This is a genomic window from Pseudomonas sp. UBA6315 (assembly GCF_002438125.1).
Classification (GTDB): Bacteria; Pseudomonadota; Gammaproteobacteria; order Pseudomonadales; family Pseudomonadaceae; genus Aquipseudomonas; species Aquipseudomonas faucium.
Genome location: NZ_DJTF01000157.1, coordinates 1 through 45,340 on the forward strand (window position 1 = coordinate 1; position 45,340 = coordinate 45,340).

Sequence of the window (45,340 nt, forward strand, 5' to 3'; positions counted from 1 at the left end):
TGAGGCTGGAGTACCAGAACGAGGTGGTGAAGGGTTGTTTCATCCACACGTTGGAGAAGAAGCCGTCGGCCGGCTCGCGCACCACGTCGATGTCGATGCCGGCCTGGCGCGCCTGCTCCTTGAACAGCACCGAGGCGTCCACCGCGCCGCTGTAGGCGGCGTCGGAGGCCTGCAGGCGCACCTTGAGGCTGTCCATGCCGGCCTGGCGCAGGTAGAAGCGGGCCTTGTCCGGGTCGTAGACGCGCTGCTCCAGGGCCGGGTTGATGAAGCGGTTGGCCGGCTGCAGCGGGTGGTCGTTGCCGACCTGGCCATAGCCGTAGAGCACCGAGGCCAGCAGCGTTTCGCGGTTGACCGCGTGCTTGAGCGCCATGCGCACGTTGTTGTCGCGAAACTGCTGGCTGTCGCAGAGCATCGGGAAGGTGTAGTGCTGGGCGCCCTTGGTTTCCTCGATCACAAGCTTGGGGTTGCGCTTGAGCAGGGCCACGGTCTTGAGGTCGACCTTGTTGATCACATCGACCTTGCCGGTGACCAGGGCGTTGACCCGCGCCGCGCCGTCGGCGATGGCAATCAGCTCGGCGCTGGCGAAATGCGCCCTGCCCGGCTTCCAGTAGTCGGGGCTGCGCTCAAGGTCCATGCGCACGCCCGGCTCGAAGCCCTTGATGCGGTAGCCGCCGGTGCCGACGCCGGCCTGCCAGTCGGCCAGGCCGTCCTTGGCGGGCATGATCACCAGGTGGTAGTCGGCGACCACGTAGGCAAAGTCCGCGTTGCCCGAATGCAGCTCGAACACCACGGTGTCGGGGGCGCTGGCCGACACCTTGGCGACATCGCCGAGCACGGTCTTGGCTGCGGAGGTGGAGTTGTCGCCCAGGTGGTGCTGGATCGAGGCGACCACATCGTCGGCGACAAGGGTTTTGCCGTTGTGGAAGGTCACACCCTGGCGCAGGGTGAAGGTCCAGACTTTCGCGTCCGGGCTCGACTCCCAGCGCTCGGCCAGTTCCGGGATGGCCGTGCCGTCCACGGCGATTTCGCTGAGGGTGTTGTACACCGCCGAAAAGCCGACGAAGGTGAAGGTGTCGACCCAGGAGCCTGGGTCTTTCGAGTCGGTGGTGCTGCCCCCGGCAAGGCCCAGGCGCAGGGTGCCGCCTGGTTTGGGCGTGGCCTCTTCGGCAAAGCTGTTGAATGGCAGGCCGAGGGAGAATGCCCCGGCGATGGCCGCGGCAGCGGCGCTGTACTTGAGGAAGTCCCGGCGCGGCAGGCCGCCTTCGGGAATGACGAGAGGACTCTTGTTGTTGTTATCGCTCATGGCATTTGCCCCTGTTGAACCGCAAGGAATTGTTGTTCGGTCAAAGCGGAGTGCGTAGAAGCTGTGTATAATTTGTAATTGTTACCGTAACAAATACATTAGCGGCACGACAAGCGCTTTTCCAGGGCCCGATGACGGGCTTTTCGATGCTGTAACATTGCGGTTTTCGCAGGGAGCCATTACCTCCATGAGCCAGTCGACCCGACTCATCACTGCTTCGTACATTCTCTCGTTCGTGGCCGCCAATGCGCCGCAGAAGCTGCGCACCGAAACCATCGCCAAATGGGTGAAGGTGCACCCTACCCGCGTGCGCGGGCTGGTGTCGCAGATGGTCAAGGCCAACATCCTGACCTCGTTTCGCGGCGCCCAGGGCGGCGTGACCCTCGCCCGTGCGCCGCGGGAGATCACCCTGCGCGAGGTGTATGACGCAGTGCAGGAAAGCTCGCTGATCGCCGAGAAGATCGACAACCCGTTTGCCGGGCTCGAGGATCACTGCAAGGTGTACGAGGTGTTTACCCGGCTGTTTGCCATGCTGGAGCAGAACATGCGCCTGGACCTGGGGGCGATCACGGCGGATCAGCTGTTTGTGGCCTTTGATACGCCGAAGGAGCAGAGCCGCCTGGCGTGAGCCGGTGCCGGCCTCATCGCCGGCAAGCCGGCTCCCACAGGGTACTGCACAGGGCTCAGGCGCTGTGGAGGACCTGTGGGAGCTGGCTTGCCAGCGATGAGGCCGGTGAGGCACCACGGCGTTACTAGAACTGAACGGCCTTGGTCTCGACGAACTCGCCCAGCCCCTCCTCGCCCCACTCGCGGCCATTGCCCGATTGCTTGTACCCGCCAAACGGCGCCTGGTAGTTGAACGCCCCGCCATTGACGAAGCACTGCCCCGCCCGCAGCTGGCGCGCAAGCTGCAACGCCTTGTCGTGGCTACCCGCCCAGACGGCGCTGGACAGCCCGAACGGTGAATCATTGGCCAGGGCGACTGCCTCGGCTTCGTCGGCATAAGGGATCAAGCACAGCACCGGCCCGAAGATTTCCTCCTGGGCGATACGCATGCGGTTGTCGACATCGGCAAAGATCGTCGGCGGCACGTAGAACCCGCGCTCCAGGCCCGGCGCCGTCTCACCGCCACACAGCAGCCGCGCACCTTCTTCAAGGCCAATGCGGATGTATTCCTGCACCGTGCGCCGCTGCGCCGCCGAACACATCGGCCCAAGGAAACTGCGCGCATCCTGCGGGTCACCCATCACCAGCCCACGGGCCTCGTCCACGGCAATCTCCAGCGCCTGGGCATAGTGCGACGCCGGCAACAGCATGCGGGTCAGCGCCGTACAGGTCTGCCCCGAGTTGATCATCACATCCTGCACGCCATAGCGCACCGCGGCTTCAAGGTCCGCATCGGCGGTGATCAGCAGCGGCGACTTGCCGCCCAGCTCCAGGCACACGCGCTTCACCGACGGCGCCGCCGCCTGCGCCACCCGCACGCCCGCACCGGTGGAGCCGGTGAACGAGACCATGTCCACCTGCGGGTGCCGGGCCACTGCCTCGCCCACCTTCGACCCCGGCCCGCTGACCAGGTTGAACACCCCGGCCGGCAGCCCGATGGCCTCGATCATCTCGGCCAGCACGAACGCATGCAGCGGGGTTTCCTGGCTCGGCTTGACCACCACCGTGCACCCGGCGGCCAAGGCCGGCGCCAGCTTGCCGATCAACTGGTGCAGCGGGTAGTTCCAGGGGTTGATGAAGGCGCACACGCCCACCGCCTCGCGGTACACCAACGAGTTGCCGACCTCGCGGACCTCATCCATCAACCCCGCCAGTTCGATGTACTGCTCAAGGCCGACGATCGGCCCGTCGACCTGCACCGGCCGGCACCACTGCACCGGCATGCCCAGTTCGCTAGTGATCACGGCGGCCATCTCGTCGGCACGGGCCTTGAGCTGGTCAACCAGGGCGCGAATGAACCCGGCGCGCACGCTGGACGGCGTGCCCGACCAGCCGGCAAAGGCCCGGCGCGCCGCCGCGACCGCGCGCTCCACATCCGCTTCGTTACCCAGCGGCACCTTGCCGGCGACCGCCTCGCTGGCCGGGTCGATCACCTCGGCCATGCCCTGCCCCGCCGGCTGTTGCCAGCGCCCATCGATGTACAGGCGGGTGTATTCACGCATGGCGCTGCGCCTCCATCAGCTCACGGGCGCACAGGGCGATGCGCCGACAGGCCTCGCGCAGCGGCGCGGCCGCGAGCACCAGGCCCAGGCGGATATGCCCCGCCGCGCTCGGGCCGAAGGCCTCGCCGGCGAGCACCGACACACCATGCAAGTCGAGCAGGCGGTTGCAGAAGTCCTGGGCGCTGAGCCCGGTCTCGCGGATATCGACCATCACGAACATCCCGCCATCGGGCTTGAGCGCGCGCACGCCCGGGCAATCGGCAAGGCTTGCGCACACCAGGTCGCGGCGCTGGCGATAGGCCTCGCGCATGGCTTCGAGCTCCGGCAACGGCTGCTCCAGCGCAGCCACTGCGGCGTCCTGGATGAAGTCGGGCGAGCCGTAGAGCATGCACAGCGCCAGGTTTTCCAGGTGCCCGGCCAGGGCCGGCGAGCCGACCACCCAGCCGACCCGCCAGCCAGTCATGGCGTGCGACTTGGACAGGCTGTTGAGCGTCGCCGTGCGCTCGGCCATGCCCGGCAGGCTGGCCGGGCTGATGTGCTCGCCGTCGAACAGCAGCTCGCTGTACACCTCGTCGCTGATCAGCCACAGGTCATGGGCGATGCACAGCTCGGCCAGCGCCTCCCAGGTGCTGCGCGGCAGGCTGGCGCCGGAGGGGTTGTGCGGGCTGTTCAGCGCCAGGGCGCGGGTGCGCGGGGTGATGCGCGCGGCAACGTCTTCGGCCTGCACGCGAAAACCATGCTCCGAGCGCACCGGCACCGGCACCACCTTGGCGCCGCAGGCACCGAACACCGCCTCGTAGGTGACGTACATCGGCTCGGCGACGATCACCTCATCGCCCGGCTCCAGCACGCACTGCGCCACGCAGAACAGCGCGCACTGGGCGCCGGCCAGCACCGTCACCTGGTCGGCCGTCACCGCCTGGCCGCTGCGCTGCTGATGGCGGCGGGCGATGGCCTCGCGCAGGCTGCGCTTGCCGCGCACGTCGGCGTAGTGGGTGTGGCCGGCCTGCAGGCTGTCCACCGCCGCCTGGACGATCGGCGCCGGGGTGTCGAAGTCTGGGTCGCCGACCGACAGCAACAGCACGTCGCGGCCCTGTTCGAGCATGGCCAGGGCGCGGTAGTGGATCTCCCAGGCAGCCGCGCCGTCGCCGGCGATACGTTGGGTCAAAGAAGAAAAACGCATGGCTAATATCCTGTTGTGCGGGATGGGCTCAGCGCGCGCAGGCGTGCTTGAGCTCGATCAGGGTCACGCCGTTGCGGGCGAAGCCGCCGCGCAAGTCCCGTTGCAGTTCGTCGAGGCTCTGCGGCTGGGCCACCGTGCAGCCGAATGCGCGGGCCAGGCCTGCGAAGTCCGGGTTGCGCGGCAGCACGCCGATGGGCTCGATGTCCAGGTTGAGCATGTCGTCGCGGATCTGGCCGAGCGCGTCGTTGTTCCACAGCAGCACCACCAGCGGGCGGTCCAGCTCCTCGACGGCGGTGGCCAGCTCCTGCGCGGTGTAGAGGAAGCCGCCGTCGCCCACCAGCACCAGGCCCGGGCGGTCGTCGCTGCCGAACATCCCGCCGATACCGGCCGGCAGGCCGTAGCCGAGGGTGCCGTAGCCGGTCGGGTGCAGCCAGCTGCGCGGCGCGCGGCTGTTGAACACGTAGTTGCCGGTGTAGGCCAGCTGGGTCATGTCGGTGCTGATGAAGGCATTGTCCGGCAGCGCTGCCGCAATGCGCGCGAGGATCGCCTGGTGGATCGACTGCAACGGGCCGTGGCTCGCCTTCACCGCACTGCGCAGGCGCGCCACGGCGGCACTGGCCTGGGTGGCATCGCGCGAGGAGTCGGGCAGGTGCTCGAGCAGCGCTGCCACGGTCTGCTTGGCATCGCCCTGCAACGCCACCGCGCAGGGGTAGAAGTCGTTGAACTTGCGCGGGTCGATGTCCACCCGCAGCAACTCGCCGTTCAGCGGCAAACGCTCGCGCCAGAAGTCGGTGTCGGCCATCTCGGTGCCGACCGCCAGCACCACATCGGCCTCGGCGATCAATTCCCAGCCCGGCTCCACGCACAGGGTGGAGCCGGCATTGAGTGGCGAGTCCAGTGGCGCCAGCCCTTTGCCGGCGACGCTGGTGAAGAACGGCGCGGCCAGGCGCTTGCTCAACAACTGCAATTCGGCAGCCGCCTGCAACGCGCCACCGCCGGCGATGATCATCGGGCGCTTGGCCGCCGCCAGCTTGCTGGCAGCCAGCTCCAGGCTCTCGGTATTGGCCGGGCCGCGACCGGGGCGGCGCACCACTTCATGGCTCCAGTCCCGCGCCACCGGCGCTGCCAGCACGTCCAGCGGCACCGAGATGTGCACCGGGCGCGGGCGTTCGCTGTCGAACACGGCGTAGGCACGGGCGACCAGCTCGGGCAGGTCCTCGGCCTTCAGGGCCACGGCCGAGAAGGCGGTGATCGGCGCGGTCATGGCGCGCTGGTCCTGGGTTTCGTGCAGGCAGCCCCAGCCTTTACCCAGGCTCGCGGTGTGGTTGACGCTGGAGATCACCAGCATCGGGATCGAGTCGGCATAGGCCTGGCCGATGGCGGTGGCCGCGTTGGTCACGCCGGGGCCGGTGATGATGAAACACACCCCCGGCTTGCCACTGACCCGCGCATAACCATCGGCCATGAAGCCTGCGCCCTGCTCGTGGCGGGTGAGCACGTGGCGGATGCCGCTGCCGGGCAGGCCACGGTAGAGCTCCAGGGTGTGCACGCCGGGGATGCCGAACACGGTGTCGACGCCGTAGTTGGCCAGCAGGCGCACCAGCGCCTGGCCGCCCGTCAATGTGGGGTTAGTCATGTTCATGTCCTTGCACCTGGCCGAGACGGATCAAGGCATCGACCGCGGTGGTGCCGCTGGCACCGACCATCAATGGGTTCACATCCAGCTCCAGGAGCTGGCTGGCGTTTTCGCAGGCGTAGTCGGCCACCGCGCGGATGGCGCTGACCAGGGCGTCCAGGTCGGCCGCAGGCTTGCCACGAAAGCCCTGCAGCAAGGCCGCGCTGCGCAGGCCGAGCACGGCGTTGCGGATGGCGCCGTCGGTGGTCGGCAGCAGCAGACTCTTGCTGTCCTTGAGCAGCTCGACGAGGATGCCGCCCGCACCGATCACCAGCGCCAGGCCGAAGTCCGCCTCGCGCTTGATGCCGACGATCAGCTCGGCCAAGGGCGCGCCGGCCATGGGCTCGAGCAGCACCTGGTCGAAGCCGACGCCCGGGGCGTAGGCGCCGATGCGTGCGCGCATCTGCCCCAGGGCGGCGCCGAGGGCAGCCTCGTCACCCAGGTTCAGCGCCACGGCGCCGGCCTCGGTCTTGTGCGGCAACTGCGCGCTGACCGCTTTGAGCACCAGCGGGAAACCGACCTTGCGGGCATCGGCGAGGGCGTGCTGCGGGCTGCTCAGCACGCCCTCCGGAACCGGCAGGCCGAAGCCGCGCAGGGCCTGTTTCGATTCCCATTCGTTGAGCAGCTTGCCGTCACCTGCAAGCGCCTGCGGGCACAGCGGCACCAGCGCCGACTCGCCCAGGGCCAGCAAGGCCTGGCGCTGCTGCGCGTAGCGGGCCACGCGGCCCCAGGCGGCCAGGCCATCCTCCACCCCTTGCAGCGCCGGCACGCCGGCAGCATGCAAGCGCTCGCGGGCGCTGGCCGGCAGCAGTTCGGGGAAGGCCGAGGTAACGAAGCCGGTCTTGCCATGGCGCTGGAGCGCTGCGCAGTACAGTTCCAGCAGCAGGTCGCATTCCTTGCGCTCGCCAGTGAATTCGGCCGGGTAGTCCAGCACCAGCATCGCCGCGTCGGCGTCGCTGCGCAGGGCGCTGTCGAGCATGCGTTGCTTGGCCGGGCCGTCGCCCCAGATCGCGGTGGTGAAGTCCAGTGGGTTGACCAGGTTGGCGTAGGCCGGCAGCACCTGGGCCAGTTCCTCGACCTGGCTGCCGTCCAGGGCCGGCAGGCGCAGGTGGTTGCTTTCCGAGTAGTCGGCGATCAGCCCGGCATCGCCGCCCGAGCAGGCCAGCGCAATCAGGCTGTCGCCCTTGGGCAGGTTGCCGCAGGCGGCGGCCTTGAGGGTTTCGACGAAGCTCACCGGGCCGCTGACGCGGATCACCCCCAGGCGTTCGAACAGGCTGTCGTACAGGGCATCGGAGCCGGACAGCGAGCTGGTGTGGCTCAGCGCAAGCTCGGCGCCGATCTGCGACACGCCGGTCTTCAGCGCGATGATCGGGATGCCCTTCTCCAAGGCCTTGTGGGCGGCGCGGGCGAAGCCTGGCACGTTCTTCAGGCCTTCCAGGTGCAGGCCGATGGCGGTGACGCGCGGCTCGTCGAGCAACACGTCCATCAGTTCGGCGATGCCCAGCTGCGCCTGGTTGCCGACCGAGGCCATGTAGGCCACCGGCAGCGAGCGGTCGCTCATCGACAGGTTGTAGGCAAAGTTGCCGCTCTGGGTCAGCACTGCAACGCCCTTCTCCACGGCCTTGCCGCCGTGGGCCACGGGCCACAGGGCCGCACTGTGCAGGTAGTCGAGCAGGCCGTAGCAGTTGGGCCCGAGCAGCGCCATGTCGCCGGCGGCGGCGAGCAGCTGCTGTTGCAGGGCCTGGCCCTGGGCGCCGCTTTCGGCGAAGCCCGAGGCGTAGCAGATTGCCCCGCCCGCGCCTTTGGCGGCGAGTTCGCCGACACAGGCCAGGGTCAGTTCGCGGTTGGTGGCGATGAACACCGCATCCGGCGCGCAAGGCAGCTCGGCCACGCTGCCCACGCACGGCACGCCGTCGATGCTGGCGTGCTGCGGGTTCACCAGCCACATCTGGCCGGCGTAGCCGCCGTCGGCGCAGCGCTTGAGCGCGCGGGCCATGCTGCGCCCGCCGATGAAGGCCAGGTGCCGGGGTGCCAGCAGGCGTTTGAGGTTGTCACGAATGGGTTGCGACATGGCGATTCTCCGGTCAGCGCAGCAGCGGGCGCAGCAGTTCGCGGGAGATGATGTGCCGCTGGATCTCCGAGGTGCCTTCCCAGATCCGCTCGATCCGCGCGTTGCGCCAGATGCGCTCGACCGGGCCTTCGTCCATCAGGCCCATGCCGCCGTAGATCTGTACCGCCTCGTCGGCGACCTTGCCCAGCACTTCGCTGGCGAACAGCTTGGCCATGCCGGCCTCGCCGTCGGTCATGCTGCCCTGGTCCATCTTCCAGGCGGTGTGCAGGGTCAGCAGTTCGGCGGCGCGAATCTGCGTGGCCATGTCGGCGAGCTTGAACGACACACCCTGGTAGGTGCCGATCGGCTGGCCGAACTGCTTGCGGTCGGCCGCCCATTGCAGCGACGCATCCAGCGCGCGCTGGGCCTGGCCGACGCAGTTGGCGGCGACCATCACCCGGCCTGCGGTGAGCCAGGCGTTGGCCACCTCCCAGCCCTTGCCGACTTCGCCGAGCACCTTGCTGGCCGGCACCTTGCAGTCGTCGAAGAACAGCTCGTAGGTGTGGTAGCCGCGGTTGCTCACGCATTTGGGGCCGCGGCGGATGGTCATGCCCGGGGTGCCGCGGTCGACCAGCAAGGCGGTGACGGCGTTGCGCTTCTTGCCGTTGTGCTCGTAGGTGTCGGTGACGGCGAAGACGATGGCGAAATCGGCGTGCCCGGCATGGCTGATGAAGTGCTTGCTGCCGTTGATGACGAAGTCGTCGCCTTCGCGCACGGCGCGGGTCTTGATCGAGTTGGCATCGGAGCCTGCGCCCGGTTCGGTCAGGGCGAAGCAGTCGGTCTTCTCGCCGCGGATGCACGGCAGCAGGTAGTCCTCGACCTGCTGGCCGGTGCAGGCCATGAGGATTTTCGACGGCCGTGCGACGAACACGTGCAGGGCCCAGGAGACTTTCGACAGCTCGCGCTCGATCAGTGCCTGGGACAGGTAGTCGAGGCCGCCGCCACCGACCTCTTCGGGCATGTTGAAGGCATAGAAGCCGGCGGCGATGGCCTTGCCACGGATTTGCGCGGCGAGCTCCGGGGACACTTCATCGGCGCGGTCCACGGCTTCTTCATGGGGCAACAGCTCCTTGGCGACGAAGCTGCGTACGGCATCCACCAACATTTCTTGTTCTTGGGTCAGTTGGAAATTCATGGCCTGTTCCTGGGTAACCGGGGAATGAGTGAGTGCTTACTTGCCGGTGAAGCGTGGTGCGCGTTTTTCGGTGGCCGCGCGCAAGGCTTCGGCGCCATCGTCGCTGCGCCCGCAGAGCAGACCGGCGGCGAGCTCTGCGCTGAGCTGTTCGCCGAGGCTGCGCGCGGCGCCCTCGCGGATCAGCCGTTTGGTCTGGGTGAAGGCGAAGGTCGGCCCTTGGGCCAGGCGTGCGGCAAGCTCGGCGGTGGCGCCGGGCAACTGCTCGTCGGCGACCACTTCACCGACCAGGCCGGCGGCCAGTGCGCGCTCGGCGCCCCAGAGCTCGTCGAGGAACAGCAGGCGCTTGGCCTGCTCGCTGCCGATCAGGCGCGGCAAGTGCCAGCTGGCGCCGGCGTCCGGCGAGTAGGCCATGCTGGTGTAGCCGGCCTTGAAGCGCGCCGACTGGGCGGCCAGGCGCAGGTCGCAGCACAGCGACAGGTCCATGCCGGCGCCGACGGCGGTGCCGTTGATGGCGGCGATGGTGGGTTTGCCCAGGTTGTGCAGGCACTGCATCAGGGCGTGGGCGGTTTCGGTCCAGCCATAGGTTTCCAGGGCGCCACGGGCTTCGGCCTCGGCCCATTCGGCAAGGTCGGCGCCGGCGCAGAAGCTGCGGCCGCTGCCGGTCAGCACCACCACGCGCACGGCCGGGTCGCTGTTGTACGCCTCGAGGGTGGCGTGCAGCGTCTTCAGGGTGGGGATATCCAGCGCATTGCGCTGCTCGGGGCGGTTCAGGGTGATCCAGGCGACGCCGGCTTCAACCTGCGTGAGTAGGGACGACGGAGCGGTCATGACGGGCCTCGAATTATTGTGATTGGGGGTAAGACCTGAGGCTCATGCTAAACGAGTGTTCAGTAAGGAGGCAATTGGCGGGGTGGTTGGCGTGTAACCGCTGAAAAATCTATTTATCTCATTGTTTTATATGGATTTATTTTGCGATTCAGCGATGCGTCGGCGGGCGCTGTTACAACTTTGTACAACTGCCCATGAGCGCCCTGCCTGTGGGAGCGGGTTTGCCCCGCGAAGGGGCCCGCCCAGATCATGTAAATATTTGTAGGAGAAATTTCAGCTAAATGTAGGAAACATCTATATTCCCCCGGAAGGCTGGCCTGTTCAGAAAATGTGCGCCAAGTTCAAAACTTCATTACAGTGGAGTTTTGAAAAATGCCCAGGGCATCGTTGACCCCAGCCTGTACAAACCCGTCTTCGACAGCACTCAAAGTAAGCTCGGCGCCGATGTGCGCCTACTGGTGTTGCCAGCCCCGCAGATTGAGCCTCAACGTACCGTGCTCGGCGCATTCATTGGCTTTGATAGTTCTGCGCACCCCTGATAGTCGTCCTGATTATCACCTCAGCGGAACAGCACACTTCCTTCATGGAATGAGAATCTTCTCTCGAAAGTACGTGATCGAGCATTCAATTTCGCCATAACCCCACCCTTTGGCGACGCACTTAAAACTTCACCCTGCGCTTAAAAACAACGCCTTGGAATAGATAATAAATTTATGAATGAATTCCTTCATCGCACGGACACGCTGGGCTCGAGCAAAGTGGTTATTTGTGGCAAACAGAAAACACACTGGCTGGAGTTTCAGCTACTCGACGAACGGGGCGAACCGCTGGTGAACATACCCTATCGCGCCGAAAATGACGCCACGCGCGCCGCCTGCGCACCTGTATATACCGGGGTAAGCGATGCCCAAGGCGTGATTCGCCTGGAAGGTCTGCATCCGATTCGCATCAGCCTGAAGTTGTCGGCCGACCCCTTGGCTGAGCAATTGTCGACAAGGCGCCTGCGTGCTGAAAGACCCGAGCCTGCACGGCCTGGAATTGGCAACCCTACACCGCTGCATGGGCCTCAGCGTTCAGGGTTTTCACCGATTGAAGACGAGGCGCAGGCGGCAGGACATGGTTACCACTACCTGCGTATTGGGCAACTGTGCGATCAGTTGCCTAATTTCGACCCTCCGCTGGCGAATCCGGATTCACCGCCGGCTTTCCACTTCCCGGATCCGGACTATGAAGGATTTAGCGTTTGCTACGAGGACTTGAACCGCCGTCATGTGCTGGAGGTATGTCCGTTACGTGCATGGTCTCTAGTGCTTCACCATCAGCGTGATTACAGCCTGGCGAACGCTTACAACTTAGGTTTGATGAGTATCTTGTCTTACAGTAAATCACACCTTATGGAGAGAGGCTCCGTGCTGGAGTTTTTTGAATTGCAGTGCACGGATCTATCACGCACGCCCCGAGTATGGGACAACGGCCAAGCTTGGCCGTGCTTGGTGACAGATGTTCCGTTTAGTGATCGCTATACGAATAATAAATCACTGGACACTGACCAAGCTGAGTCAGCGGAAGGTCATACCCAGCTATTTTACGCGATCAGTTCAACTCAGGTATTGGTGGCTTGGCGCGGTACCGAAACGGATGGCATTGACGATTTAATTACCGACTTGGCCTTCCGTCCAGTTAAACCAAAATCTCCATCAAGTTGTGCACCAAGCGTACCCTGCCCTGATTTAACGGCACGAGGCCGCGTACACCTAGGCTTCCGTAACGGGTTTGAAGTTGCTAGAAAAATCTACCGCAAAGAATTAATAGAAATAATTCCTGAAAGCTCACTGGATAGAAAACTCTTTATATGTGGCCATAGTCTGGCATGTCATGTATCGATCGAAGCTGTGCACGTTTACTGACCATACGGCGAGTGGCGTGCCTTATCAACGTGATGGGTACAAACGAACTGATGTACAGCCTATGCGTAGGGGGCAGGCTGATCTATATGAAGCCAACTTGGCGGTGGACGGCGGCGGGGCTTGTCAGTGGCGCTTGAGCAACGTCACCTTTGGTGTCATGTATAAAGATCCTACCCAGTTTGGCGATGGAGTGGTTTACGGCGCGGGAGGAGGTATCGTTGTTATGTTTGATGAGAATAATCCAGGTCGCGCTGGCGTGTATAAAAAGATTGAGGGCGATTTGACATTAAAGAATGACTACTACCCCTGGATGCATGAACGCTTTATCGGAGGATATGAAAAAAGCATTAGCTTGACTGGAGAAGGTCAAATATATGTCAGATACAAAGCACTACAGGCGCGAAGTGTGTATTTCGAACCCGTCCTCCATTCTGGTTATATGGCGCGCTCTGTGGGCCCAACGGTAAAGCGCGAAGGCAATCGAACAATTTACTTCTACCCTGACGGAAGTAGCACTCCAGAGCCTCAATTCAAGCCAAACTTTCGAAAAATGCAAGCCATACGCCTGGCTGCCGAGGTGCAAAAATGAACCTGGCACTGTCTATAGGGTTTCTGATACTGATCCTAAATCTTGCAGGTTGCACCACCGACAGAAGTCTTAACCCGGCAGTGGATGGAGAGCACATTACCGTGACTGTCAAAGTACCTGAAGAACTTATTGCAGAGGTCATGCAAGTCATGTATCGATCGAAGCTATGCACGTTTACTGACTATACAGCCAGCGGAGTGCCTTATAAGCGTGAAGGGTACAAAAGCACAAACATTCAACCTGTGCGTCAGGGGCTGACCGATCTGTATGAAACTAAGTTGGCAATAGACGGTGGCGGTGCGTGTCAATGGCGCCTGAGCAATGTCACCTTCGGTGTGATGTATAAAGATCCCACCCAGTTTGGCGATGGCGTTGTTTACGGCGCAGGCGGTGGGATAGTCGTTATTTTTGATCACAATGATTCGGGGCGCGGCGGCGCGGATAGAAAAGTTGAAGGCGATCTGATTATGCGCAACGACTACTACCCTTGGACGCACGAAAGCTTTATCGGGGGCTACGAGAAAAGTGTGAGCTTGACCGGAGATGGCCATATATATAGCAAATACCAGGCAACGCAGGCACGAAAGGTATATTTCGAACCCGTCCTGCATTCTGCTTTTATTGCGCGCTCCGTGGGACCGAAGGTAAAGCGCGAAGGCAATCGAACCCTTTACTACTATCCCGACGGCAGTAGCTCCCCGGAGCCTCAATTTAGGCCGAGCTTCGAAAATTACAGTCCATCCGCCTAGCTGCGGAAGCGAAAAAATGAGCGTGCTCTCCTTTTAGCTTCTTGGCACTGCTGCAGGTCTATTCGGTTGCACCTCACAGTGACTATGAGAATACCCGTGTGAGAGCCGGCGATAGAGCCGAGCCGGATGCAATGCTGCCGGAGTGGTGAATGTCTCTTTTGATTAATCGCGGCGCTCGGAAATCAATTCCGGAGTTGACGAAATCACCTGCACACATATCGAAACACTCATTCTGCGTCCTCTGCCATTCAACATCGACTCATCATCCATAGCTTGCGAACCCCGCACCTCACAAAACCAAGAAAATCCTGGGTCAGATGAATGATTTTTCCTACACTTAACACAGATACTTCCTGCACGAACACCCTAAAAATCATAGTCAACGACACAGCACTATCCCTACGTAGGAAATTACTGAGGCGCATTCCCACAAAAAAGAACTTCGACTAAACAACTTAAAAACCTACCCCCTTCATTCAAACAATTGACACACGCTTCTCAAACCCCTAAACCTCTAGACACCCGCAAATACTGGGCAATCACAAAACCAGGAGTCATGATGAAAAATCAATATGGTACCCGCCCCAAAAAGCTTTCTTCCGAAACCAACTTCAATAGGGCGCCGGAGCTTTTCGAAACAAGAAATCCTACTCGGCGATGGCCGCACCCGAATTCTACAGAGCGACCCAGTGAAAACACTTAGAACTTACAACTACGAAATACTCAATTTCGAAACTGACCCTCTGAGCATCCATTTAAACAGACCGGCAACCGCTATCGAACAAAAAACAATAGAAGCCTTGGGACAAATTAACAAAACCAACTCCACACCACTCAGCACAGCACACTGGAGAACGCTTACTTCACTCTTTTCCTCAATGAAACCAAGCAAGCTGCGTAGACCCTGAGCCCCGCTCCAACAAAAAACGCGGCCCTCAGGCCGCGTTCATTCGCTTCACGCCACCGGCATATCCGGCTCCAACCCTACCCCCTGGCGCTTACGCTGCACCACGAAGTACGCCGCATAACACAGCGCAATAAACCCAAAGCCCCAGTACAGCGAAGGCCGCTGGGTCTCATCCATCGCCAGAAACACGAACAGCGAACTGCACAGGGTAATGCACAGCAACGGCACCAGCGGATACAGCGGAGCCCGGTACTTCAGCTCACTCAACTGCCCGCCATCACGCAGGAACTGCTGGCGGAAGCGGTACTGCGCCAGGGCAATCACGATCCAGGTCACCGTGCCCGACATCCCGCTCACCGCCATCAGCACCATGAACAAGGTGTCGGCGGCGACGAAGCTGGTCATCAGCGACACCAGCGCAAAGCACAGGGTGATGAACAGCGCCCGCAGCGGCACGCCGCGGCTGCTCAGCGGCGACAGGCTGCGGGGCGCCATGCCGGTCTTGGACATGGCCCAGAGGATGCGGGTGGAGGCATAGAGGCCGGAGTTGCCCACCGAGAGAATCGCGGTGAGGATCACGAAGTTCATCAGGTCCGCGGCAAAAGGAATGCCGACCATGTCGAACACCTGCACGAACGGGCTTTCCATCAGCCCGGCCTGCTGCCACGGCACGATCGCCGACAGCACCACGATCGCCAGCACATAGAAGATCAGCACGCGGAACACCACGTTGCGCACCGCGCGCGGGATGCTTTTTTCCGGCTGGTCGGTCTCGCCCGCCGCCACGCCCATGATCTCGCAACCCTGGAAGGCGTAGACCACGGTCATCATCACCGCGAACACGGCCGACAGGCCATTGGGGAACAGCGACTCGCCGATCAGGTTGCTCATCATCGGCGCCGGCGCCCCGCTGGTCAGCGGGATCGCGCCGAAGATCACCAGCACGCCGACGATGATGAAGCCCAGGATCGCCGCCACCTTGATGCCGGCAAACCAGTACTCCGCCTCGCCAAAGGCGCGGGTGGCCAGGGCGTTGATGCCGAACAGCACGGCGACGAACAGCGCCGACCAGTACCAGATCGGCACCCCGGGGAACCAGCGCTCCATCAGCATGCCGGCAGCGGTGAACTCCAGGCCCACGGTGGTGGCCCAGCTCATCCAGTACACCCAGCCGATCATAAAGCCCGTGGCCGGGCCGATGAATTTCGTCGCATGGGCCTGGAACGAGCCGGACACCGGCATCTGCACCGACAACTCGCCCAGGCAGACCATGACCAGGTACATCAGGAAACCGGCCACCAGGTAGGCCAGGATCGCGCCCACCGGCCCGCCCTGGTTGATGGTCACGCCCGAGCCCATGAACAGCCCGGTGCCGATCACGCCACCGAGCGAGAGCATGAAGATGTGCCGGCTCTTCAATGCCCGTGTGAGGTGGATACCTTCAGCTTTACGGCCTTTCATTATTATTATCTCCAATAAGCGTCGAAGACCGCGTGCCGCGGTTGAGCCGATTATTGGAAAGCGATGTAAGGCGCGGTTGATCGTAAAGATCGAAGATGTAAAAAGTCGTAAGGTTTTTGTCTCAGGCCGCCAGCAGTTGCGCCAGGCTGTCTTCGGCGCGCAAGAGCTGCTCGCGCAGCGCCCCGGCCATGGCCCGCACAGCGGCCTTGTCGCGTGCCAGGGCGCTTTCTTCCAGTTGCCGCAAGCTCGCTGCCAGGCCGCACAAGCCCAGGGAATCGCAGCTGCCGGCCAGGCGATGGGCCAGGTGCATGACCTCGGTGCAGTCCCCCGCCTCCACCGCTTCGAGCAACGGCTGGCGGTGTTGCGCCAGGGCGTCGCGCAAACCGGCCAGCAGGCCCTGCAGCTTCTGCTCGCCCAGCAGCGTGCGGTGCGTGCCGAGCAGTGCGTGGTCGAGCCAGGCAGAGGTTGCAGGCTGCTGCGCCTGGCCCTGCCCGGCCAGGGCCAGGCGCAGGTTGGCCAGCTTCAGCGGCTTGCCCAGCACGCCTTGCATGCCGGCATCCAGGTAGGCGCGCACCAGCCCCGGCTGGACGCTGGCGGTCAGCGCCAGGATGCGCGTGGCGCGGTTGGGCGTGGCGCCAGCGCGTACCTGCCGGCACAGCTCCACGCCACTGCTGCCCGGCAGGTGCACATCCAGCAGCAGCAGGTCGAAGCGCCGCTGGGCGCACAGCTGCAAGCCCTGCTCGGCATCCTCGGCCAGCCACACCCGGTGCCCGTCACGCTCCAGCAGCCCGCGCACCACGTCGCGGTTCAAGGCCACGTCTTCCACCACCAGGATGTCCAGCGGCGCCACGTTGGCAGCCGTATCGGCCACGGCCTGCAGCCCTTGCCCCGTTTCGAGCTCAAGCTCGAACCAGAAGCAGCTGCCCTGCCCTTCGCGGCTGCGCACGCCAATCTGCCCGCCCATCTGCTCGACCAGGTGCTTGCTGATGGCCAGGCCCAAACCGGTGCCGCCGTAGCGCCGGGCCACGGCCTCGCTGGCCTGGACGAAGCGGTCGAAGATCTTCGGCTGCATCGCCTCGCAGATGCCGATGCCATCGTCGGTGACGCTCACCCGCAGCTGCTGGCGACCGGGCGCCTGGCGCAGCACCTGGACCTCGACCAGGATCTCGCCGCCCTCGGTGAACTTGATGGCATTGGCCAGCAGGTTGCTCAGCACCTGGCGCAGGTACTGCTCGGCGCCATGCTGGTGGCCGGCCAGCTGCGGGTCGATGCGGCACAGCACCAGGCTGTCGTTGGCCAGCGCACGGGGCTCGAGCAGGGTCAGCACCTCGTCACACAGCTGGCGCAGGGAAAACGCCACGGCCTCCGGGCGGCTTTCGCCTTCTTCGAGGCGGGCGAAGTACAGCACTTCGTTGAGGATGCCCAGCAGCCCTTCGCCGGCCTTGTACAGCGCCTCCAGGCGGGTGCGGTCCTGCGCCGCCAGCCCGGCGCCGCGCAGCAGCTCGGCCATGCCGAGGATGCCGTTCAAAGGCGTGCGCAATTCATGGCTCATGGTGGCCAGGAAGCGCGACTTGGCAAGGTTGGCGGCCTCGGCGTCGTCCTTGGCACGCATCAGGCTCGCGGTGCGGCGCTCGACCTGCTTCTGCAGCTCGTCACGCTTGCCCTGCAGGGCCAGGCGGTCGCGCTCGCGGCGCTCGATGTCACTGAGAATCGCCCGGCGCATGTCATCCAGCGCCAGCGCCACGCTGTCGATCTCGTCCGGGTGTGGCGAGCGGCGCTTGCGCAGGCGCAGGGGCTCGTGCCACTGGCCGGCCCCAATGCGCCGGGCAAAGTCGGCCATCACCTGCAGGTGGCGGGTGACCAGGCGGTAGAACAACCCGGACAGCGCCAGGGCCAGGCCGCAGAGGAACACGCTCATCCACAGCAGGCTGGTCAGCCCCGTGGCGAACAGGCGTCGATGCACCGCGCCCAGGTCGATGCTCACTTCCAGCTCGCCCAGGTGGCGCACCGGGCCTGAAGGCGGCTGGTAATCCAAGGCGAAGCGCTCGACCCGCAGCGGCCCCTGCGGCGCCGCATCTCCCTGCTGCAAGGTGAAGTCGGGGCTGTTCAGGCGCACCCGTGCCACGTCGGAGAAATCCACCAGCCCGCGCAGCTGCACGTTGAGCTGCTCCTGGTTCAGGTCCCACAGGCTGCGCTCCAGGCTCTCCAGGTAACCGGCACGGATCAGCGCCATGCGCGCATCGATCTCGCGCATCTCGCGGCGGTATTCGAAATACAGCTGCACGCTGCTGGCCAGCACCGTGAAACACAGGCTGAACAGCAGGATGAACAGCAGCAGCCGGCGTAGCAGGCCCCCCGGTTGCAGGCGGCTCATGGCTGGCTGACCATGTCGCGGTAGGTGACCTCGCTCTCGTGCAGCCAGCGCTCGAGCTCGCCGGCATCGGTCATCTGCTGCAGTTGCTGGTCGATCTCGGCCATGCGCCTGCTCAGCGGCGAACGGCGCGACACCGCCACGCGCAGGTAATCGACGCTGAGCGCCGGGGGCAGCGCGACGATGTCGCGGGCGCCGGCCAGGTGCTCGACGAACAGCTGGCCGGTGCGCCGCTCCTGGATCACGAAATCGATGCGCCCGCGCATCAGCTTGCCGAAATTCTGCCCGCTGTCCGACACCCATTCGATGTTCTGGTGCTGCGCCACGAAACGGTCGAACTCGGGGCCGTAGCTCTCGCCGAACAGCAGCCCGCCGCGGTAATGGGCCAGGTCTTCGAGCTTGTCGAACTTCAGCGGCCGCTGGCGGTTGGCGAACACCGCCACCTCCTCGCGCAGCACCGGCACCTGGGAAAACAGCATGGTCTGGGCGCGCTGCTCGGAGGTGTAGGCCAGCACCACATCCACCCGCCCTTCGGCGGCATCGAGCAGGCAGCGCTGCCAGTTGCCCAGCACCACCATTTCGACCTGGTAGCCCAGCCGCCCGAACAGCTCGCGCACGACCGTCGGCGCCAGGCCGCGCGGCTGCCTGCCGTCGCTCCAGGACACCGGCGGGTAGACCGGGTAGTCGCAGTAGCGAATGCTTTCGCCGGCCTGCAGCGCTGCACTTGCCAGCAGCGCCAGCAGGCCGAGCAGGTAGCGGCTCACGCCGCCACGCTGGCGGTGAACAGGTAGCCGGCGCCGTGGATGGTGATGATCAGTTCAGGCTCGGCCGGGTCGTCGTGCAGCTTGCGCCGCAAGCGGCCGACCAGCACGTCGATGGAACGGTCGTTGGGCACCCACTCGCGGTTGCGGATCTGGTCCATCAGCTGGTCGCGGCTCAGGGTATGGCCACTGTTGCGCAGGAACACGCTGAGCAGCTGGAATTCGCCGTGGGTCAGCAGCGTTTCGCCGCCTTGCGCATCGACCAGGCGGCGGCGGTCGCAGTCCAGCGACCAGTCGCCGAACTGCTTGAGCGAGGCATTGGCCGGCGCGGCCGGGCGCGTGCCCTGGGCGTGGCGCACGCGGCGGATCAGGTTCTTGGCGCGCGACACCAGCTCGCGGGGGTTGAGCGGTTTGCTGACGTAGTCGTCGGCGCCGCATTCCAGGCCGACGATGCGGTCGATCTCGTCGTTGCGCCCGGTGATCAGGATGATCCCCACTTCCGAGCGCACCCGCAGCTCGCGGGTCAGGGTCAGGCCGTCCTTGCCGGGCAGGCGGATGTCCAGCATCACCAGTTCCACCGGCTGCTCGGCCAGCAGCGTTTCGGCCTGCTCGGCGGTGGCGGCGCAGTGCACGACGTAGCCTTCCTGGGCGAGGTAGGCCTGGAGCAAGTCACGAATCAGCGGATCGTCGTCGACGATCAGTACGCGAGAGGTCATTGCGTAGGGTCCTGAGTCGCCCGAAGGCGCGTTTCTTATTAGAGTGGGCCAAGACTAGCGACTGCTGAACGGCCGATCAACAGGCCTCTATGGAGGTGGTGAAGCGTTGCCGACCACCGGCCTGCAGGCCATCGACCCAGGCCTCGCAGATCTGCACGCCCTGGGCCGGGGTGAAGGTGCCCGGGTTCAGCCCCGACTCCAGCCACAGGCCGTCGAGCAGCGCGCTGAGGCTGATGGCGGCAAGGTCGGCGTCGAACTGCGCCCAGCCCTCCTCCCGCGCCAGCTCACTGAGCAAGGTGCGCAGCTCGCGGCGGTATTCGCCATAGGAGTGGTCGTGCACCTGGTTGATCGCTTCGGCGGTCTTCACCGCACCCCAGAACGCCAGCCAGGCGTCGAGCAGCTGCGGGTCGAGCAGCTCGGCACTGAACGAGCCGCGGAAGAATGCCGACAGCCGTTCGCGGGCGTTGGGCGCCACCTGGGCCATGGCCTCGCGCAGCAGTTGCATGACCCGCCCGGTGACCGCCATGTAGGCCTCGGCAACCAGCTCGTCCTTGCCCGAATAGTGGTGGCTGATCAGCCCCACCGACACACCGGCCTCGGCGGAGATCTTGCGGATCGAGGCGCCCTGGAAGCCATGGCGCTTAAGGCAAGCCAAAGTGGCCTCGACCAGATTGGCCTTGCGCAGTTCGGGCAGCATGCGGCTGAAGCGGGCTTCCTGGGTCATCTGTCGTCCTCGAGCTCGGCTAGTCCAGTTGAACGACTGTACAGTAAGTCGCGTAAAACGCGATACTCCGGCGACACCTGCTTCAGCATCCACGACAAGAACAACAGAGGCTCCTGATGACCGACCTGATCCAGCACCATCTCGACGAAGGCCTTTTGACCCTGCGCCTGAACCGCCCGGACAAGCTCAATGCCCTGACCAACGCCATGTATACGCGCCTGGCCGAGCTGTTCGAGGCCGCCAACAGCGACCCCGCCGTGGAGGTGATCGTGCTCACCGGCAGCGCCGAGTGCTTCACCGCCGGCAACGACCTGCCGGACTTCCTCGACCAGCCGCCAACCGACCTGCAGAGCCCGGTGTTTCGCATGATGTGGGCGGTGCTGGCCCTGGATAAGCCGCTGATCGCCGCAGTCGCAGGCCCTGCAATCGGCATCGGCACCACCCTGCTGCTGCATTGCGACCAGGTGTTGGTGAGCCGCGACGCCAAGCTGCGCACCCCGTTCGTGCCGTTGGGCGTGTGCCCGGAATTTGGCGCGAGCCTGTTGCTGCCAAGGCTGCTGGGGCACGCGCGGGCAGCGCAGTTGCTGCTGTGCAGCCAGTTGATCGATGGCGAGCAGGCGCTGAACTGGGGGTTGGCCACCGGGTTGTTCGACGATGGCGCTCAGTGCCAGGCTGGGGCCGTGAAGCTGGCGCGCCGCCTGCAGCAACTGCCGGCCGAGGCGCTGCGCATCAGCAAGCGCTTGCTCAAGGATGCGCACCGCGAAGAGCTGGCGGCGACGGTGGCCAAGGAGGGGTTGCTGTTCATCGAGCGGCTCAACAGCGACGAGGCGAAGGCTGCGCTGGCGGCCATGGCCAAGCGCTAGGGGCTTTGAGCAGGTCGCTGCGGCGGGCCTCATCGCCGGCAAGCCGGCTCCCACATAGCTGTCCAACTTATTGGGGCAGCCCACACCTGTGGGAGCCGGCTTGCCGGCGATGAGGCCAGGCCAGGCAACGAAGTGATCTTGCACTGCCCAGTACCGAACATCCGAAAGCAAGCCGATAACTTGCCGCCCCGCCGGGTTTCTCTACAATTCAACTTGCCCAATGGGTATACAAAGTCCAATGCTCGCCGCTCTGCACGTTCGACCCCATCGACGTAGTGCAAGCCCCCGTAGTTCGTGGCTCCTGGATCCGGTCCCGCACCTGTGCAAAGGGCGACCTGATCCGGTGATGCACCATGGACGCAAACAAGGATTCAACAGGCAACTATGCCGTGTGGCTGCCTGGCAGTGCATTGATACTGAGCCTTGTCGTTTCCGCGTTTGCCCTGACCCGCGCGCCCTTCATGGAAACGCGCCCGGAGGGTGCGCAGTTCCAGCCGCAGATGCCGATCGAAGCACGCCTGTGGCAGGACCCTTTCGATGCGCTGGAGCGGTACCGCAAGCGCACCAAGGACTTGAACCTCTCACCCGCGACAGCGCCGTGCACCAGTGCTCAACCCAAGGGTGATGCGCAACTGATCGTGGCCCTGGTGGAAGATGGCGCCTACGCCGAAGCGGTCGAGCTTCGCCGCCGCATGCGCTATGCCATCCTGGCCGGTTTGAAAGGCGCTCGCCTGGTACCCGATGATGAGCAACATATTCGCTGCCTGGCCATTCCTCTGGATGCGCTGAGCCTCCCCGAAACGCAAAGAATGACACTGCAAGAAGTCCGAGCGCCGATCAATGAACCGACGCTGGACGTGCCCTACGAGGACTTCGTCGCCGACCCTCTGGTCCCTGACCCGACCAACGACGAAGAACAGCCACCGACAGCCCGCGTCAGGCTGTTGTGGCTCAAGCAGGATGCGATAAAGGAGGATCCGCTGGGCCAACTGAGCCGTCTCAGAGACACGCTGTCGAGCAGCATGTCGAGCTACACACTGAAGGTCATCGGGCCTGCCGACTCGACGATGCTGCGCAGCCTGTATCAGCGAGAAGCCCAGGCTCGCTACGGGCTCACCGAAAAAGGTGAAGTCGCTGGCTCCACACGAAAACCCGTGGCAGAAATCCCCCCGGGTATCGAAATCTATTCCCCCTTGGCCACGGCCGACAAGAAACTGTTGTTAGGCGACTTCGACACCCGGGGCCAAAAGCCGGACCCTTCGTTCAAAGGCCTGCCACTGATACGCACGGTCAGCGACGACACCACCCTGGCCCGCCTGCTGCTCGAAGAACTGAAGCTGCGCCATGTCGACCCAACGGCCGGGGCCCAGTGCGCCACGCCGCAGGAAGAAAGCCGCTGCTTCCCGGGCGCCGAGTGGCGCAGCGCCAATCGCATCGCGCTGATCTCCGAATGGGACAGCTTCTACAGCCGCGCGCTGATCGAAAGCTTCCGCAACAGGATCGGCGAGCGCCCGGCCTTGCCGCCCCTGGACGCCGCCCGGGTCGACCCCTGGGTGCTGCGCTACAGCTACCTGCGCGGCCTGGACGGGCGGCTGCCGGAAGACAGCATCGCCAAGACCGAGCAGAAACCCGATAAAGACCCCCGCAGCGTCGACCTCAGCCCGCTGGAAAAGTCCGACGGCAACTCCCAGCTCGATTACCTGCGGCGCCTGGCCGACCACATCATGCTGCAGGACGAGGCCTACCGCGACGCAGGCCAAAGCGGCATCGGCGCCATCGGGGTGCTGGGCCTGGACACCTACGACAAGCTGCTGGTGCTGCAGGCGCTCAAGAGCCGCATGCCGAACAAGCTGTATTTTTCCACCGAACTGGATGCGCGCATGCTCCAGCGCGGCCAAGCCCAGGTCACGCGCAACCTGGTGCTGGCATCGCCCTACGGCCTGACCCTGACCCGCGCCCTGCAGCAGGAGATGCCACCGTTTCGCGACAGCCAGCAAAGCGCGGTGTTCGTCGCGGTACTGGCCGCACTGGCCCCCGAACCCTTCGACGCCAAGCGCTGGAAGTTCGATTATTCCAAGGCCGGCATCCTCTCCCCGAGCATCTACGAAGTGGGCATCAGCGGCTTCATACCGCTGGAGAGCAGCCTGACCAAACGGCGCTCCCCCGATTGCGCACCGATCAACAATCGCTCGGGCCAGGGCACCTACATCCGCCCGCAGGACATCATGGCCCTGCGCTGCCTGCAGGACCCTTCGCCGCCTATCTACCCGGAGCCTTCCGAAGCCCTCAAATTCCGCCTGCATGGCATCCAGTCGTTCTTCCTCGCCGGCCCCCTGGCCCTGGTGCTGGTCACCCTTGGCCTGCTGCTGAGTTGGCGCAGCGGCAACCACCGTGAAAGCCGCAAGGGCTTCAGTGTCTGGGTGCCCTCGGCACTCTATGGCGTGGCGGCCCTCACTGCCTGGATCGCCACGCGCACCTGGCGGGTCGAGTTGCTGTGGGTGACCTTCGGCCTGATCCTGATCGGCCTGATCGCCTCGGGCCTGAACCGCCGCGATCTGGACAGAAGCGAGAGCAGCGGCGACCGGCCGCCGGCGCGTGGCTTGTTCGACGCCAGCGCCTGGTACGTGCTGGTACCCCTGGTGTTTTTCGTCCTGGTGCTGCTACGCGCCTACCAGCAACGCGAGGATCTGACCGAAGGCGGCCTGGGCGAGCCGATGTTCCTGTTCGAGGGCATCAGTGCCTGGCCGACCATTGCCCTGCGCGTGCTCGCCGTGATCATTTCGCTTGCCGCCCTGGCCTGGGGCGCACGCAACCTGCGCCTGAACCATCAGGAAATCGAGCGCAAGTACCACTTGAGCAGCCCCAATGGTGATGATCACGCGGTCGGTCTGTGGCGCCAGCTTCAGCCCTTCAAGGATGGCAAGTTACGGCCCATGAAGCAGCTCGCCGAGGCCTTCGGCGGCTGGCTCAATGATGTGTTCCTGCCGCTGTCGCCGCACGCCCCTCGCGACCCCCAGGACGCCGGGCAACTGCTGGCCTACTGGCGTGACCACCGCATCTGCGGCAGCTTCGGCGCCAGGCTGCTGCGGGCGATGCTCACCTCCTGGATCTTCGTGGTACTGACCAGCCTGCTCTATGTGCTATGGCCCATGGATGGCGACCCGATGCGCGGCAACCTGACCCTGCGCCACTGGAGCTGGCTGCCGCCGTTGCTGGCTTTCAACCTGCTGGTGTTCTGGGTAGTGGACGCCAACCGGTTGCTGATCCGCTTCATCCGCCGGCTCAGCGAAGAACAGTGGGAATGGCCGCAAGCGCTGCAACGCGAGCAGAAGGCGCTGTACGGCGATGTCCTCGACCCGGTGCCCAAGGCTGCCCACGCCAGCATCGACGAGTGGTTCGGCCTGACCTTGATCGCCAAGCGCACCGCCGCCGTCAGCCGCCTGATCTACGCCCCGACCGTGGTGCTGCTGATCCTGATCATTTCGCGCAGCAGCTACTTCGACAACTGGCCAACCCCGCCGGGGATGATCATCACCTTCACCCTGACCGGGCTGATCCTGCTGTATTCGGCGCTGTCCCTGCGCCGCGCCGCGGAAAAGGCCAGGACCCTCGGCCTGCAGCGCATCGACCAGTACCTGCTGGAAATCGCCGGCAACGAGACACTGTCGGCCAAGTTCCGCCTGCTGCGCGAACGCATCGTGGCGCTCAACACCGGGGCGTTCTCCCGCTATGCCGACGAGCCGGTGGTGCGCGCCCTGCTGCTGTCGCTCACCGGCATCGGCGGCTCGGCCCTGGTCGATGCGCTGAACTACGCGAAGTTCTGAGTACGCAAGCCAAGCGGGGTCATCACGACGTCAACACCAAAGGAGCACGCGATCATGGCCAACCTAGTGATTTGCTGCGACGGCACCTGGAACACCCCCGAGCAACTCGACAAGGGCGTGCCGGCCCCCACCAACGTGGTCAGGCTGCATAACGCCGTGGCAGACCAGGACGCCACCGGTGTCCACCAGGAAAAGTACTACCACCCAGGCGTCGGCACCTCCGGCAAGTGGTGGGACAAGGCGCTCGGCGGCGGCACAGGCTCGGGGCTGGACGACAACATCAAGAGCGCCTACCAGAAGCTGTGCTACTGCTATGAGCCGGGCATGGACATCTACCTGTTCGGCTTCAGCCGCGGTGCCTACACCGTGCGCAGCCTCAGTGGGCTGATCAACAGCTGCGGCTTGCTGAAAATTGCCGACCTGGAGGCCGCCGAGGTCTGGCAGCGCCTCGACCGGCTGATGAAACTCGGCTACCGGCGCAAGCTGGAAGACCGCGACGACTGGGACAAGCTGGGCTGGGCCTTCCATAACGCCAAGGGCGCCAGCATTGCCCTGCGCTTCATCGGCGTGTGGGATACCGTTGGCGCACTGGGCATCCCCGACGACATGGCATTGCTCAACCTGCTCGACGACCGCAACCGCTACACCTTCCACGACACCGCCTTCCACCGCTCGGTCAGAACCGGCCGGCATGCCCTGGCGATGGATGAACGCCGTGCCTCCTTCCAGCCCACCCTGTGGACCGACGTACCCGCCGGCTGCGATGTGCAGCAGTTGTGGTTCCCTGGTGTGCATTGCGATGTGGGCGGTGGCTATCGGGAAAGCGGGTTGGCCGATGGCGCGCTGCAATGGATGATCGAGCAAGCCGAGCAATGCGGCCTGGCGTTCAACCAGATGACCCTCAAGCAGATTCGCCCGGACTACCACGACATGATGCACGACTCCTGCGACGGCGTTTTCGGCCTGCTGCCGACGCAGCCGCGCAGCATCCCCGACCTCAAGACGCAAACCGCGCAGTTCCATCAAACCGCCCTCGACCGCCAGGACGACCCGCCCATCACCCAGCACCCCTACCGCCAGGCTCGCCTGCTCGCGCCCTCTCCCCCGCTGGTGATCGACATCTCCGCCCGCCTGCCGTGGAATGAAACGGGCCTGTGGCTGGAGGCCGGCCGCACCTACCATCTGCGCGCCACCGGGGAATGGCTGGACAGTTCGGTCAGCTGCGGCCCGGGGGGTACCCACGACGGCAATTTCCAGCCGGCGGAAGTCGCCCACCTGGTGGGCAGCGCGCTCGGCCAGATGGAAACCTGGTACAGCAAGCTGTTCAGGAACAACGACGCCAACTTCAACTTCACCAAGCGCCATGAACAGTTCAACTGGTTCAGCCTGATCGGGGCGATCACCAACGGCGATGGGGTGGACGCCAAAGGCTACCTGATCAAGCCGGAGGTGTTCGAGATCGGCCAAGGCTGTACCTATACGCCCAAGCGCTCGGGGTACCTGTACGCCTATGCCAACGACGCCTGGAACTGCTATGGCAACAACCGCGGGCATGTTGCCTTGTGGGTGACTTGAACGCCCTAGGCGAAGGCTTTGGCCAGCAGGCGCTCGAGGGTGTCCTGGTCCAAAAGGCCGGTTTCGGCGAGGCCTTCTTGCGCCTGGAAGCCGATCAACGCCGAAAAGGTGCGGCGCCCGCGGATGCCATCGATCGGGCCAGGGTCCATGCCCAGGTACTGCAGCGCCGCCTGGGCGGTGCGCAGGCTGAGGTCGGGCAAGGTCACCTGAAACTTGGCATGGGCTGCGGCAAGGCGCGTGTCGTACTCGTTGCGCTTGAATTCCTCGCCGTTGTAGCCGCGGGCAAAGGACACCCAGTTGCCACGCTGCAAGGCGCCGGCCAGGTTGTTGCCCTTGATGAAGTTGGCCATGGCCTGCAGCTGCGCGTTCTCGTCCTTGACCATGCCTGCGACCAGCTTGTCGGTGGAGGTGAACCCGGCCACCTTGAAGTTGAAGCCCATCACCTGCCCAATGCCCCAGGACGCGCTCTGCAGCGCCGCGCTCTTGTCCAGCGCCATGGCCTTTTCCAGCCGTGCGTACTCGGCGGCGCCGCCAAGGTAGCCGCCGGCCTTGGGCTTGCTGATGTCGTCATTGCCGCTGTCGTGGGCGCCCTGGGTCAGGCGGTGAAAGACATGGCGCTCGAAGAGGATCTGCGGGCGCCGGTCGGGCAAAAAGCCAAAGCCGCGTGTCTCTACCGTCAACACCGCCCACACCTGCGAGTCGGGCACGCCCAGCGTGGCGCAGACTTCGTCCATGCCCTCGTCGTTCAATGGATTGCCTTTGCCCTGGAAGTTCATGTCAGCCTCCTGTCGTTCAGCGTCGGAGGTGACACGTGCGCATCCATGTCCTGCGTCTCAAACCTCGCCGGCTGGGGCAAGCCAAACGACTTCCCCAGCTACCAGTCCTTAGTCAAGAGCCAGATGTGAACAATTTCAAAGTTGTGGCTAGACGATTTCGCTATGCCGGTTGCAGCGGATCATATCGGCCAGTTTCTCGCCGATCATGATGCACACCGCGTTGGGGTTGCCCGAAACCAGGGTCGGCATGATCGAGGCATCGGCCACCCGCAGGCGTTCGACGCCGCGCACGCGCAGCTCGGGGCAGACCACCGCCTGCTCGTCAGTGCCCATGCGGCAGGTGCCCGCCGGGTGCAGCGCGGCATGGGCGATCTGCTCGCAGAAACGGGCGATTTCCTCGCGGCTCTGCACCTGCGGCGCCGGCACATGGCGCCGGGCGATGTAGGGCTTGAACACCGGTTGCTGCATGATCTGCTCGGCCACGCGAAAGCCTTCGACCAGGGCATCCAGGTCGTAGGGGTCGGCGAAGTAGTTCGGCACGATTCTCGGCGCCTGGTCCATCGTGTTGCCATCGAGTTCGACATAGCCGCGCGAGCGCGGGCGGATCTGCCCGAAGTTGATGGTGCAACCGTTGCCGCCGGGCACTGTATCCACGCCTTCCTCGATCCCCGCACCGACCACCATGAAGTACTGGATGTCCGGCGTCTGCTCCTCCTGCTGCCCCCACCAGAACGCCCCCGCCTCGATCAGGTTGGAGGCCGCCGGGCCATTGCGGAACAGCCCGTACTGCAGGCCGGCGGCAGCTTTCCAGAGCGGCTTCTTGTACTTGTCGTAGCTGTGCGGGCCGGTCAGCTCATAGACCATCGAGATTTCGATGTGGTCCTGCAGGTTACGGCCTACCCCTGGCAGGTCCATCACCAGCGGTACGCCCTGCGCCTGCAGGTGCTCGGCAGGGCCGATGCCCGAGACCATCAGCAGCTGCGGCGTGGCGATGGCGCCTGCCGACAGGATGATCTCCTTGTTCGCGTACAGCTCGCGGCGCACGCCCTTCTCGGTGTAGACCACGCCCTTGGCGACCTTGCCGTCGAAGAGGACCTGCTCGACCTTGCAACCGGTCCGCACCGACAGGTTGCCGCGCCCACGGGCCGGCCGCACATAGGCCGCCGCCGCGCTGCTGCGCAGGCCATTGCGCGCGGTGATCTGGTAAAGGCCGCAGCCCTCGGGCTTGCCGCTGTTGAAGTCGGCGTTGTATGGCAGGCCCTGCGCCTGGCAGGCCTGCAGCCACACCCGCGACAGCGGATGCACATAGGGCGGGAACGACACCCCCAGCGGGCCGCCGGTGCCATGCACTTCATTATTGAAGGTGTCGTTGTCTTCGGCCTTTTTGAAGTACGCCAGCACCTCGGCATACGACCAGCCCGTGGCGCCCATCGCCGCCCAGCCATCGTAGTCCTCAGGCACGCCGCGGATGTAGATCATCGCGTTCACCGAGCTGCCGCCGCCAAGCACCTTGGCCTGGACCATGGTCGGTGCCTCGCTGCGCGCCTGGGCCTGGGTGGGCTCCCAGCGGTAGCGCTTGAGCAGGCCGCCCTGGGCGGTCTTGTAGTAGGCACCGGGGATATGGATGTATGGGCTCAGGTCACGCGGCCCTTCTTCGAGCAGCACCACCGTGGCCGTGCTGTCTTCACTCAGGCGGCCGGCCAGGGTGCACCCCGTGGAGCCGCCGCCAACCACTATGTAATCGACCATGTTGGTTTCCACCTGGCTTAACCGTTGACCAGTTCGTCGAGCAACCTGTAGTGCTCGCGGGCGATGGCGAAGCTGTCGCCCTGGTGCTGTTTGCGGCAGAACAGCTCGCAGCTCCACCAGCCCTGGTAACCGCTGGCCTTTACCGCCTGGGCCCAGGTTTTAAGGTCGAGCACGCCGGCGCCGATGGGCACATCGCGCAGCACCTCTTCATCGGGGATGCCGCCATCGAACGGCAGCGAGTCGCACACATGCACGCCGTAGAGGTAGTCCTTGTGCAGCCGCGCGATGTCGTCCGGGGTATCGCCGCTGGTGTGGCAATGCCAGAAGTCGATCACCATCTTCAGGTTGGCGCGCTCGGCCCGGTCGATCAGCTCGGCCTGCCGGGCGACGCCGGCCATGGGCGTCCAGGCCAGGGCCTCGAGGTAGAGGGTGAGGTCGAACTGCGCCGCAAGGTCTGCCAGAGCCTGCAGGTTGCTGGCGGTGGTGCGCATCTGCGCGTGCAGGTCCTGCGCCAGCAGGCCGGCGTAGTGCCGGGGCGCACGGCCCTGGCGGTGGTCGATCACCGCTTGCACGTCGAGCGGGCCGGTCAGTACCTGCACGCCCTTGGCCCCGGCTGCAGCGGCCAGGGCAAACAGCTGCCGGGCTTCGGCCATCAACGCCGGGTACAGCGCAGCGCTGCGCTCGATGTCGCGCAGGTAGCCGACACCGGGTAGGGACAGGCCGCCCAGCAGCGTGCGCAGGTCTTGCTGGGTGTGGCCTGCGTCGAGGTACTGCTGCACTTTCGCTGCCGACACTTCCAGCGCCGCAAAGCCGGCGGCCCTGGCGAGGCTCACATCCAGCGCCAGCGTGCCGTGGCGCGCCACGGTGCAGTGAAAGGCCAATTCATTTACAGACTGTGTACTGGGCATCGCACCCTCCCGGACTGTGGTGGGCCGAGTATCGGGGCGTGCCTGCGGGCGCTCAATTTCGCAAGGCTGCAGCAGATGACGCACAGTGACGCATGATTTGCCTGTAGGAGCCGGCTTGCCGGCGATGGGGCCCGAGCAGGCGGTGCAAAGGCTGCAGTATTTTTGCCTGCCCCGGCCTCATCGCCGGCAAGCCGGCTCCCACAGGGATCGTGCATTGCTTGCGGGTTTGCAAGGCCCTGGGCGCTGCCTTGCCGCCCCCAGAAAATGCCCATAGACTGCCGCACCGCCGAAAATCACTGAACAGATGCCATGCACAACCAAGAGAATTTTCAAGAAAACCTGAAAATGCTATGCGAGCAGGTTGGCACCGTTTCCGAGCTGTGCCGGCGGGTTGGCATCAATCGCCAGCAGTTCAACAAATACCTGGCCGGCACCCACCAGCCGTCGAAATCCAACCTGCGCGCCATCGCCGGTTTCTTCGGGCTGAGCAGCGACGTGCTCTACACCAGCCCCAACGATTTTCGTTCGATGATCGAGGGCGGCCACTTCCACCTGTTCAGAAGCCTGGTGCAGTCGCCGAAGATGCTGCAGTTCATCAACGAGCGGGTGCTGGAGAGCGATGCCGACCTGGGCGACTTCACCGGCGTCTACGAGCGCTACCACTACTCCTCGATCTACAAGGGCAAGGTGGTCAGGTCGGTGTTCTGCCTCTACGAGAAGGACGGCATGCTCATGCACTACTACCTGGAGCGCTTCCCCAACCAGGATGGCAGCGGCAAGATCGACTACCACTTCAAGTACCACGGCCTGAGCTTCATCATCGCCAATCGCATCTTCTGCATCGACTTCGAAACCATCCAGCGCAACGAGATGACCTTCACCAACCTGGCCGCGGTCAGCCGCAACAGCAAGAAGTACATCTTCGGCGTGTCCAGCGGCATCGCCGCCACCATGGTGCGCCAGCCGGTGGCGGCCAAGGTGGCGATGAACTTCGTCGGCAAGGGGCTGATCAACAAGGCCCATATCAAGCGGGCCACGGTGCTGTCGCCGAACGACCCCTCGATCCCCAAGGAAGTGGTGGACTACCTGGGCTCAGGCACGGCCTCGATCGACCCGGTGTGAGCTGCCGGCAAATCGAAAGCGGCCTGGGTGCGGCTTTTTTTGCGTCAGGCAAAAGCCAAATGTGCGTCACTTTGCGTCATCCGTCGCACGGGTGAGAAATTGTTCGGCCCTCCCCTCGCCTGTAGGTTTTCCCCCAGCACAGTGCTGCTGACAAACCCTATGAAACGTATGCGCCCGACCGAGGTGATGGCATGGCTGAGTGGATCAAGAAAGCGAAACCTACCGAACAACAGGTAGCTCGCAACGAGCAAGTCAAACACGATGTTTCCCGCATCCTGCTGGACATCGAACAGCGCGGCGATGCCGCGGTGCGTGAGCTGTCCGTGCGCTTCGATGGCTGGGAGCGCACCGACTACCGGCTGAGCGAGGCCGAAATCAAAGCCTGCGTGGCGCGCCTGAGCGAGCGCGAATACGACGACATCCTGTTCGCCCAGGCCCAGGTGCGGCGCTTTGCCGATGCCCAGCGCCAATCGATGCTGAACGTGGAAATCGAAAGCATCCCCGGGGTCATCCTCGGCCACCGGCATATCCCGGTGAATGCCGCCGGCTGCTATGTGCCGGGTGGCAAGTACCCGCTGCTGGCGTCGGCGCACATGTCGATCGTCACCGCCAAATCCGCAGGCGTCAAAAACATCACCACCGCCGCCCCGCCCTTCCAGGGCAAGCCTGCGCCCTACATCGTCGCGGCCCAGGCCCTCGGCGGCGCCGATGCGATCTACAGCCTGGGCGGTATCCAGGCGGTGGCGGCCATGGCCATCGGCACCGAATCGATCAGCCCGGTGGACATCATCGTCGGCCCGGGCAACGCCTATGTGGCCGAAGCCAAGCGCCAGCTGTTCGGCCGCGTCGGCATCGACCTGTTCGCCGGCCCCACCGAAACCCTACTGATCACCGACGACTCGGTGGACGGCGAGCTGTGCGCCACCGACCTGCTGGGCCAGGCCGAGCACGGCGTGGACTCCCCGGCGGTGATGCTGACCACCTCCCGCGCGCTGGCCCTGGACACCCTCAAGGAAATCGAACGCCTGCTGGTCAAGCTGCCGACCGAGAAGATCGCCCGCGAGGCCTGGGACAACTTCGGCGAAATCATCCTCTGCGAGGACTACCAGGAGATGGTCCGCCTCTCGGACGAATACGCCTCCGAGCACGTGCAGATCATGACCCACGACGACGACTACTTCATGCAGCAGCTGAGCAACTACGGCGCGCTGTTCGTCGGCGCGCGCACCAACGTGTCCTATGGCGACAAGGTGATCGGCACCAACCACACCCTGCCGACCAACAAGGCGGCGCGCTACACCGGTGGCCTGTGGGTGGGCAAGTACATCAAGACCTGCACCTACCAGCGCATCCTCACCGACCAAGCCTCTGCGCAGATCGGCGAGTACTGCTCGCGCCTGTGCCTGATGGAAGGCTTCGTCGGCCACGCCGAACAGGCCAACATCCGCGTGCGCCGTTACGGCAACAAGCACGTCGGCTTCGGCGAACCGGCGTTCTGACCCGGCCATGAAAAAAGCCGGCACCTGTGAAGGTGCCGGCTTTTTTCATGGCGGTGTGGTTCAGCTGCCGCGCACGACCGTGGCCGCGCTGGCCATGATGAACAGCAGCAATGCACCGGTCAGCAGCAAGGCGATGCTCAACGTCGACAGGTGCGCCACGAAACCGATGATCGCCGGCCCCATCAGGATCCCCAGGTAGCCGATCGCATTGACCGTCGACAGCGCCTGCGCCACCGGCATCACGCGCTGTTTGCCCACCGCCGAGCAGAACACCGGCACCAGGTTGGCAGCGCCTGCGCCAACCAGAACGAAACCGGCCAGGGTCACCCACTGGCTGTCCACCAGCACCGCAACCAGCATGCCGAACAGGGCCAGGGCGCTACCGCCGAGCAGCACCACGCGCTCGCCCAGGCGCGGCACCACCCAGTCGCCGCTGAGCCTGCCGATGGCCATGGTCACCGAGAACAGCGCGTAGCCGATGCCGGCTTGGCTGATATCGACGCCACGCACGGTGGTCAGGAACACCGCGCTCCAGTCCAGCATCGAGCCTTCGACCAGAAAGGCGATCAGGCACAACACCCCCACCAGCAGCACGAACCGGCTCGGCCGGGTGAACATCGGCGCGCCCGCGCCTTCGCCATACGCCAGCATCTGCCGGCCAAGGGCGAGCAGCAGCAACAGCACCAACGCAACCAGCACCGCCACAGCAGGCAACGGCGAAAAGCCAACGCCCAGCAACACCGATATCAACAAGGCGCTGACGATGGTGCCGACGCTGAACAGGCCGTGAAACCCGGACATCATCGTGCGCCCCAGGCCCCGCTCGACCATCGAGCCCTGCAGGTTCATGGTCACATCGGCAGTGCCCACGCAGGCGCCGAAGCCCAGCAGAAAGATCACCAGCGCCGAAAACTGCGACACCACCGCCAGCGCCAGTAGGCAGGCCATCGCCCCGCAGACGGCGGCCACCATCGCGGCGCGGCAGCCCACCTTGCTCACCAGCCGGGCCACGAACGGCATCATCAGCATCGAGCCGCTGCCCAGGCACAGCAACAGCAGGCCCAGCTGGCCGTCGCCGATCCCGGCGCGCTCGCGGGCGTAGGGCACCAGCGGTGCCCAGGCGCCCATGGCGACGCCAGACAGCAAAAAGGCGGCGCGACAGGCCGCCAGGTTCTTACGCGTGATCGCGAACGGTCGGTTGCTCAAGTCATTCATCAGGTATTCAGCCATTAACAAAAAGCCCATCCGAAGATGGGCAACTTGCGGTGAGAAAAGATTCAACAACAAGCAGGATACGTTCAGCGCTCAAGGGCGCTCAATTTCTCACCGCTTATAAAACTGACGCAGCGTGACGCAGCCGTCAGGCCGCCGGGGCCGCCGTTGAACCACGCACCACCAGGCTGGTTTCGAAAATCTTCACCCGCGGTGCCAGCGGCTCGCCGGCTTCGAGCTCTTCGAGCAGCAGCCGCGCGGCCCACTCGCCCTTGCCGATCAGCGACTGGCGAATGGTGGTGAGGTCGCGCAGGCCGGCTTCGGGGATATCGTCGAAGCCGATCACCGACAGCTGCGCCGGGACCGCCACGCCTTGTTCACGGGCCTGGGACAGCGTGGCCAGGGCCATGACATCGGAGCTGGCGATGATCGCGCTGACGGCGCCGTCGCGCAGCAGGGTCGCCGCCGCTTCCCGGCCCAGCGCATCGCTGAAGCCACCCGCCTCGACGATCAGCAAATCCTCGAAGCCGATGCCATGGGCCTGGGCGGCATCGATGTAGGCAGCCAAGCGCTCACGGGCGATCATTTCCGTCGATGCCTTGAAGCGGGCCTTGCTCACCGGGCCCTTCTGGCCGTCCGGCAGCAGGCGCTCGACCAGCACGCCGATGCGGCGATGGCCGAGGCCGACGATGTGTTCCAGCTGGTCGATCGCCGCCTGGCGGTCGTCGATGCCGACGTAGTGCACGCCGTCAAGGCGTGGCGAGTCGATGATCACCGCCGGCAGCGTGCGCTTGGCGATGAACTGCACGATTGGGTGATCGTCCGGCAAGGTCGAGACGATCAGCCCATCGACCAGGCCGCGCACCGCCAGGTTGGCGTCGCCCGCACCTTCGCCTTCGAGCTTCTTGCTGCGCATGGGGAACAGGGTCAGGGCGACGTTGGCCAGCTCGTTGACCTTGGCGATGCCCTTGAGCAGCGACATCGCCCAGGGGTCGTCGAAGGCATACGACAGCTGGTCCATCACCGCCAGGCCGATGGCCCCGACCCTGCCCGAGCGCAGGCTGCGCCCACGCACGTTGGGCCCGGGGTAACCCAGCTGCGCGGCCACCGCCAGGATGTGCTCGCGCTGGCTCGCCGAGACCTTGCTCGAGCCACTGTAGGCATAGGAAACCGCCGGCTGGGACACCCCTGCGGCCTTGGCCACGTCCTTCATCGAAACCATCTGAACCCTGTCCTTTTTCTTGCTTGCCACAGCGGCGCGCCTTGCTGCGCCGCCACCGCGAAAGGCGCCCAGCATACCGGCTCCACCGCGCTTCAGCGAGCCACACAGCCGTGCCACGCCGCCTGGCCATTTGTCTGCCAGGGGTATTGACAAGGGCAATGCGCGTGTTAATTTGTGCCTCAGGTTATACGTATAACCAATCACCATCGCCCAACAAGAAAAGAGGCCCGATCATGTCAGGCGCCCATCAGCCGAAGCCTTGCGCCCGGCACCTTCATCCCCCACCCAAGCAACCCTGAATCACCCCGTTTCACGCCAACCGCACAGTGACTGCGGGGCTCGCCTGCAGCCTGAAAAAAGTTCCAGCCAGAACGTTCAGGCGCAGTTGAAACATCGGCAGGCCAACCCTCGAAGTTGCTTCGAGCGCTGCCTGCCGCCTGAAAAACAGCAAGTGGAGAAATAACCGTGACCCGTGTTCTTTACCTGTACGGCGGCTGGCCAGGCCACGCCCCCTACGAAATCGCCGGTTGGGCGCGCGAGCTGTTCAAGGAGCTGGACTTCGACGTCGAGGAATCGACCGATATCTTCACCCTGGACCGCGACCTCAAGGGCTACGACCTGATCGTGATCGGCTGGAACAACGCCGTCACCACCGAAACCCTCACCGCCGCCCAGGAGCGGCACCTGTCCGAGGCCATCGAAAGCGGCGTCGGCCTGGTCGGCTGGCATGGCGCCGGCGCGGCCTTTCGCGCCAGCCTCAAGTACCACTTCATCCTTGGCGGCTCGTTCCTCGAACACCCGGCCGGCGAAGGCTACCCGCACCCCTACCAGGTCAACCTGATCGACCGCGGGCACCCGGTGACCGAGGGCGTCGAGGACTTCGAAGTACGTTCCGAGCAGTACTACATGCAGGTCGACCCCAACCTGCACGTGCTCGCCGAAACCACCTTCGACGGCAACCCCATGCCCTGGCTCAAGGGCCACCGCAGCCCGGTGGCCTGGGTGCGCAACTGGGGCCAGGGCCGGGTCTTCTACCACTCCATCGGCCACGACACCGGCAACCTTGCCGACCCCAACATCCGCCGCCTGACCAAACAGGGCCTGCGCTGGGCCGCACGCCACTAGATACCTGACCGCTCGCCCCAGGGCGCTGATAAACCGACAACAAGGAGCGCATTAACATGGCAAAACTCACAGGCAGCCAGGTGGTTGCCCAGACCCTCAAGAACTATGGCGTGGAATATGTGGCCGGGATTCCGGGCCACGGCATCTGGACCTTGATGGACGCCTTCATGGAAGAGGAGTCCAAACTCAAGTTCATCCAGGTGTTCCATGAACAGAGCGCCGTGCACCTGGCCGACGGCTACTACCGCGTCGCCGGCAAGCCGATGGCCGCCGTCACCTCGATCGGCGCCGGCGCCAGCAACACGGTGATCGGCATGGCCACCGCCTACACCGACTCCACCAGCTGCATGCTGATCACCGGCGGCCCGCCCACCCACATGCGGGGCCATGGCCTGCTGCAGGAGCTGGAGCGCTACACCGACAACGATTTCCCGAAAATCGCCGAAGCGGTGTCCAAGCGCCACTGGGTCGCCACCCGTACCGAAGAAATGCCGTTCATCATGCACCGCGCCTTCAGCTCGATGCTGACCGGCCGCCCGGGGCCGGTGCACATCGAGATCCCGATGGACGTCCAGGCCGAAGCGGCAGAAGTCACCCTGCACGACCTGCACGAGCGCATCCCGGTCGGCAAGGTGTACCCCGACCCTCAGGCCATCGCCCGTGCCGCCGAGGTGCTGCGCGAAGCCCGGCGGCCGATGATCGTCATCGGCGGCGGGGTGATCACCGCCGAAGCCTCGGCCCAAGTGCTGGCCCTGGCCGAGCACTGGAAAATCCCGGTGGTCACCACCTGGAACGGCAAGGGCGGCTTCCCCGAAGACCACCCGCTGTTCTCCGGCAGCGTCGGCCAGACCGGCACCCTGTGCGGCAACCACATGGCCTCCAATGCCGACGTCATCCTCGCCGTGGGCTGCCGCTTCACCGACTGGTCGTCGTCCAGCTATGCCCAAGGCGTGACCTTCTCGATTCCGCCGGGGCGCCTGATCCATATCGACATCGACCCGCACGAGATCGGCAAGAACTACCCGGTGGCAGTCGGCATCGTGGCCGACGCCAAGTACGCCCTCGCCCACCTGGTCCAGGCCCTGCAAGACAGCAGCGTGGACCGCCACGACTACCTGGCGGACCTCAAGCACCACCAGGACCTGTGGGAAGCCAAGCTGGCCGGCCGGCGCGACTCCGAGCGTTTCCCGTTCACCTCCCAGCGCCCGCTCGGTGCCCTGCGCAAGATCTTCCCGCGCGACACCATCGTCGTGGTCGGCTCGGGCAACGCCCAGGGCGCGGTCAAGCAGACCTTCCCGGTCTACACGCCACGCACCCACCTGACCTCCGGCGGCTTCTCGTCCATGGGCTGGGCCGTGCCGGCCGCCATCGGCGCCAAGCTGGCCGCGCCGAACCAGCCGGTGGTGTGCATCCTCGGTGACGGCGACTTCCTGATGAACCCGCAGGAAATCGCGGTGTGCGTGACCAACAACATCCCCGTGGTGTTCCTGATCCAGAACAACGCCGGCTACATGTCGATCCGCGGTGGCCAGCGCAAGCAGACCAGCCGCCACCTGGGCAGCGAGTTCAACCTGCCCAACGGCGAGCCCTATTCGCCGGACTACGCAGCGCTCGGCAAGTCGTTCGGCATCCAGTCCTACTGCGTGCAGAGCAACGAGGAGCTCGAACCCATCCTGCAGAAGGCCCTGGAGGCCAACGCCCCGGTACTGATCGAGGTGCCGACCGACCGCGACGCCGCAGGGCCGTGGGTGCCGGGCTGGTGGGACTTCCCGGTGCCGGAGTACATCACCGACGAGCGCCAGGACGAGTACTGGGCACTGCGCAACAAAGAACAACACCTGTAACCACCGCGAAGGCCTGCAAGCGATGAGTAACCAAGCCAACACTCATTCAGCGCACGCCCTGTCGCAAGGAGCGCCGGTTCGCCGGCGCGCCACCTCGACAGTCGAGCCTGATGAAAACGCCACCCTGACCTGCGACGTGCTGATCATAGGATCGGGCATGGGCGGGTCGACCTTCGCCCATGCCCTGGTCGCCAAGGGGCTTGACGTACTGATTGTCGAACGCGGCGATTTCCTGCCCCGCGAGACCGAGAACTGGAGCCCCGAGGCGGTGTTCGGCCAGGGCCGCTACCGCAATGCCGAACCCTGGCTGGACCGCCACAACCAGCCGTTCAGCCCCGGCGTGTTCTATTACGTGGGCGGCAACACCAAGTTCTATGGCGCCATGCTGCCGCGCTTTCGCGAGGTGGACTTCGCCGCCGTGCAGCACGCCGAGGGCATCGCCCCGGCCTGGCCGATCAGCTACGCCGAACTGGAGCCGTTCTACTGCCAGGCCGAGGCGCTGTACAAGGTGCATGGCAATGCCGGGCAAGACCCGACCGACCCCTGGCGCTCCCAGCCCTACCCGTGGCCCGGCCTGCAGCACGACGCCGCGCTGCTGCCCTTGGAGGCGGCGATGAGGCGCGCCGGCCTGTCACCTTTCGTAATGCCCGCCGCGGTGGATTACGGCACCGACCGCGCCTGCGTGCTGTGCGCCACCTGCGACGGCTACCCGTGCCTGCTGGATGCCAAGGGCGATGCCGAGGTGTCGGCCCTGCGCCCGGCGCTGCAAGGCGGTGCAAGGCTGCTGGTTGGCACGAAGGTTGATACATTGCACACCTCGAGCGACGGCACCCGGGTCACCGAGGCGCACGCCACGAAAAACGGCAAGCCGGTCAGGATCATCGCCCAGCGCATCGCCCTCGCCTGCGGCGCGGTCAACAGCGCCGCCCTGCTGCTGCGCTCGCGCAACCCCCATCACCCCAATGGACTGGGCAACCGCTCGGACCAGTTGGGACGAAACTACATGGTGCACAACAGTACCTTCATGCTTGCTGTGGACCCGCGCCGGCGCAACCCGGTGAAGTTCCAGAAGACCCTGGCGATCAACGACTGGTACTCGGCAGGTGCCGGCAATCGCTTCCCGCTGGGCAACGTGCAGATGCTCGGCAAGATCCGCGAGCCGATGATCAGCCCGATGCGCCCGTGGCTGCCGAAAATCGTCTCGCGCTACATCACCGGGCACAGCGTGGACCTGTACCTGACCTCCGAAGACATCCCCACCCGCGACAACCGCATCGAATACGACGCCGAGCGCGATGCCATCAAGGTGCACTGGACCCCCAACAACCTCAGTGCCCACCAGCGCCTGGTCGAACGCACAACCGCGCTGATGAAGCAGGCCGGCTACCCGCTGGTGCTGACCGAGCGCATGGGCATCGCCACCAACTCGCACCAATGCGGCACCGCGGTGATGGGCCACGACCCGGCCAGCAGCGTGGTGGATGCCCACTGCAAGATGCATGACCTGGACAACGTGTGGATCGTCGACAGCTCGTCGTTCCCCTCCTCGGCCGCGGTCAACCCAGCCCTGACCATCGCTGCCAACGCCTTGCGCGTCGCCGCCCACTTCCACTGACCCGGCATCCCCATGGGGATGCCGCCCTTGCGCTGACAGGAATTTGTTAAAACATGAACAACATCGACAATAGCCTCGTCACTCCACGGATCCGCAGAGCCAGAATCGCCACCTTCGCGGGTTTCATGATGATCGGCGCCATGCTGTACATCTGGTCCACCGGCGTTTCCGCCTTCCGCCACCACATGGGCCTGAGCGGCGACCTGGGCGATGCCAACTTCGGCATGATCGCCTTCGGCATCGGCGTGGGCAGCGCTGCCGGCTCGTTTCTGGTGGGCCTGTTCCTCGACCGCTTTGGTGCCAAGCGGGTGATCCTCGCCACCGCCATCGCCTACCCGCTGTCGATCATCCCCCTGGGCTTTACTACCGACTTCAACTTCGCGCTGTGCTTCGGCGTGCTGCTGGGGTTGCTGCGCGGGGCCACCGACACGGCCTTCAACACCCACGGGGTGCAGGTCGAGCGCTTCTACCAGCGCTCGATCATGACCTCCTTCCACGCCGCCTACGCGCTGGGCGGTTTCCTGCTGGGCATGGTCGGCAGCCTGTTCGCCGCCAGCTACAGCGAAAGCGCCACCGTGCCTTTCGCAGTGCTGGGCGGCCTGGCCGTGATCGTCGGCATCGCGGTCGGTTACTTCATGCTGGAAAAGCATGAAGTGGTGGAACACAGCCAGGCCGAACGGCAGGCATCGGCCAGTGGCCGCTCGTCCAGCGCGGTGGTGCTGCTGATGATCGGCTTCGGCGTGCTGTTGCTGGGCAGCATGGTCGGCGAAGGCACGGTGGCCGACTGGGGCCAGGAGTACGGGCGCCGGGTGCTGGGCAGCAGCGCGGCGAATGCCGGCTTTGCCGTGTCGGTGTTCACGGGGGCTGAGTTCTTCGCCCGCCTGGTCGGTGACCGCTTCGCCGCGTGGGTGGGGCCTGCGCGCATGGTGTTCATCAGCGCATGCCTGGCCATCACCGGCCTGGCCATCACCGTGCTGTTCCAGACCCAGGCAGCGGGCATCGTCGGCTTCGCCCTGTTCGGCCTCGGCCTTGCCTGCGTGGCGCCGCTGATGCTCTCCAGCGCCGGGCGCAAGGACCCGGCCAATGCCGGGCGCAACATCGGCATCGTCAACTGCATCGGCTACTCGGGCATGTTGCTGGGCCCGGCGGCGATCGCCTACGTGGTCAGCACCTTCGGCATCGACATGCTGCTGTACTTCCCGATGCTGCTGCTCGTGCCGCTGGCCATCTTCGGCCCGGCGCTGATGCGCCAGCCGCGCGCGCCGAAGCCTTCAGCAGCAACCGCGACGCAGATGACCTAACGGCGAAATCACCGCAGCCTGCAAGGCTTCCCGCACTGGCCTGATACGCTTTTCGGGAAGCCTGCTGAAATAGTGCGTCTCGCTTGATAAAAGCATCTTCATAGACGTCATCTATCAGATCATCCAGCCTATCGATTTGACTGCGTCAAATTGCCTCATTAACGTGCCGCCCCTTCTTGAAGTTGCCTTGCCCCTCCCACGGCGTTGCCGCCGTCCTTGCGTTAGAGTTGTCGAGATGTCCGTAAATACCCCCTCCCGCATCACCGAGCTGGCCATCGAAGCCGGCAGCAAAAAAGCCCACCTGCCCATCCGCGCCACCTTGATCCTCGGCTTTCTGGCCGGGGCGTTCATTTCGCTGGGCTTTCTCCTGGCCATCCACGTCAGCACCATGATCCCGACGCAGTGGGCCTCGTTTGGCACGTTGCTGGGGGCGGCGGTGTTTCCCATCGGCCTGATCCTGGTGATCCTGGCCGGCGGCGAGCTGCTCACCGGCAACATGATGAGCCTGCCGCTGGCGATGTTCGCCGGGCGTATCCGGCCCTGGGCGGTGGCGCGCAACTGGGCCTGGGTGACGCTGGCCAACCTGCTCGGTGCGCTGTTCGTCGCCTACTTTTTCGGCCACCTGCTCGGGCTGACCGAAGGGCCGTACCTGGGCAAGACCCTGGCGGGCGCCACCAGCAAGGTCAACGCCAGCTTCCTGCAGGCGTTCGTGTCCGGCATCGGCTGCAACTGGCTGGTGTGCCTGGCGGTGTGGCTGTCGTATGCCAGCCGGGAAATGAGCGGCAAGATCCTCGGCATCTGGTTCCCGATCATGGCCTTCGTCGCCATTGGTTTTCAGCACGTGGTGGCGAACATGTTCCTGATCCCGGCGGCGATCTTTGCCGGGTACCTGAGTGTGGGGCAGCTGCTTGAGAACCTGTCGGCGGTGTTTCTGGGGAATGCGGTCGGTGGGGCGATTTTCGTGGGGTTGGCGTATTACGCCTCGTATGGTGCTGCGCCGGCGGAGCAAAGCACCGCTCGATGATTGCATGGCCAGGGCTGCGCCCTGGTTCGCGGGGCAAGCCCGCTCCCACAGATACCGCTTACCTCGCAGGCTGGTGCATTACCTGTGGGAGCGGGCTTGCCCCGCGAAAGGGCCCGTTCTGACAGCGCAGGTGTGCCCTTTGGCTTGCATAAAGCTGACAACCTGAGGATTCGTTCCTAATCTCCAAGGCTGACACCGCATCGCAACCAAGGAGCCAACGTGACCTCCATAACGCCCCAGGCTGTCGAAGCCCAACTCACGTCTGCCGCCATCTTCCTGGTGGTCTCGATCAACCCCGAAACGCCCTGCGAAACCACCGTGCGCGGGGTGTGTGGCGACCTTTCCTCCCTCGTGCGCGGCGTGGGTTTTCGCACCCCCGATGGCGGGCTGTCGTGCGTCATGGGCGTGGGCTCGCAAGCCTGGGACCGCCTGTTCGGCGCCCCGCGGCCGCAAGCGCTGCATCCTTTTCGCGAAATCAGCGGCGTGCACCATGCGCCGGCAACGCCTGGCGATTTGCTCTTCCACATCCGCGCCACACGCCTGGACCTGTGCTTCGAACTGGCCACCCACATCATGGCCCGCCTGCGCGACGCCGTGACCGTGGTCGACTCGGTGCAGGGCTTCAAGTTCTACGATAACCGCGACCTGCTGGGCTTCGTCGACGGCACCGAAAACCCCGTGGCCAAAGCCGCAACCCAAGCCACCCTGGTTGGCGACGAAGACCCCGCCTTCAAGGGCGGCAGTTATGTGATCGTGCAGAAGTACCTGCACGATATGGACAAGTGGAATGCGATCCCCGTCGAACAGCAGGAAAAGATCATCGGCCGGAAAAAGCTCTCCGACATCGAGCTGACCGACGACGAAAAGCCCAGCTACGCCCACAACGCCCTGACCAGCATCGAAGAAAACGGCGAAGACCTGGAAATCCTGCGCGACAACATGCCGTTCGGTGACGTTGGCAAAGGCGAGTTCGGTACCTACTTCATCGGCTACGCGCGCTCGCCTGCGCGCACCGAGCGCATGCTGCAAAACATGTTCGTGGGCAACCCGCCAGGCAACTACGACCGTTTGCTGGATGTCAGCCGCGCGGTCACGGGCAGCCTGTTTTTCGTGCCCACCACCACCTTCCTCGATGCGGTGACCGCCGAAGCTGACGCCGCACCCGGCCACTGAGCCTCACTAGAAGCTGCTCTGCACCTTCACCCCCAGCACCCATGCATCCTCCACCTGGCTGACCCCGCCCGGATCGCGCACATACTGCAGGTTCGGGCGGATCACCAGCCAGCGGGTGGCGTGGATGCCGTAGTACAGCTCGGCGTCGTATTCGTTGCCCTGCAGGGGTTGATAGCCGGGGTTGTCGTAGTCGCTCTGCTGGTTGGCCGCGTTGACCAGGCGCTGGTTGTCGCGGTAGCGCGAGTTGGTATGGATGCGCGCCACGCCAAAGCCGATATCGTCCTGCGGGCGGGCGTCGAACAAACCCTTGTAGGTGAGCCCGGCCTGGATGAAGTGCCCGACCTGGCTGGTTTCCCGGTCCGGCACGGTGACGTTGGCGAACAGCGACAGGCCACGCTGCGGGTCGCCAGCATGGGCTGTCACCTGCTGCTGGGCAACCAACCAGTAACCATACTTGCTGTCGCGGCTGCGCAGCGGGCTGTTCACATCGCCCGGGGTTTCGCGGCTGTGCACGTCGTCGGCGTCGGCGCTGCTGTAGTAGGCGCCCACCCGGTACTCGCCCGGCAACTGCCTGAAGGTGGGTTGCCAGACCAGCTCCACAGGCAGGATCACGCCCTTGCCGCCACTGAAGTTGAGCTTGAAGCCATTGCCGGTTTCCAGCAGCGACGGGTTGTGCTCGAACACCCCGACCTGGGCGAACAGCTGCGGCGTCAGCTGGTACTTGACCCGCGCGCCCCACTGCGCGATCGGCCAGTTGTACCAGGTGTTGGCGCCGGCCCAGTTGCCCATCTGCGAGCCGCACAGGGCCAGGTTCTGGAAATCGCAGGGGAAGCTGTTGAAGTCCTCGCCTTCACCGAAGCGGCCGAACTTGAGGTCGAGCTTGCGCGCCAGGAACGACTTGCTGATCCACATCTGGGTCAACCGCCAGGTCTGCCCTCGCCCCCAGACTTCCTGGTTGGACGAGTACATCGGCGCGCGCGGGTCGCTGATGCGGTCATTGGAGATATTGCGGCCTTCGCGCTCGGTGATGGCCAGCTTGAAGGTGGCGTCTTCCCAGCCCAAAATCTTCTGCAGGTCGAGCTTGGCGCCGAGGGTGAACTGGCCGCTCCAGCGCGCGGTGTGGTCCTGGTCGTAACCGCCATGGGCGTTGTAGCCCAGCTCGCCGACGTAATCGAGGGTGAGGTCGTAGCCCTGCTCCAGCAGTTCGTTGCGAACGCCGCCCCAGTCACCGGTCATGCCCGCTGCGTTCGGGTCGAACACCCCCGCCGCCTGGGCAGCCTGGCTCCCCGCCAGGGCCAGGCTGGTCAACGCAATGCCTTTGAGCCAGGTGCAGCGGTACCCGCCGCGCAAATCAGCGTGTTTCATGGTGTGTGGCCTCTTGTTGTTATTGTGTGGGTTGCCCCATCGCAGGCTTTGAAATTGGTCCTATCCCTGTGGGAGCCGGCTTGCCGGCGATGGGGCCAGTTGCGTCAAAGCAGCTCTTGCAACTGCGGCACAGCCTCGAACAGATCACCCACCAGCCCGTAATCCGCGACCTGGAAGATCGGCGCCTCTTCATCCTTGTTGATCGCAACGATCACCTTGGAGTCCTTCATGCCGGCCAGGTGCTGGATCGCACCGGAGATACCGACGGCGATGTACAGCTGTGGCGCAACGATCTTGCCGGTCTGGCCGACCTGCATGTCGTTGGGCACGAAGCCTGCGTCGACCGCGGCGCGCGAGGCACCCACGGCAGCGCCGAGCTTGTCGGCCAGGCTGTACAGGTGCTTGAAGTTGTCACCGTTGCCCATGCCACGGCCGCCGGAAACGACGATCTTGGCAGCAGTCAGCTCAGGGCGGTCGGACTTGGCCAGCTCTTCGCCGACGAAGGCGGAGATACCGGTGTTGTGCGCGGCAGCAACCGCTTCGACGGCAGCGGAGC

The 45,340-nt window shown here is 64.6% G+C and carries 34 protein-coding genes; 15 read left to right on the forward strand and 19 right to left on the reverse strand.

Annotated features, from left to right (window positions below):
* Positions 1 to 1,303: ABC transporter substrate-binding protein (locus B3E94_RS18150; protein WP_286914556.1), on the reverse strand; the 1,303-nt coding region annotated here is incomplete at its 3' end.
* 187 nt (positions 1,304 to 1,490) lie between these two features.
* On the opposite strand from B3E94_RS18150, the gene B3E94_RS18155 reads away from it, so the two are divergent.
* Positions 1,491 to 1,931: an RrF2 family transcriptional regulator gene (locus B3E94_RS18155; protein ID WP_286914557.1), complete on the forward strand. Its 441-nt coding sequence runs from the start codon at positions 1,491 to 1,493 to the stop codon at positions 1,929 to 1,931.
* 124 nt (positions 1,932 to 2,055) lie between these two features.
* Here the strand turns inward: B3E94_RS18155 and B3E94_RS18160 are convergent, their stop codons facing one another.
* From B3E94_RS18160 to B3E94_RS18185, 6 genes are read right to left on the reverse strand one after another with little or no spacing between them, the layout of a single operon-like run.
* Positions 2,056 to 3,471 carry an aldehyde dehydrogenase family protein gene (locus tag B3E94_RS18160; RefSeq protein WP_286914558.1) on the reverse strand — a complete coding sequence of 472 codons (1,416 nt, stop codon included), beginning with the start codon at positions 3,469 to 3,471 and terminating at the stop codon, positions 2,056 to 2,058.
* The gene (locus tag B3E94_RS18165) at positions 3,464 to 4,654 is read right to left on the reverse strand and encodes a pyridoxal phosphate-dependent aminotransferase (protein ID WP_176517703.1); all 1,191 of its coding nucleotides are present in this window, start codon (positions 4,652 to 4,654) and stop codon (positions 3,464 to 3,466) included. The genes B3E94_RS18160 and B3E94_RS18165 overlap by 8 nt, the downstream gene beginning before the upstream one ends.
* Positions 4,655 to 4,682: 28 nt before the next feature.
* Complete coding sequence (locus B3E94_RS18170; protein WP_286914559.1) at positions 4,683 to 6,290, reverse strand: 5-guanidino-2-oxopentanoate decarboxylase; 1,608 nt, start codon at positions 6,288 to 6,290, stop codon at positions 4,683 to 4,685.
* Positions 6,283 to 8,400, reverse strand: coding sequence for an acetate--CoA ligase family protein (locus B3E94_RS18175; protein ID WP_286914560.1), 2,118 nt, complete (start codon positions 8,398 to 8,400; stop codon positions 6,283 to 6,285). The genes B3E94_RS18170 and B3E94_RS18175 overlap by 8 nt, the downstream gene beginning before the upstream one ends.
* A gap of 13 nt (positions 8,401 to 8,413) precedes the next feature.
* On the reverse strand, positions 8,414 to 9,574 hold the full coding sequence (locus B3E94_RS18180; protein ID WP_176517700.1) for an acyl-CoA dehydrogenase family protein: 1,161 nt from the start codon (positions 9,572 to 9,574) through the stop codon (positions 8,414 to 8,416).
* 36 nt (positions 9,575 to 9,610) lie between these two features.
* A complete protein-coding gene (locus B3E94_RS18185; protein ID WP_286914562.1) occupies positions 9,611 to 10,402 on the reverse strand; it encodes an enoyl-CoA hydratase/isomerase family protein in 792 nt (263 codons plus the stop codon).
* Between the two features lie 713 nt (positions 10,403 to 11,115).
* Between B3E94_RS18185 and B3E94_RS18190 the strand changes: the two genes are divergently transcribed.
* The 3 genes from B3E94_RS18190 to B3E94_RS18200 are packed head-to-tail and all read left to right on the forward strand — an operon-like array spanning position 11,116 to position 13,647.
* Positions 11,116 to 12,309, forward strand: coding sequence for a lipase family protein (locus B3E94_RS18190; protein WP_286914563.1), 1,194 nt, complete (start codon positions 11,116 to 11,118; stop codon positions 12,307 to 12,309).
* A 16-nt stretch (positions 12,310 to 12,325) separates the two neighbouring features.
* A complete protein-coding gene (locus B3E94_RS18195) occupies positions 12,326 to 12,898 on the forward strand; it encodes a hypothetical protein (protein WP_286914564.1) in 573 nt (190 codons plus the stop codon).
* Positions 12,895 to 13,647: a hypothetical protein gene (locus B3E94_RS18200; protein WP_286914565.1), complete on the forward strand. Its 753-nt coding sequence runs from the start codon at positions 12,895 to 12,897 to the stop codon at positions 13,645 to 13,647. Before B3E94_RS18195 ends, B3E94_RS18200 begins: the two co-directional genes overlap by 4 nt.
* A 955-nt stretch (positions 13,648 to 14,602) precedes the next feature.
* On the opposite strand, the gene B3E94_RS18205 is transcribed toward B3E94_RS18200, so the two are convergent.
* The 5 genes from B3E94_RS18205 to B3E94_RS18225 all read right to left on the reverse strand — a co-directional run bounded on the left by B3E94_RS18205 (position 14,603) and on the right by B3E94_RS18225 (position 20,587).
* The gene (locus B3E94_RS18205) at positions 14,603 to 16,015 is read right to left on the reverse strand and encodes an amino acid permease (protein ID WP_286914567.1); all 1,413 of its coding nucleotides are present in this window, start codon (positions 16,013 to 16,015) and stop codon (positions 14,603 to 14,605) included.
* A 121-nt stretch (positions 16,016 to 16,136) separates the two neighbouring features.
* The gene (locus tag B3E94_RS18210; protein WP_286914568.1) at positions 16,137 to 18,389 is read right to left on the reverse strand and encodes an ATP-binding protein; all 2,253 of its coding nucleotides are present in this window, start codon (positions 18,387 to 18,389) and stop codon (positions 16,137 to 16,139) included.
* The gene (locus tag B3E94_RS18215; protein WP_286914569.1) at positions 18,386 to 19,150 is read right to left on the reverse strand and encodes a substrate-binding periplasmic protein; all 765 of its coding nucleotides are present in this window, start codon (positions 19,148 to 19,150) and stop codon (positions 18,386 to 18,388) included. Before B3E94_RS18215 ends, B3E94_RS18210 begins: the two co-directional genes overlap by 4 nt.
* The gene (locus B3E94_RS18220) at positions 19,147 to 19,863 is read right to left on the reverse strand and encodes a response regulator (RefSeq protein WP_176517693.1); all 717 of its coding nucleotides are present in this window, start codon (positions 19,861 to 19,863) and stop codon (positions 19,147 to 19,149) included. Before B3E94_RS18220 ends, B3E94_RS18215 begins: the two co-directional genes overlap by 4 nt.
* Positions 19,864 to 19,939: 76 nt before the next feature.
* On the reverse strand, positions 19,940 to 20,587 hold the full coding sequence (locus B3E94_RS18225; RefSeq protein WP_286914570.1) for a TetR family transcriptional regulator C-terminal domain-containing protein: 648 nt from the start codon (positions 20,585 to 20,587) through the stop codon (positions 19,940 to 19,942).
* Between the two features lie 116 nt (positions 20,588 to 20,703).
* On the opposite strand from B3E94_RS18225, the gene B3E94_RS18230 reads away from it, so the two are divergent.
* The 3 genes from B3E94_RS18230 to B3E94_RS18240 all read left to right on the forward strand — a co-directional run bounded on the left by B3E94_RS18230 (position 20,704) and on the right by B3E94_RS18240 (position 26,849).
* On the forward strand, positions 20,704 to 21,450 hold the full coding sequence (locus tag B3E94_RS18230; protein WP_286914572.1) for an enoyl-CoA hydratase-related protein: 747 nt from the start codon (positions 20,704 to 20,706) through the stop codon (positions 21,448 to 21,450).
* A 353-nt stretch (positions 21,451 to 21,803) separates the two neighbouring features.
* Positions 21,804 to 25,274: a hypothetical protein gene (locus B3E94_RS18235; protein ID WP_286914573.1), complete on the forward strand. Its 3,471-nt coding sequence runs from the start codon at positions 21,804 to 21,806 to the stop codon at positions 25,272 to 25,274.
* A gap of 54 nt (positions 25,275 to 25,328) precedes the next feature.
* Complete coding sequence (locus B3E94_RS18240) at positions 25,329 to 26,849, forward strand: DUF2235 domain-containing protein (RefSeq protein WP_286914574.1); 1,521 nt, start codon at positions 25,329 to 25,331, stop codon at positions 26,847 to 26,849.
* 5 nt (positions 26,850 to 26,854) lie between these two features.
* On the opposite strand, the gene B3E94_RS18245 is transcribed toward B3E94_RS18240, so the two are convergent.
* The 3 genes from B3E94_RS18245 to B3E94_RS18255 form a co-directional block, all read right to left on the reverse strand.
* Positions 26,855 to 27,625, reverse strand: coding sequence for an N-acetylmuramidase domain-containing protein (locus B3E94_RS18245; protein WP_286914575.1), 771 nt, complete (start codon positions 27,623 to 27,625; stop codon positions 26,855 to 26,857).
* A 147-nt stretch (positions 27,626 to 27,772) separates the two neighbouring features.
* The gene (locus B3E94_RS18250) at positions 27,773 to 29,374 is read right to left on the reverse strand and encodes a GMC family oxidoreductase (RefSeq protein ID WP_286914577.1); all 1,602 of its coding nucleotides are present in this window, start codon (positions 29,372 to 29,374) and stop codon (positions 27,773 to 27,775) included.
* Positions 29,375 to 29,391: 17 nt separating this feature from the next.
* The gene (locus tag B3E94_RS18255) at positions 29,392 to 30,282 is read right to left on the reverse strand and encodes a sugar phosphate isomerase/epimerase family protein (protein WP_286914578.1); all 891 of its coding nucleotides are present in this window, start codon (positions 30,280 to 30,282) and stop codon (positions 29,392 to 29,394) included.
* Between the two features lie 345 nt (positions 30,283 to 30,627).
* On the opposite strand from B3E94_RS18255, the gene B3E94_RS18260 reads away from it, so the two are divergent.
* Positions 30,628 to 31,404 (forward strand): helix-turn-helix domain-containing protein, encoded by a 777-nt coding sequence (locus B3E94_RS18260; protein WP_286914579.1) that lies wholly within the window; start codon positions 30,628 to 30,630, stop codon positions 31,402 to 31,404.
* A 191-nt stretch (positions 31,405 to 31,595) separates the two neighbouring features.
* Positions 31,596 to 32,903, forward strand: a complete 1,308-nt coding sequence (gene hisD, locus B3E94_RS18265) for a histidinol dehydrogenase (protein WP_236236050.1) — start codon at positions 31,596 to 31,598, stop codon at positions 32,901 to 32,903.
* Between the two features lie 60 nt (positions 32,904 to 32,963).
* On the opposite strand, the gene B3E94_RS18270 is transcribed toward hisD, so the two are convergent.
* Positions 32,964 to 34,118, reverse strand: a complete 1,155-nt coding sequence (locus B3E94_RS18270; protein WP_176516504.1) for an MFS transporter — start codon at positions 34,116 to 34,118, stop codon at positions 32,964 to 32,966.
* A 145-nt stretch (positions 34,119 to 34,263) separates the two neighbouring features.
* The gene (locus B3E94_RS18275) at positions 34,264 to 35,337 is read right to left on the reverse strand and encodes a LacI family DNA-binding transcriptional regulator (RefSeq protein ID WP_236236051.1); all 1,074 of its coding nucleotides are present in this window, start codon (positions 35,335 to 35,337) and stop codon (positions 34,264 to 34,266) included.
* A gap of 465 nt (positions 35,338 to 35,802) precedes the next feature.
* Here B3E94_RS18275 and B3E94_RS18280 point away from each other — a divergent pair, with 465 nt between their 5' ends.
* The 6 genes from B3E94_RS18280 (at position 35,803) to B3E94_RS18305 (ending at position 43,419) form a co-directional block, all read left to right on the forward strand.
* Positions 35,803 to 36,462, forward strand: coding sequence for a ThuA domain-containing protein (locus B3E94_RS18280; RefSeq protein ID WP_286914581.1), 660 nt, complete (start codon positions 35,803 to 35,805; stop codon positions 36,460 to 36,462).
* A 56-nt stretch (positions 36,463 to 36,518) separates the two neighbouring features.
* Positions 36,519 to 38,306 (forward strand): thiamine pyrophosphate-binding protein, encoded by a 1,788-nt coding sequence (locus B3E94_RS18285; protein WP_286914582.1) that lies wholly within the window; start codon positions 36,519 to 36,521, stop codon positions 38,304 to 38,306.
* 22 nt (positions 38,307 to 38,328) lie between these two features.
* Positions 38,329 to 39,921, forward strand: a complete 1,593-nt coding sequence (locus B3E94_RS18290; protein ID WP_286914583.1) for a GMC oxidoreductase — start codon at positions 38,329 to 38,331, stop codon at positions 39,919 to 39,921.
* A 53-nt stretch (positions 39,922 to 39,974) separates the two neighbouring features.
* The gene (locus tag B3E94_RS18295; protein ID WP_286914585.1) at positions 39,975 to 41,222 is read left to right on the forward strand and encodes an MFS transporter; all 1,248 of its coding nucleotides are present in this window, start codon (positions 39,975 to 39,977) and stop codon (positions 41,220 to 41,222) included.
* 235 nt (positions 41,223 to 41,457) lie between these two features.
* Positions 41,458 to 42,246: a formate/nitrite transporter family protein gene (locus B3E94_RS18300; protein ID WP_286914586.1), complete on the forward strand. Its 789-nt coding sequence runs from the start codon at positions 41,458 to 41,460 to the stop codon at positions 42,244 to 42,246.
* A 219-nt stretch (positions 42,247 to 42,465) separates the two neighbouring features.
* Positions 42,466 to 43,419 carry a Dyp-type peroxidase gene (locus B3E94_RS18305; RefSeq protein ID WP_286914587.1) on the forward strand — a complete coding sequence of 318 codons (954 nt, stop codon included), beginning with the start codon at positions 42,466 to 42,468 and terminating at the stop codon, positions 43,417 to 43,419.
* Positions 43,420 to 43,425: 6 nt separating this feature from the next.
* Here the strand turns inward: B3E94_RS18305 and B3E94_RS18310 are convergent, their stop codons facing one another.
* Together B3E94_RS18310 and B3E94_RS18315 are read right to left on the reverse strand one after the other, a co-directional pair.
* On the reverse strand, positions 43,426 to 44,784 hold the full coding sequence (locus B3E94_RS18310) for a carbohydrate porin (RefSeq protein WP_286914588.1): 1,359 nt from the start codon (positions 44,782 to 44,784) through the stop codon (positions 43,426 to 43,428).
* 104 nt (positions 44,785 to 44,888) lie between these two features.
* A partial coding sequence (locus tag B3E94_RS18315) for an electron transfer flavoprotein subunit alpha/FixB family protein (protein ID WP_286914589.1) occupies positions 44,889 to 45,340 on the reverse strand: 452 nt, incomplete at its 5' end.

Bases quoted from the DNA above. Each gene is read 5' to 3' on its own strand.
- B3E94_RS18155 (WP_286914557.1), top strand. From the start codon at position 1,491: ATGAGCCAGTCGACCCGACTCATCACTGCTTCGTACATTCTCTCGTTC.
- B3E94_RS18160 (WP_286914558.1), bottom strand. From the start codon at position 3,471: ATGCGTGAATACACCCGCCTGTACATCGATGGGCGCTGGCAACAGCCG.
- B3E94_RS18165 (WP_176517703.1), bottom strand. From the start codon at position 4,654: ATGCGTTTTTCTTCTTTGACCCAACGTATCGCCGGCGACGGCGCGGCT.
- B3E94_RS18170 (WP_286914559.1), bottom strand. From the start codon at position 6,290: ATGACTAACCCCACATTGACGGGCGGCCAGGCGCTGGTGCGCCTGCTG.
- B3E94_RS18175 (WP_286914560.1), bottom strand. From the start codon at position 8,400: ATGTCGCAACCCATTCGTGACAACCTCAAACGCCTGCTGGCACCCCGG.
- B3E94_RS18180 (WP_176517700.1), bottom strand. From the start codon at position 9,574: ATGAATTTCCAACTGACCCAAGAACAAGAAATGTTGGTGGATGCCGTA.
- B3E94_RS18185 (WP_286914562.1), bottom strand. From the start codon at position 10,402: ATGACCGCTCCGTCGTCCCTACTCACGCAGGTTGAAGCCGGCGTCGCC.
- B3E94_RS18190 (WP_286914563.1), top strand. From the start codon at position 11,116: ATGAATGAATTCCTTCATCGCACGGACACGCTGGGCTCGAGCAAAGTG.
- B3E94_RS18200 (WP_286914565.1), top strand. From the start codon at position 12,895: ATGAACCTGGCACTGTCTATAGGGTTTCTGATACTGATCCTAAATCTT.
- B3E94_RS18205 (WP_286914567.1), bottom strand. From the start codon at position 16,015: ATGAAAGGCCGTAAAGCTGAAGGTATCCACCTCACACGGGCATTGAAG.
- B3E94_RS18210 (WP_286914568.1), bottom strand. From the start codon at position 18,389: ATGAGCCGCCTGCAACCGGGGGGCCTGCTACGCCGGCTGCTGCTGTTC.
- B3E94_RS18220 (WP_176517693.1), bottom strand. From the start codon at position 19,863: ATGACCTCTCGCGTACTGATCGTCGACGACGATCCGCTGATTCGTGAC.
- B3E94_RS18225 (WP_286914570.1), bottom strand. From the start codon at position 20,587: ATGACCCAGGAAGCCCGCTTCAGCCGCATGCTGCCCGAACTGCGCAAG.
- B3E94_RS18230 (WP_286914572.1), top strand. From the start codon at position 20,704: ATGACCGACCTGATCCAGCACCATCTCGACGAAGGCCTTTTGACCCTG.
- B3E94_RS18235 (WP_286914573.1), top strand. From the start codon at position 21,804: ATGGACGCAAACAAGGATTCAACAGGCAACTATGCCGTGTGGCTGCCT.
- B3E94_RS18240 (WP_286914574.1), top strand. From the start codon at position 25,329: ATGGCCAACCTAGTGATTTGCTGCGACGGCACCTGGAACACCCCCGAG.
- B3E94_RS18245 (WP_286914575.1), bottom strand. From the start codon at position 27,625: ATGAACTTCCAGGGCAAAGGCAATCCATTGAACGACGAGGGCATGGAC.
- B3E94_RS18250 (WP_286914577.1), bottom strand. From the start codon at position 29,374: ATGGTCGATTACATAGTGGTTGGCGGCGGCTCCACGGGGTGCACCCTG.
- B3E94_RS18255 (WP_286914578.1), bottom strand. From the start codon at position 30,282: ATGCCCAGTACACAGTCTGTAAATGAATTGGCCTTTCACTGCACCGTG.
- B3E94_RS18260 (WP_286914579.1), top strand. From the start codon at position 30,628: ATGCTATGCGAGCAGGTTGGCACCGTTTCCGAGCTGTGCCGGCGGGTT.
- hisD (WP_236236050.1), top strand. From the start codon at position 31,596: ATGGCTGAGTGGATCAAGAAAGCGAAACCTACCGAACAACAGGTAGCT.
- B3E94_RS18270 (WP_176516504.1), bottom strand. From the start codon at position 34,118: ATGAATGACTTGAGCAACCGACCGTTCGCGATCACGCGTAAGAACCTG.
- B3E94_RS18275 (WP_236236051.1), bottom strand. From the start codon at position 35,337: ATGGTTTCGATGAAGGACGTGGCCAAGGCCGCAGGGGTGTCCCAGCCG.
- B3E94_RS18285 (WP_286914582.1), top strand. From the start codon at position 36,519: ATGGCAAAACTCACAGGCAGCCAGGTGGTTGCCCAGACCCTCAAGAAC.
- B3E94_RS18290 (WP_286914583.1), top strand. From the start codon at position 38,329: ATGAGTAACCAAGCCAACACTCATTCAGCGCACGCCCTGTCGCAAGGA.
- B3E94_RS18295 (WP_286914585.1), top strand. From the start codon at position 39,975: ATGAACAACATCGACAATAGCCTCGTCACTCCACGGATCCGCAGAGCC.
- B3E94_RS18300 (WP_286914586.1), top strand. From the start codon at position 41,458: ATGTCCGTAAATACCCCCTCCCGCATCACCGAGCTGGCCATCGAAGCC.
- B3E94_RS18310 (WP_286914588.1), bottom strand. From the start codon at position 44,784: ATGAAACACGCTGATTTGCGCGGCGGGTACCGCTGCACCTGGCTCAAA.